Below are 47,537 nucleotides of genomic sequence, written 5' to 3' on the forward strand. Positions count from 1 at the left end.
CACCGGGGAGCAGTGTGCCCCTTCGACCTCGGCGGCCGGCGGCCGGGTCCCACGACCCGGCCGCCGGCCGTCTTTTCGACGACATCCGCCGACACGGTGGACCGGGCCGGACGGAACCCGACCCGGTACGGCAGGATGCCTGTTCATGAGCGCGCAGTCGCCGGCTGGCATCGACGAACCTGAGAAGGCTGACCACCCGTCCCGGTCGGACGGCTTCGTCCGGGGGCTCTCCGAGGCCATCGGCGGCCCGATCGGCGCGCACGCCAGTGGTGTCGAGCGCCGGGGCACCCAGGCCAGCGGCCGGTTCTGGACGGCCGCCCGGATCGTGCTGGCGCTGACCTGCCTCACCCTGGCCCTGCACTGGGTGCAGAAGTCGCCCTGCCAGGACGGCGCCTGGCAGAACAACGTCCAGTACACCCGGTTCTGCTACACCGACGTGCTGGCCCTCTACTACGCCGAAGGGCTCAACGAGGGCAAGGTGCCCTACCGGGACCACCCGGTGGAATACCCGGTGGTCACCGGATACTTCATGGGCGCGCTCGGCCTGCCGGTGCACAGCATCGGAGTCGACCGGCCCGAGATCAACCAGGCGCAGTGGTTCTACAACCTCAACGCGTTGGTTCTCGGCGCGCTCGCGGTGGCCACCGTGGCGATGATCCTGGCACTGCGCCGCCGCCGCCCCTGGGACGCGGCGATGTTCGCGCTCTCCCCCGCGCTGCTGGTCACCGCCACCGTCAACTGGGACCTGCTCGCCATCGGGTTCGCCGCGATCGGCATGTACGCCTGGGCGAAACGACAACCCCTGGCCGCCGGCATCCTGCTCGGCCTGGCCACCTCCGCGAAACTCTGGCCGCTCTTCGTGCTCTGGCCGCTCTTCCTGCTCGGGCTGCGTACCGCTCGGGTGAAGGAGATGGCGCTGACGATCGGCTCCGCCGTCGTCACCATCGTGGCGGTGAACCTGCCGGTCGCGATCCTCTACCCGGAGAACTGGCGACGCTTCTTCGACCTGAACAGCGAGCGGGCGGTCGACTGGGGCACCCTCTGGTATATCGGCCGTTACCTGGACAGCAAGTGGAACAGCGGCGGTCCCGGTGACGAGGGGCCGTTCCAGTGGCTCAGCAACAACATCCCGACCCTGAACACCCTCTCGTACGCCCTGATCACCCTCGCGTTCCTCGCCATCGGCGCGCTGGCGCTCTTCGCCAAGCGGCGGCCCCGGCTGGCCGCGCTGGTCTTCCTGATGGTCGCGGCGTTCCTGATCTTCAGCAAGGTCTGGTCGCAGCAGTTCAACCTCTGGCTGCTGCCGCTGCTGGTGCTGGCCCGGCCGCGCTGGGGCGCCTTCCTCGCCTGGCAGTTCGCCGAGATCGGCTACTTCGTCGCGTTCTATGGCGAACTGCTCGGGGCCGGCGGCAAGCAGGTCTTCCCCGAGGGAGTCTTCGTGCTCGCGGCCACGCTGCGGCTGACCACCGTCGTGGTGCTCTGCGTGCTGGTCGTCCGGGACATTCTGCGGCCCGAGGGCGACCCGGTCCGGCACACCTACCTCGACGATCCCGACGGCGGGATCTACGACGGCGCTCCGGACGCCTCCTGGCTCGCCCGACTCAAGGGCCGGCCGGCACCGGCCGAACCGGCCCCCGCCACGACCTGACCGGCCCGCCCCGAGCGGAGAGAGCCGGGACCGCAGTGGGGCGGGGCGGAATCAGAGCCGGTAGACGACCGTCTCCCCGACGTCCTCCCGGCTGATCCCGAGCGAGTCGACCGGCAGGTCGACGGTGGTCTGCAACGGGGTGTCGGCCACCCGGTCCCGGAGCACGATCACCGTACGCACGCCCATGTTGCGCAGGAAGTCGATGCTCGCCTGGTCCGGGAAGTTCGCCGTCGCCTGGCGCACCTCGGCGAGCCGGTCGGGGGTGAACCCGCTGCCGCCGTTGACGATGTCCTGGAACCGGCTGGTCGACCAGAGCATCACGTGCTGGTCGGTCTTCTGGTCCGAGGGAAGCACCAGGATCGGCCCGTTGGCGACCCGCATCGACGCCGGCTGCACCGGTACCACCGGATGCGGGGTGGTGTTCAGCCCCTCGACCAGTACCAGCGCGATCGGCAGCAGCGTGACCAGCCGCAGGAACGGACCCGGCCGGGGCGGTACCCGTTCGACGGCCGAGATCTGCCGGGCCCGCTCCGCGAACGCGCCGACCGAACCGGCGGCGAGGACACAGAGCAGCAGGGTCACCCAGATCATCAGCCGGCCCGGAGTACGCAGGCCGTCCCAGCCGGGCAGGTGCTCGAAGAGTGGCAGATAGGTCCAGGTACCGCCGAAGAACCGGCTGCCCATCGCCAGCACCCCGGTGGCGAGCACGGCCGCCAGCAGCAGCAGGCGCTGGCGTAGCGTCCAGATCGAGAAGAAGAGGCCGCCGAGGGCGAGCGCGAAGAGGACGTACCCCGGCAGCAGGGTGGTCTCCGGCAGCCCGGGCAACCCGGCCCGGACAGGCTCGTGCAGATCGCCCCAGATCAGCGACTCCGGCGGAGCGGTCAGGAATCCACCCGGCGGCGGGGAATAGTTGTGCAGCTCCTCGGCGGTCCGCCGGGCGTTGGGGTGCAGCTCGGCGACCTTGAAGTACGGGATCGCCAGCAGGGCACCGGTCGCCGCGAAGATCGCGCCGCCCCAGAAGTCGGCCAGCAGCAGCCGGAATCCGAACCACTGGCGCCGGGGACGGCGCAGGATCCGCCGGACCAGCCAGCTCAGCAGCACCACGACCGCGATCAGACCCATCACGTACGCGAAGACGAGGCCGATGCCGAAGCCGAGGCTGAGCTGCCAGGCGGCGACCAGCCAGCCGGCGAACGCCCAGCCGGAACGTCGCCGATCCGGGCGGTAGCCGCGCCGCAGCGACCAGCCGTGTCCCCGGGCCAGCATGGCCAGAGCGAGCGGGATACCGCCGTTGGAGAGCACGTGCAGGTGACCGGCCTGGCCGAGCAGCCACGGCGCGTACGCGAAGCCGACCCCCGCCACGGCGGCGCCGATCCGTCCCGCCCCGAGCTGCCGCACCAGCGCGTACGCCCCGAGCGCGGCGAGCGCGTGGGCCAGCACGAAGAGGATGTTGTAGCGAAGGATCGCCGCCTCCGGACCCTGACCGATCATGCCCGCCGGGGCGTACCCGAGCAGGGTGTCGGAGAAGGCGAAGGTCCAGGTCTCCGGGAAGAAGGCGTTGCTCTGCCAGAGCTGGGCCGGCTTGGTCAGCAGGATGTGCCCGGACCAGGCGACCTGCCAGGACTGGAGCGCCGGGTCCCAGTAGTCCTGCGGCAGGGTGTGCCGGGGGTAGCGCAGGGTCGGCCAGGTCATCAGGACCGCCAGTGCCAGGGCGCCGAGTCCGGCCAGCGTCCACTCGTGCACCAGCCGGCGGTTCACCGCCCGGCCGATCCGCCGGAGCCGTCCCGGTACCACCTCGGGAGCCGGCGCGAACGAGGCGAACGGGTCGGCAGGCTTCGCCGGCTCCGCACTGCCGGCGGACTTCTCCGTACCCTCCTTGCCGCCCTTCTTCCCCGCTCCCTCCTTCTCCGTACTGTCCTTGTCCTCCCCGGCGTCGTCCTTCGCCTTGCCGTCGGATGGCTTCGCCTTGCCGCCCGCTGGCGCCTTGGCCGCGCCGCCTTCCGCCTCCTGCCCGGCGACATCCGCGTCCTTGGCAGCGCCACTCTCGGCGGCCTGCTTGCCTTCGACGGCCTGCTTGCCTTCGGCGGCCGCACCCTCGGCGGGAGCGTTCCTCTGCTGCCCCGCGTCGCCGGTCTTCGCGGCCTCGTCCTGGTCGGCCGGCTCCGTCGACGGCGTGCCCGCCCCGGCCGCGCCGGAATCCGAACTGGCGGGGGTACCCGATGCGGGCGGCGTGGCCGCCGGCCCGGTCGTGGCCGCACCCGGGTCCGGGGCCGGGTCGGCGGCGCCGGTCGGCGTACTGGACCGGGTTGTCTCGTTCGCGTTGGACTGGTCCGTCGACATCGGGTCTTCGCCCCTATCGGCCTACGCGGTCGCGGAGATAGGCGATGTCCGTGGCCTGACCGTCGACCCCGCCGGGAGTCTCGACGATGACCGGTGCGCCGGCCGCCCGCACCACCGCCACCACCAGGTCGGGGTCGATGGTGCCGCCGGTCAGGTTCTCGTGACGGTCCCGCCCGGAGTCGAAGGCGTCCTTGGAGCCGTTGGCGTGGATCAGGTCGATCCGGCCGGTGATCGCCAGTACCCGGTCGACGATGTCGAGGAGGTCCTCGCCGCCGGCATGTGCGTGGCAGGTGTCCAGGCAGAAGCCGACGTTGTAGTCGCCCACCGCGTCCCAGAGCCGGGCCAGGTTGTCGAAGCGCCGGGCGCAGGCGTTGTCGCCGCCAGCGGTGTTCTCGATGAGTACCGGAACGTCGTGCCCGCCGGAGTCGGCGGCCTGGGCGAACGCCTTGCGCCAGTTGTCGAAGCCCTTGGCGATGTCGTCGCCCGCGTTGACGTGCCCGCCGTGCACGATCAGGCCCTTGGCGCCGACCGCCGCGGCGGCGGTGGCATGCCCGAGCAGCAGCTTCCGGCTGGGGATGCGGATCCGGTTGTTGGTGGTGGCGAGGTTGATGACGTACGGGGCGTGGATGTAGACGTCCACCTCGGATTCGCGCAGCCGGGCGGCGTCGGCCCGTGGCTGTGGCGTCTTCCAGTCCTTCTGCGGATCGGCGAGAAAGAACTGGACCGCGTCCGCCTTCCGGAGGGCCGCCTCGTCCAACGGGTCCGTGGCGTCGACATGGGCTCCGATACGCATGGAGGCGAGCCTACGTCGCTCCGGTCGGTCGGGCGGGGACGGGCGCACCTCCGGGTCGGACAGCTCGACGGCGTACGGCCCGAGACGACCCGCGTCACCGCCCGGCGGATGGATCGTTTCTCCAGGTGAGATCCGTTCGCCCGGCACAGGTGAGATCCGCTCGTCAGGTGTCTCGTCAGGGTGTCCGGGTCGGATCGGTCCACGAGTCGTGCCGGAAGAGGGAAGACGTGATCCTGTCGCTCCGCCGCCAGGCCACCGTAGCGGTCGCCGCGCTCGTCGCGGGCGCGTCACCGCTGCTGTCGGGTGTCGCGGTCGAGGCGTCGGTGTCGCTCACCGGGGCCGGCGCGGCGCCGGTCCGGATTTTCCCCGCCGGGTCGGTCGGGCGAGTCGAGGTGGGGTCGGTGCCGCATGGTCCCGATGTGGCCGGCCCCCGGAGCGCCGGTGCGCCGCAGGAAGCGGCGCCGGGCAGCTACCCTCCGCCGCCCGACCGACTCGGCGGGGCTGCCGCCCTCCGGGCAGGGCGGGCCGAGCCGGTCCGGCCGGCTGAAGAGATCTCGCTGCTGGTGCTGGTCGCCACCATCTGTGTGGTGGGCGTCTCGGCAGGAGCAATTCGGGCGATTTTCGCTCAACGCACAAGACAGACTGTTATCGCGTAAGATGACAATACAATAGGCTCCGCGGGGCGCCTTCCATCCAACTCATCGGTGTGGTCGTTCCTCCCCAGGTCCCACCCAAAGAATGCGGACGGGATGCGCCCCGCGGCTCTACGTCGAAGAGCCTCCTCCGGACACGCTCCGGAGGAGGCTCTCGGCGCCGGTCCGGCCGAGGCTCTCGGCGCCGGCCCGGCGGGGACCGCACGGCGCCGGCGAAGGAGTCCCGGCCCACGCCGGCCGGCCGGTGGGGTACGGGGGTCCGACGACGCCCGACGCCGGTGGACCGGGTATTCTGCTCAGGTTGTCCGTGGCGCGACGGGATCCCTCCCGAGACCGCGCGGCAACGACGCATGACCTCCTGCCACGGAAGGACCGTGGCCGCTAGCCCAGAGGAGGTGAGCACGTCTTGCGTCATTACGAGATCATGGTCATCCTCGATCCAAGCCTCGAGGAGCGCACCGTCGCCCCGTCGCTCGACACGTACCTCAACGTGATCCGGACCGCGGGTGGCTCGGTGGAGAAGCTCGACGTGTGGGGTCGCCGACGCCTCGCGTTCGAGATCGACAAGAAGGCCGAGGGGATCTACGCCGTCATCGACCTGCAGGCAACGCCTGCGGCGGTGGCCGAGCTGGACCGGCAGCTCCGACTCAACGAGTCCGTGCTGCGCACCAAGGTCATCCGGCCGGAGACGCGCTGACGCGTTTCCGGCACGCCCGGATCAGCCTCATCCGTCCTGTCGTACTGCTCTGGCAGCCTTTCAGGGACTGATGAGTGCGCGAGGAGATGGTCATGGCAGGAGATACCACCATCACGGTCATCGGCAACCTGACCGACGACCCCGAGTTGCGTTTCACCCCGTCCGGCGCTGCGGTCGCCAAGTTCCGGGTCGCCTCGACGCCCCGGTTCATGGACCGCACGACGAACGAGTGGAAGGACGGCGAGCCGCTCTTCCTCTCGTGCACCGTCTGGCGGCAGGCGGCGGAGCACGTCGCCGAGTCGTTGCAGCGCGGCGCCCGCGTGATCGTGTCGGGCCGGCTCCGGCAGCGGACCTACGAGACCCGCGAGGGCGAGAAGCGCACCGTCATCGAGCTTGAGGTCGACGAGATCGGCCCGTCGCTGCGGTACGCCACGGCGAAGGTGCAGAAGATGTCGCGCTCCGGCGGCGGTGGCGGGTTCGGCGCCTCCGGCGGTGGCGGTGGCGGTGGCCAGGGCGGTGCCGGCGGAGGCAACTTCGACGACCCGTGGGCCACGGCGGCTCCGGCCTCCTCGCGCTCGTCCGGTTCGGGCGGCGGCAACTTCGACGACGAGCCCCCGTTCTGACCCGCGTGCCGAGCACACGGGATCGCAAACCAGGAGCAAGAGCAATGGCAAAGGCTGCGGCACTGCGCAAGCCGAAGAAGAAGGTGAACCCGCTCGACAAGGACGGGATCACCTACATCGACTACAAGGACACCGCGCTGCTGCGCAAGTTCATCTCCGACCGCGGCAAGATCCGCGCTCGGCGGGTGACCGGGGTCACCTCCCAGCAGCAGCGGCAGATCGCCCGTGCGGTCAAGAACGCCCGCGAGATGGCGCTCCTGCCGTACACGGCCACGGCCCGCTGAGAGGAGGCGCCGACATGAAGATCATCCTGACCCAGGAGGTGTCGGGCCTCGGCAGCCCCGGCGACATCGTCGAGGTCAAGGACGGCTACGGCCGTAACTACCTGCTGCCGCAGGGCTTCGCGATCGCCTGGACCAAGGGCGCGGAGAAGCAGGTCACGGTCATCCAGCGGGCCCGCGCGGCCCGGGAGATCCGCGACCTCGGTCACGCCAACGAGGTGAAGGCCCAGCTTGAGGGCCTCAAGGTCAACCTGACCGCGCGCGCCGGCAACGGTGGGCGGCTCTTCGGCTCGGTGACCCCCGGCGACGTGGTGGACGCGGTGAAGGCGGCCGGTGGGCCGTCCCTCGACCGGCGTCGGCTGGAGCTGCCGGGCGCCATCAAGTCGGTCGGCAGCCACCAGGTGCGGGTCAAGCTGCACCCGGAGGTCACCGCGCGGTTCGACCTGAAGGTCGTACCGGGCAAGTAGCCGGCCAGGCGACAGAGCAAGTTCCGGGGTGCCGTCCGCTTGGACGGCACCCCGGAATCGTCTTGTCCAGGAACGGGGCAGCCCCTCGGCCCCTCAGCCGACCGGTTGACCACTGATCGCGCTGAAGAAGACGGTGGAGAGCCCACCACCGACGACCGCTGCCGCGAACCCGATGGTCACCGCCCGCCAGGTGCGGTTGAACCAGCGCATCAGGGCCGCGACCACCAGACCGGTCGCCAGCGCCGCGAGGAACCGGGGCACCCCGGCCACCAGCGCGGAGATCGCCTGGCCCCGTTCCGACTCACACGCGCCGGAGACCCCGGGTACGCAGTCCACCGGCACACTCGCGTCGAGCGTGAGTACCCAGACGAAGACAGCCAGTACGGCGACCGCGTACCAGGCGACGGTGTAGAGGACGGCGGTGAGCGGGCCACTGGGCCGGGGATCGAGCAGGTCGTCTTCGAGTCGTCGACTCAACGGGCTGGGCCGCCCCGTCCGGGTCGCCGAGGTCGGCAGGCCACCGCTCGGTCCGCGTCGGGTGGTCGTACCCGCTCCGCTGACGCTGCGGGTCGAGCCGACCGTACCGGCGCGACCAGCGGCGCGACCGCGGCCCGGTGCCGCTGCCGGCCGCCCCGTCGGTGTGCTGGGCTGACTCGCTCGGCGGGCCGGCGACACCGGCCGGGCAGGTGCCGGGTAAGCAACCGCCGGAGAACGCGGCGCAGAGTCCGGAATGCCCATCCAGCGCGGATCGTCGCCGGCCAGCCTGGTCCCGGACCAGAACGCGTCGGCACCGTCCGACTCGGTACGGCCCCTGTCCCGGGTACCGCTGTCGGCGGTGGTGTCGCGTCCGCCGCCGGCGTCCCGGGCCAGCCCGGCGAGTTCGCCGTGCCGCCACTCGGTGGTGTCGGTGAACCGGTCCCACTGACCGGTGTCCGTGGACCGGTCCCACTGGCCCGTGTCCGTGGACCGGTCCCAGCGTCCCGGGTCGGTGTTCCGGTCTCGGCGCCGGCTGGTGCCGGTAGCCCCGGGCGGATCGCCGTCGGTGATCCGGTCCAACATCCCGGTGTCGGTGAACCGGTCCCATGGCCCGGCATCCGTGCCCCAACCCGCGCCGGCCGCGTCCGAGCGCCGGCCCGGGTCGGCGTGCCGACCCCGGTCCGCCCGCTCCTCGCCGGCCCGGCGTACCGGCCCGGCGTCCCGGTAGCGACGCACGGGCTCGGCGTCCGGCTCGCGTTGCCGCCGTCGGGCACCGGTGCCGGCCGAACTGGTCGGCGTGTTCTCGCCGCGCCACGGTCGACCGGTACCGCCGCCGGATTCGCCCTGGCCGGCCGAGCGTACCCAGCGGGCGCTCGCCCTCGACTGTTCGGTCCCCGGCTCCGGCTCGATGGAGGGGGCGGCGTCCGGCCGCTCCGCGAGCTGCGTCGGCTCCTCCTCGGCCCGGTGCCGGGAGCGCCGCCGCCCGACGGGCGCGACCGGGCCGGCCGGATCGTCGGACTCCCAACCGGCCGGCGTGGCGCGGCGTCGACGTCCCGGCGCCGGCTGCGCGGAGTCGTACGCCGGGTCGGGCTCCCGCTCGCCGGCCCCGCCCCACCGGCCGGACGCGGAATCGTCGGTCCGCTGGCGCCAACCGGCAGTGGTGTCGGTCGGGTCGCGGCGGCCGGTCGCGGTGGGCGGCGAATCCGTGGTCGCTCCGACGCCCCACCCCGAGGTGGGCGCGGCCGTGGGGTCATCGTCCGGGTCGGCGCGGCGTCGCCGGCCCGTCCCGGACCTCGTCGGAGGGCCGCCGAACAGCCCGCTGTTCGCACCGGCACCGGTGGTGGGCGCGGCGGCAGCCCATCCGCCGGAGGTGGGTGCCTCGGAGATCCATCCCCCGGCCGGGGTCCCGGCACCGGCACCGGTGGTGGGGGCAGCGCCGACCCAGCCACTGGTGGGCGTGGTGGCCGCCCAGTCGTCGACCTCGTCCGGGTGTCGATCGGCAGCGGCGCGACGCCTGCCGCGCCGCCCGGTCGTCCCGGTCTCGGTGGTCTCGCCCTGCGTGCCTCCGACCGCGTCGCGTGCCGCGCTGCCGGTCGTGTCGCGCCAGGTGCTGCCTGCCGCGTCGCGTCTCGTGCCGCCCGCCGTACTCCCGGTGGTGTCGCGCCAGGTGCCCCCTGCCGTGTCACGCCAGGTGCCGCCGGTCGCCTCGCTCCGCCGGCCGACGGGGTCGCCGCTACCGCGCCAGCGGTCACCGACGCTCTCACCGCCCGGGGTGTCGTCGACCGCGCCACTCGGACCGCGCCAGTATTCGCCGGTGCTGTCCCAGGTCACTTCCGGGGCGACCCGCTGACGCCCCGGGCGGCCGGTCTCCGCGGCCGGCTCGGCCAGCATGTCGGGGCGATGGTGCCGGCCACCGTCCCGAGGGTCCAGGTCGGAGCCCGAGGGCCGGTCGGCGTCGTCGGTGGCCCAGCCGGCACTGCCGGTGTACGCCCGGGAGGCCCCGGACTGGAGCGGCTCGGTGGACTCCCGGGCCCAGGACGGCGTGTAGCTGTCGACCGGCTCGGGTGCGCCACGGTGCCGGGCTCGTCGTCGGCTCGGAGTGCGGTAGGTGACGTCGGAACGCGAATAAGGATCACCTGGCCAGGGCGGCGCCGGGTCGCTCCGGCCGCCACCGTCCTGCCACTCATGTCGGGCGAGCTCACCCCGCCCCCGATCCCAATGGTCCACAGCCGAGGCGTGACCTTTCTGGTTAGCCGATCGCGAGGAGTCTGGTAGGTCGTTCGCGAGTACCGTACGCAGATTGCCGTCGCCCGATGATACGCCGTCCCGGTAGCCCGAATTTGACCTGTTTCTTTCCTCCACATGCTGGGGACCGAGTCGTCGCAGGTCAGGCACGCTCCAGGCTATCTTCCCCAATCGTTGTCCACAGGCTGTGCACAGGGCCGCACACACCCCGTCGGGAAACCGTCCACAGGTTGTCCCGAGCTCCGTCCACCGGCGTGCTTGAGAGTCTGACCTCGACGTCCGTATCGTTGCGCCCTGACCCTGCCACCCGTGCCGACGTCCCCCGGTCGAGCCGACTGGCCAGGGCCGGCCCGGCCCGCCGGCCGACCGGAGCCGTGGGTCAGCCGGGAAATGTCGTACGTCGGCGGTTCGCTAGGGGTCAGCCGGTGTGGCGGAGGGGGATGCCCGTGTCGGTCACCGATGACGTGCGTGGGGAGCCGCGCCCGTCGCGTGGGGAGTCGCGCCCGTCGGGTCCGCCGACGGAGGTGCCGGCGCCGCGCGACGGGCAGTTCGACAAGACTCCGCCGCAGGACATCGCGGCCGAGCAGTGCGTGCTCGGCGGCATGCTGCTCTCCAAGGACGCGATCGCCGACGTGGTCGAGATCCTCCGGACCAACGACTTCTACCGGCCGGTGCACTCGACCGTCTTCGACGCGATCCTGGATCTGTACGGCCGGGGCGAGCCGGCCGACGCCATCACCGTCGCCGCCGCGCTCGCCGACTCCGGCGACCTGGCCCGGATCGGCGGTGCGCCCTACCTGCACACGCTGATCGCCAGCGTGCCGACGGCCGCCAACGCCGCCTACTACGCCCGGATCGTCGGCGAGCGCGCGGTGCTGCGGCGCCTGGTCGAGGCGGGTACCCGGATCGTGCAGCTCGGCTACGGCTCCGCCGGTGGCGGCGGGCGGGACGTCGACGACGTGGTGGACCTGGCCCAGCAGGCGATCTACGACGTGACCGAGAAGCGGGTCAGCGAGGACTTCGCGGTGCTCGCGGACATGCTCCAGCCGACGCTCGACGAGATCGAGGCGGTCGGTGCGCAGGGCGGCGTGATGACCGGGGTACCGACCGGCTTCACCGACCTGGACCGGCTGCTCAACGGGCTGCACCCCGGGCAGTTGGTGATCGTGGCTGGCAGGCCTGGTTTGGGCAAGGCGCTCGCGCTGGACACACCGCTGCCCACGCCCGACGGCTGGACCACGATGGGTGAGGTCCGGGAGGGAGACCGGCTGCTCGGCGCGGACGGTCGGCCGACCCGGGTGACCCACGCGTTCGAGGTCATGCACGACCGGCAGTGTTACGAGGTGGAGTTCTCGGACGGATCGACCCTCGTCGCCGATGCCGAGCACCTGTGGAAGACGACCACCAGGGCGAGCCGTCGGCAGGGTGGTGAAACGCCTCGGCGAGTCTACCGGTCCGACGAGTCGACGAACCGGCTGCGTGAGTTCGCCGAGACGACGTCGACTGCCCCGAACCGCCTGGTCAGCGTGGTGGAACCAGCGATGAACAGCGTGACCACCGCGACCCACGACAACGTCTTCACCACCGAGCAGATCCGGGCGACCCTGCGGACCACCGACCAGGATCGGCGCCTCAACCACGCCGTCGAGAACTGCGCGCCCCTGGAACTGCCCGAACGCGACCTGGCCATCCCGCCGTACACCCTCGGGGTGTGGCTCGGCGACGGTCACCGCGCCGCCGCCCGCTTCAGCACCGTCGACGACGAGATCGTCGCCGGGGTCGAGCACGACGGATTCCGGGTACGGCCGTCGGGTCCCGCCGTCGGCTGCGCGTCGTGTGGCCGGCCGACGCCGAGCCAGGCGTCGTCGTCCCAGGGTCGCCGGTGCGCGGAATGCCACCGGCGGTACGGATCCTTTTTCGGAGCCCTGCGGGCGCTGGACGTCCTGGACAACAAGCATCTGCCTGCCGCCTACCTGCGGGCGTCCGAGGCTCAGCGTCGTGCCCTGCTCGCCGGTCTGATGGACACCGGCGGCGCGGTCGCGCCGACCGGCAAACTCCAGTACACGTCGACGTCGCACCGGTTGGCACTCGACGTGCGGGAGTTGGTGGTCAGCCTCGGCTACGGCTGCACGATCGGGACCAGGCGGGTGAGGGGCCGCAGCGAGGAGACGTCGACCACCTACACCGTCACCTTCAGCACGCCGGACGAGGTCTTCCGACTCGGACGGAAACGCCAGGCGCAGCGCGACCGTCGCCGGGCGACCGACACGACCGGGGCGGGCGCGAGATACATCGTCGCCGTACGGCCGGTGCCGACCGTGCCGGTGCGTTGCGTGACCGTCGACAACGCCGACCACCTCTACCTGGCCGGTCGGTCGATGATCCCGACCCACAACTCGACGGCGTCGATGGACTTCGCCAGGAACGCCGCGATCCGGCACAACTGTGCGAGTGCGATCTTCTCGCTGGAAATGAGCAAGGTCGAGATCGTGATGCGCCTCCTCTCGGCGGAGGCCCGGGTGCCGTTGCACGTACTGCGCAGCGGGCAGCTCTCGGATGACGACTGGACCAAGCTGGCCCGCCGGATGGGCGAGATCAGCGAGGCGCCGCTCTTCGTCGACGACACCCCCAACATGAACCTGATGGAGATCCGGGCGAAGGCCCGACGGCTCAAGCAGCGGCACGACCTCAAGATGATCGTGGTCGACTATCTCCAGCTGATGAGTTCGCCGAAGCGCACCGAGAGCCGTCAGCAGGAGGTCGCGGAGCTGTCCCGAGGGCTGAAGCTGTTGGCCAAGGAGGTCGAGTGTCCGGTGATCGCGGTCAGCCAGCTGAACCGTGGCCCGGAGCAGCGTACCGACAAGCGCCCGCAGTTGTCTGATCTGCGCGAATCGGGTTGCCTGACCGCCGAGACGCGGGTGCTGCGCGCGGACACCGGCGCCGAGACGACCATGGGTGAGCTGTTCGCCGCCGGTGCCCGGGACGTACCCGTGTGGGCGCTCGACGACCGGCTGAGGTACGTACGTCGGCACCTCACGCATGTGTTCAGCACGGGCGAGAAGCAGGTGTTTCGGCTGCGACTGGCGTCGGGCCGGGAGATCCGGGCGACCGCCAACCACCCGTTTCTCACCTACGAGGGATGGACCGCCCTCAGTGAACTCGCCGTCGGCGGCCGGGTCGCCGCCCCGCGCCACGTCTGCGCACCAGAGCAGGTCACAAGCTGGAGCGATCGGCAGGTCACCCTCCTGGCCCATCTCATCGGGGACGGGTCGATGCTGCCGCGGCAGTCGATCCGGTACGCCAGCATCGACGAGGCCAACATCGAGGCGGTCCGCGACGCCGCGACTCACTTCGGCGTTACCGCCGCTGGAGACGATTACCGGCAGGCAAGATGCACAACGCTTCGACTGGTTGCGCCGTACCGGCTGACGCACGGCAAGCGGAATCCCGTCGCGGTCTGGGTTGACTCCCTCGGGTTGCTCGGCAAGCGCAGCCACGAGAAATTCGTGCCGACGGAGGTGTTCAGCCTCCCGAAGGATCAGATCGCGTTGTTTCTCCGACACCTGTGGGCCACGGATGGCTGCGTCTGGATCGAGCCGGACAACGGGAAGGGGCCCATCGGCCGGATCTACTACGCCTCAACCAGCCGGCAGCTCGTCGACGACGTGTCGCGCCTCCTGTGGCGCTTCGGTATCCAGTCGCGGACCAAGACCGTCAGGAAGGCCGGCTACCGGGATAGCTACCACCTGCACATCAACGGCGTCGGTGACCAGGAGGCGTTCTGCCGGGTGATCGGCGTCCACGGCAAGCGTGGTGAAGCCGCCGCCGCGCTGCGTCAACGGCTGCAAGGCGTCAAGGCCAACACCAACGTCGACACCATTCCCCGAGCCGTATGGGAGCGGGTGCGGGATGTCCTCGCGGAACGCGGGATGACGCACCGGCAGTTCGCCGCCGGGATGGGCACGCAGTTCTGTGGCACCGCGATGTGGGAGCGCAACCCATCCCGGGGCCGCATCGCCCGCGCGGCGGCGATTCTCCAGGACAACGAGCTAGAGATGCTCGCCACAAACGACGTGACCTGGGACGAGATCGTTGCCATCGAGCCTGACGGTGTCGAGACGGTCTACGACGCGACGGTGGCCGGGGCACACAACTTCGTCGCCAACGGCATAGCGGTCCACAACTCGATCGAGCAAGATGCCGACGTTGTCATCCTGCTGCACCGCGACGACTACTACGACAAGGAGTCTCCCCGGGCCGGCGAGGCGGACTTCATCGTCGCCAAGCACCGGAACGGACCGACGGACACCGTGACGGTCGCGGCGCAGCTGCACCTGTCCCGGTTCGTCGACATGGCCATCGTCTGAGCCTGCCAGAACACCGCGTCACCGCCAGGAGGCCGAGCCACCGGCCGGACACGAGTCACCGGCCGGCACGTCGCGAGGTGGCTCAGCCGAGCAGTGGGAACCAGCCGGCGGCCTCGCCGAGCACCAGCCGGTCGTGCGGGCTCAGCGGGAGCCGCCCGGTCCCCTTCAGCAGATAGTCGGTGTCCGACCAGTCGGGCGGGCGGATCGCCTCGGCGCTGAGCAGCCCGTCCAGGGTCGCCACCGCGATGGCGACGCCCTCCGGCTCCGGCCCGGGCGCGTCCGGGAGGTCCACCGTCAGGTCGAGGTGGTGCACGACCGCCTCGGTGACCAGGGTGGCGAGGAACTCCGGCACTGCCAGCACGTGGCCCTGGGTGCTGACGTACCCGAGCGGGTCGGCCGCGGCGGCGGCCCGGACCGCCGCCGGTGCGGTGTCGGTCCAGAGCCGGACCACCCCGCGCGGCCGGTCGAAGGCGGCGGCGGATCGGCGTACCCAGGCGGCGTGTCGTCCCTCGTCCGGATCGCTCGGCGACAGCCAGTAGCTGACGCCGTCCACGTCCGCCGGCCCGACCGCCGGGCTGGCGAGCGTGACCAGGGCCCGCTGGGCGTCGAGGACCAGATGCAGGAGCAGGTCGACGACGAGCCAGCCCCGGCAGCGGGTCGGCCGGAGCAGGTCGGCGTCGGCGAGGTCGACGACGGTCGCGGTGACGAGGTCGTACGCCGCACCGAGCGCCCGCTGCGGCCCCGCCGCCCGGGACGCCTCGCTGCCCGCAACCCCGGGCACCTCACCGCGCGCCGTCCGGGACGCGTCCACGCCGTCCAGCCGACCCACCTCCGTCCTGCCGAGCCACCGCTGTCCAGTCGAGCCCACCGCCACGAATGGCGGGATCCCCGCGCTCGGCGACCTACGCCCGCCCGTCGACGACGCGCGAGGTTCGTTGCCCGGGCACGGGGATCCGCGAAACTCCGGCAACCGGCCGATCCGGTGGCCGATCTCCGAGCGGAGACCGGAACCGTCCTGCCGGCGGGACCGGTCAGTCGAAGAAGTCGTTCAGGAAACCCTTGCGCTTCTTGTGCCGGTAGTGCCCGTGGTAGCCGTAGTGCGGCTGCCCGTGCTGCCCGTACGCCGGGGCCGGCGCCGGCGGGTAACCGTGGGCGGGCGGTGGCGGCGGCGGTGGCGGTACGTGGCTCGGGCCGCCGTAGGCGGGCTGGTGCGGAGCCGGCGGCGGAGGCGGGTATCCGGCGCCCGAGGCGGGCGCGTGCTGCTGTGCCGGCGCCTGCTGCTGGCTCCAGTTGGCCTCGGCCTCGAACAGCTTCTCCAACTCGCCCCGGTCGAGGAAGATGCCACGGCATTCGGTGCACTGGTCAACCGTGACGCCGCTGCGCTCGTACTGGCGCATGTCGCCACGACACTTGGGACAGGTCATCTGCATCACTCGACGGTACCCGGTCGAATCACCTAGTTCCCGTCAGCGCGGCCACCACTTCGGCATCGGACACCTCGTGGAAGTCGTCGTAGTAACGGCTCACGGCGCCGAAGTCCGCCGGACGTTCCGGGCAGAGCACCTCGTCGGCGGTCTCGCTGAGCACCTCGTACGCCTGCGGCGCGCCGACCGGGACGGCGACGACCACCCGTCGGGCGCCCAGTTGCCGGGCGACCCCCACGGCGGCCCGTGCGGTGGCTCCGGTGGCGAGCCCGTCGTCGACGATCACGGCGATCCGGCCGTCCAACCGCAGTGGCGGCCGGTCCCTCCGGTAGAGCCGCTCGCGCCGTTCCAGCTCGGCGGTCTCGGCCCGGACGACCGCGTCCACCTCCTCCGGCTCCAGCCGGCCGGCGATCTCCTCGTTGAGCACCCGGAGCCCGCCCGGCCCGACGGCACCGAAGGCCACCTCGGGCGCCTGGGGCAGGCCCAGCTTGCGGACCACGAGTACGTCCAGCGGTGCGCCGAGCGGCTCCGCCACCGCCGCCGCCACCGGTACGCCGCCCCGGACCAGCCCGAGGACGACCACGTCGGGGTCGCCGGTGATCGGGGTGAGCCGGTCGGCGAGTACGGCTCCGGCCTCCGCACGATCCCGATAGGTCGCGTTCATGCCTCAGGTTTACGCCCCGCCGGCCGACCCTGCTCGGCAGACGCCCGAGAAAGCCGTCGGAACGGCACCCGGGCCGACCGATCGGGTCAGCCCAGGGCGGCGGTGCCGAGCTGCCAGCCCAGCGCGGCGGCGCCGAGCCCGACGGCCAGGGTGGCGAGGACGTTCAGCCCGGCCCGGCGGCGCCCGCCCGGTCCGCTCCGCACCAACTGCACGGTCTCGTAGCCGAACGTCGAGTAGGTGGTCAGGGCGCCGCAGAAGCCGGTGCCGACCAGCGTCCAGACCCAGTCCGGCAGGGTGGCGGAGAGGCCGGCGAAGAGGCCGAGCACCAGCGAGCCGACGACGTTGACCGTGAACGTCCCCCACGGGGCCGGGCGGGACCGGCGCTCGACCAGCCAGTTGACCATGAACCGGCCGACCGCGCCGACCGCCCCGCCGACCAGTACCGCCGCCCAGGTCAGCATCGTCGTACCGCCCGGCGGGTCACGACCGCACCCGGTCCGCTGCCCATATCCCGAGGCGTACCGCGACCAGTGCTCCGGCGAGCGTGCCGAGCAGGTAGCCGACGGCGACACCGGGGCGGCCGGCGGCGAGAAGTCCCCGGGTCTCCACCGCGTACGTGGAGAACGTGGTGTAGCCGCCGAGGATCCCGGTGCCGAGGAACGGCCGGACCAGCCGGTGCGGGGCGGCAGCGGTGGTGACGAGCCGCATCAGCAGGCCGATCAACGCGCAGCCGGAGAGGTTGGTGACCAGGGTCGCCCACGGTACGCCGGTGGCGGCGTGCGGCCAGAGCACCGCCAGCCCGTACCGGCCGGCCGAGCCGAGCGCACCGCCGAGAGCGACCGCGGCGAGGACGTCCCAGCCGGGCCGGCCCGGTAGCGCGGCCGGCTCGTCGGGTTCGTCCGGCCCGGGTGGCTCGGCGGAACGGAACGGGTGCACGGAACGACGCGGGTTCCCGGAACCACGCGGGTTCGCAGAACGACCCGAATTCACGGGACGTAACGGGTTCACGGAACGGCCGTCGGTACCGGCGTGTAGTCGGGGTCCGGCGTGTCGCCGCCGGCCGGTCCACCCCGACCCGCGCCGGTGGCGAGCCGGAGCGCGGGGACCCAGCCGAGGAAGGCGACCGGGTAGAGCAGGTACCCGAACCGGGTCGACGGCATCAGCAGGATCGCGGCGAGCAACCCGTACCCGCAGAACAGCGCGGCGGAGGCGGCCGTGCGGGGCGGACGGCGCAGCAGCAGGACGGCGATCAGCGCCCCGGCCGCGACCAGCAGCGCGGCGGCGACCACCCGGCCGGCCGGCAGCGCCTGCGCGATCAGGTACCCCGGGAACGGCGACGCGGCCGGACTGCTGACCAGGCCGTGGCCGAGCGGGAAGCGCAGCACGTTCTCGACCAACGCCGCCGAGTCGACGAGCTGGGCCGGGACGAGCGCGGCGATCGGCAGGCCGAGCGCCCCGACCGCCAGCCGCAGCCCGCTCCGGCGGCCCCGGACGGCGGCGTGCACCAGCAGGACCAGCGCGACCGGCCAGGCGAAGAGTTTCAGCGCCGCCGCGAGCCCGACCGCCAGCCCGGCGGCGAGGAAGCGGTCCCGGGCGGCGCAGGCGAGGGCGAGCAGGCAGAGGGCGAGGACCGGGAGGTCGTCGCCGCCGGTCGCCAGGGTCAGCGCGCAGATCGGCAGTACCGTCGCGAGCTGTACCGCCCGGATCAGCGCGGCGCCCCGGGCGTCGGTCCGCTCCGCCGACGGCGCCGCGCGGCCGGCGGAAACCGCCGCCGGCCGACGCAGCAGCAGCACGGCAAGGCCGAGCGCGACGGCGGTGGCCACGGCGAACCAGATCCGGGCGTCCGTCCACCACGCGGTGCCGGCGAGGGCGCGGGGCAGCCCGAAGAGGGCCATCCCCGGCTGGTACGGGGTGTAGCCGAGCAGTTGCTCCCCGCCCGGCAGTGCGGCGATGGCGTCCCGGGTCAGGTACGACGTGCCGTGGTCGAGCAGCCGCGCACCGGAGTGCTCGACCACCACCACCTCCTCCTGGGCCCGGTCGAGCCGGCCGCCGACCCGTTCGACCGCCTGCCAGACCAGCGGCAGCAGGGCGGTGGCGGCCCAGGTGGCGACCGTCAACCCGCCCCGGGCGCCCGTACCGGCCAGCCGGGAACCGGGTCGGCTGTGCCGGACGAGAAGCTGTCCGAGCACCAGGATCGTGGCGACGAGGTAGCCGGCGACGGCGACGCTGCCCCAGGCCCGGTGCGGCAGGAGTGTGGAGGTGGCCGCGGTGACGGCGGCGAAGCCGGCGGAGAGGAGGTAGAGCACCAGGTCGGCGGCGAGGCCACCCGCCGCCCGGTCGGCCCGGCGCCAGTATCCCCGGCCTTCCGGCGCCCGGGTGGTCGGCGAGGTGTCCAGTTCGTCCGTGGCACTCACGCGGGCAAGTCTGGCAGACGCCCGGCGACGCGCGCGGCGGTTACGCCGGCAGGTGCGGCAGGCGCTCGGCGCGGCGCGGCCCGGGCCGGCGGCCGGGGGAGAGCCGCACCACGGCGCCCTCGTCGTGCAGGGCGGGGGCCAGCGTGCCGGGTCGGCCGCCCGCGCCCTGGTGCAGGGCGGCGAGCAGCCGGGCGGCCGGCATCGGTCGGGCGAAGAGGTGCCCCTGCCCGGCGGCGCAGCCCAGCTCCCAGAGCGCGCGGCGCTGCGGTTCGCTCTCCACCCCCTCGGCCACCACGCTCAGGTTGAGGCTCCGGCCCAGGTCGACGGTGGACCGGATCACCGCGGTGGCCTCGGCCGAGGTCTCCATAGCGGTGACGAAGCCCCGATCGATCTTCAATTCGTGTACGGGAATCCGGGACAGCACCGACAGCGACGAGTACCCGGTGCCGAAGTCGTCCAGGGCGAGCTGGATACCCGCGTCCCGGAGCTGCCCGAGTACCTGGTCGACCACTTCGAGCTGGCTGAGTGTCAACGTCTCGGTCAGTTCCAGCACGAGCCGGTCCGGTGGCAGGTCGTGCGCGCGCAGCCGGGCCAGTACGGAACCGGGGAACCGGGCGTCCAGCAGGCTGCGCGGCGAGACGTTGACCGCCACCGGCAGGTCGAAGCCGGCCTCCCGCCAGGTGTTGACGGCGATCAGCGACTGGTCGAGGACGGCCTCGGCGAACGCCGGCAGCAGCCCGGACCGTTCCACCGTCTCCAGGAACCGCAGCGGGTCGATGGTGCCCCGGGCCGGGTGCCGCCAGCGGGCGAGCGCCTCGGCGGCGACCACCTCGCCGCTGCCGAGGTCGACGATGGGCTGGAAGTTGACGGTGAACTCGTGGTCGGCCACCGCCCTGGGCAGGTCGCCGCCGAGCGAGAGCCGGCCGAGGTCGGCGGTGTCCCGGGTCGCGGCGTACGTGGCGATCCGGCGTCCGGCCCGCTTGGCCTGGTACATGGCCACGTCGGCGCGGCGCAGCAGCTCGGTCATCCCGCCGCTGCTCGGCGCGACCGCGATGCCGCCGCTGGCCTCGACGCTGATCCGCATCCCGTCCAGCTCGATCGGCTCGTGCAGCGCGGTGAGCAGCGCCTCGGCCCGGTGCGCGGCGACCGCCGGGGCCGGCAGACCGTGGAAGAGCACCGCGAACTCGTCCCCGCCGAGCCGGGCGACCAGGTCCTCCCCGTGTACGGCGCCGCGCAGCCGCTCGGCGACCTGGATCAGTACCCGGTCGCCGGCCGCGTGCCCGAGGGTGTCGTTGACCTCCTTGAAGTGGTTGAGGTCGATCAGCAGCAGCGCCAGCACCCCCTCGGTGCGGCGCTGGCCGAGTTGCTCGGCGCCCCGGTCGAGCAGGTGTCGCCGGTTGGCCAGGCCGGTCAGCGCGTCGTGCGCGGCGGCGTGCGCGTGCTCCTCGGCCACCCGGTTCAACTCGGCGTACGCCGACGCGTTGCGGACCGCCGTGCAGAGCGCCGAGGCGAAGGTACGCAGGGTGTACTGCTCCCGCTCGGAGAGCTTGACCGGCCCCCGGAAGCGCAGCCGCAGCATCCCGATGTGGCTGCCGTCGTACCCCTTCATCTCCATCGGGATGACCGAGCCGTTGACCGTCGAGGGCTGGCTGGCGAAGCCGTCGTACGTGACGGTCTCGCTGTTGCCCCGGACGGTGCGCCTGCTCTCCCGCAGCTCGACCTCGACCTCGTCGGCGGAGAAGAGGTTGGCGGCCTGGGCGACGGCGGTGTGCAGTACGGCGTTGATGTCGACGACGTTGAGCGCGTCGGTGGTGTGCGCCAGGTCCTGCCAGGCCTGCCGCTCTGCCCGGGCCCGCACCCGCGTCGAGTACGTCAGATGCAGACTGAGCGCCAGTGGGGGGATTGCCACCAGCAGTCGGACGTCGACCTTCAGGAGTATCAGTGTGAGGACCGCGACCACGAAACGCACCGCGTAGCCGACGAGTCTGAGATCCCAGTTGGCACTGAACTGTTGCCTGATCTTTCGCCGGGCCGCGAGCGCGATCACCGGCATGGCGACAATCTCGTCGACCAGCGCCGCGACCGTGTAGGCGAGTGCCACCAGGCCGATCATCTGCTGGAGTCCTCTGGGTGGCCACACCCAGTCCACGAGCGTCAGTGTCGTACCGGCGGCTGCGGCAACGAGCATGTTCTTGCTGATATTGAAAATCGCCTTAATGGGGGGCGTGCGATGGACCCTGCTTAAGATCGCCAAACTGACACCGGTGCAGAGCACCACCCAGGAGGTGGGTGCCACGGCCACGCCTATCACGATCGCGGTGTCGTTCCACGTGATGGCATGGGTTGTGGAGCGGATCCTGATTGGCGCCTGCACGCTCGCGCTTACCGTGATCGTCAGGATGAGTGCCAGCACCATCACCAGGTCGTCGAAGGACCTTGGTGGTCTGGGGGTGTTCAGCAGCGACAGGACTGTGGCGAGGACCGCGGAAACAGCGACGAGACCGAGGAGCGGCTGTAGCCGCTGATCGGTCTCGTTGTCGTTTCGCTGTCCCTGACTCACACCGGTTCCTCAACGTCACCGAACCCTTGTGGTCTGTAACGGTAGCAACCTCAACACCGCTGTGTGACGGGTCGAATCTCCTAGTACCAGTCGTTGGAGCGCATCGCCCTGTGCCCCCTTCGATAAGCTGTCCGCCTGCAACCGAATTGTTCGGAATAGTCCCCGTCGGTCTTTCCCGTTGTTCGATGGGGGAGAGCTTAGGGCTACAACGGCAGGGTTAGCGACAATAAATGTCGGTATACTCAGTATTAGTCAACTACCGTCTGATTCGTCACGCTCTGTCCATATATGGCATCCAGAGCGTCAGGCATCTACCGGGCCGTGGACGCAGGAACGGGAGGGCTTCCTCCGGGATACCCGCTCTGCCGGTGCATTGGAAGATCCGATCTGCGCGTTATAGGATTCGTTGCTGTTTCACGGCGAGGTTCGCGGCGTGGGTGAGAGACGTGATCCGTCCCACTCGATTGACGTCGAGTGTCGGTCGCTCGTCGGCCGGCTTCCATCGGATGACCTGGTAGAACTCGCTTCGTGTCGATCTGCTGACCCTGCGTCCACCCGTACGGCAAACCCTCTCATCTTGGGGGATAGCGTCCGTAGGTGGGGTTCTGTTACGCGGCGACGGATGTGACAAAAAAATGACGTTGATGAATGTGTCTTAGAGATGATCGGTAGGCTGCTCCCGGTGACTGGCCGAGTTCGTCTCGTTTGTCTGGTTTGGTGCCGCGATGATTGACATTCGGCTGCTCGGGCCGATGCAGGTCCTCATAGACGGGTCGCCGATGCCATCCGGTCCCCCGAAACAAAAGGCCGTGCTGGCGATGCTGGCGATCCGGCCCGGTCGGCTGGTCACAGTCGAGGAGTTGATCGACGAGCTGTGGCCGGAGGCGGCACCGGCGTCGGCGGTGGCGAACACCCGCGGCTACGCGGCGAGCCTCCGACGGATCTTCGACCGGCTGAATTCGACGAAGGGTCTGCTGGTCCGATGCGGTCCCGGCTACCAGTTGCGGGCGGAGCCCGACGACATCGACCTGCTCGGCTTCGAAGCCGAGTGCGAGCGGGCCGGCGAGGCTGTCGCTGCCGGGGGTCTGTCGGACGCGGACGACCTGTTCTGCCGGGCCGAGCAGCGGTGGCGGGGACCGATGTTGTCGGGGGTGCCGCTCGGACCGGTGTTGTCCGCGCGGCGGACGAGTGCGATCGAGCAGCGGCTCGGCCTGGTCGAACAATGGGCCGAACTCTGCCTGGCCACGGGCCGACCCCGCCAGGCCATCACGATGCTCCGCGAGCATCTACGAGCTAACCCCCTACGCGAACGCGGTCACGCGCTGTTGATCCGCGCCCACTACGAGGACGCGGACGTCCCCGCAGCCCTGAACGCATTCGCCACCGCACGAGCTCTGCTGATCGACCAGCTCGGCATCGATCCCGGGGAGGAGCTGGAGCGACTGCACAAGGCAGTACTCAACCGCGACCTTCCAATTACCCTTCGCGTGGAGACACGTTCGTCCGTCCCGGTCCGGGCCACCGATCCGACTGTCGTCTCCCCCATCCGGCGGGCAGATCGGGCGTCGGAGGCCCCGACTAGCTGGCTTCCTCGGCCGCTCGCCGACTTCACTGGTCGAACGGACGCCGTGTTGAGGCTGATGACGACGGCGGAGCACGCGGACCCGGCAACCGCAGTCGTGCAGATGATCGATGGGATGCCGGGAATCGGCAAGACGGCCCTCGCGGTGCACGTCGCCACCAAGCTCACCGCACGGTACCCAGACGCACAGCTCTTCATCGACCTGCAAGGACACAGCCCAGCCAGGCCGGTTGACCCCGCCGCCGCACTGGTGACCCTGCTACGGCAACTCGGCGTACCGGCAGGCCGGATTCCCGCCGAACTCGAGCACCGGATCGCGTTGTGGCGGTCGGAACTTGCGGCCCGGCGGGTCATCGTCGTGCTCGACAACGCGGGCGGCAGGGATCAGGTCGAACCGCTGCTGCCCGCCGCGCCCGGCACGCTCGTGCTGGTGACCAGTCGTCGTCGGCTGCTTGCCGGTGACGGGAACCCTCCCGAGTCGTTGGCGGTTTTCGACGAGGAGGATTCGATCAATCTGCTGGCACGGGTTGCCGGGCGGGACCGGCTACGAGCCGAACCAGAGGCCGCCGCGGCGGTGGCACGCCGATGTGGCTACCTTCCCCTGGCGATCCGGTTGGCCGGTGCCCGCCTCACCCACCGGCCCGGCTGGCGTGTGGCGGACCTCGCGCAGCGACTTGACCGAGGCGGCCACGTACTCGGCGAGCTTTTCGCCGAGGACCGGACCGTCGCCGCCGTGTTCGCCCTGTCGTACGAACCACTTCGAGAGCCCGTGAAACGAGTGTTTCGGCTGCTCGGACTCTATCCCGGTGAACACTTCGGGACGGGTGCGGTGGCTGCGCTGGCCGACCTGTCACTGGCTGAGGCGAGTCTCGTTCTCGACGAACTCGTTGATCGTCACCTGGTGGAGGAGCCCCGTGTAGACCGATTCCGACTACACGACCTGCTACGTGACTACGCCGAGCAACTGCTCACGGTCGCGCTGGAACCCGCCGACCGGAGGCTCGCGATCCATCGGCTACTCGACCACTACCTGCATCTCGCCCTCGTCGCCAACCGTACTGTCGAACCGGTCGCATTGGCGGACCAACTGGGACTCGATTCGCCGATGCGTCCCGACCTGGTCGCCGCGTTCTCGTCCGTTGGCCCGGACTGGCTCGAAGAGGAGCGGAGCAACCTGCTCTGTCTGATCCGCGTCGCAGTTGAAGGCCGGCATCTGGATGAGGTGTGGCGACTGGCCCGAGTGGTGTGGAGGTTCTATTTCATCCGTGGATACCACGACGACATCCTGGAAACCCAACGCCATGCGGTGGAGGCAGCAGATTCTCTCGGTAACCTCTCGGCAAGCGCGGCCGCTCACAACTACCGGGCCTATGCCTGGTTGCAGATCGGTGACCCGCAGCGGGCACTACGCGACCTGAAACGGGCGATTGAGGTGCGGAAATCTGTCGACGACCGGCAGGGCATGTGTATAAGTAGAACGAATCTCGCGATTGTTTACTGTCAACTGGGTAGGTTGACCGAGTCGCTGGCGATCTACCGTCAGTCCTTGGCCGACCGTCGACGATGGGCGATCGACGCGTCGTCCGTCCTGCCGAGCTACGGCTGGTCGTTGATGCTCCTGGGGGAGTACAGGGAGGCGCTCTCGGTCCACCGGCTGCACCTGTATGTCAGTCGCATCGCCCAGAGGCCGTTCGACGTCGCGTTGGCCTTGACCAACATTGGAGCGGTCAGGGTCCGCCTTGGTCAGCATGAGCGGGCGATTCGATACCTGCGAGCCGCGCTCTGGCTCAAGGACAGAACGGGTAACCCGTATGGCCTTCCCTTCGCGCTTGACAACCTCGGTACTGCTTACCGCGAGCTGGGACGGCTGGACGAGGCCCGGCAGCGTTACGAATTGGCACTTGCCACCGCCACCCGTCGAGGTGAATCGCTCAGCCAGGCCGCGGCTCTCAACGGCATCGGACTGACACTTGCGGCGCTGGGCATGCCCACGAAGGCGCTCGACTATCATCGTGAGGCGCTGACGCTGGCGACACGGGCCAGCTACCCGTACGAGCAGGGGCGGGCGTTGGCGGCAATGGCGGGACTGGAAACGCAGGATCCGGCTGAGGCGCGTCGGCACTGGGAGCGGGCGTTGGCGATCTTCAGAAAAATGGGTGTGCCGGAACGCTTCGAGGTGGAGCGCAAGCTGACTCGGCTGGTCCTGGCTGCGAGTGGTGACCAGTCGAGTTCTCGATCGCGGTGACGCTGCCCCCAACCGACGGAGGACCGGCAGGTGCCCGAGTCGGGCCGGTTCACCGGACGTATCGATCATCTATCGAGTTTCTATCTCGGCCCCGCCTAGGGTTCTCCGCATCGGTCGTGTCGTGGTCGAGCATCGGGGGAATCGACAAGAGACCGGCTGCGGTGGTCGCCCCCCGATCACCGCTGCGGTAAGGGTGAGGGAGCGGGTACGGCTGTCGTGACGCACCCGCGACAGGTTTCCAAGTGGCATCCGTTTCCTCACCCGAACCGCTGTGCCGCCAGTGGCGTTCCGACCGGGCAGCGGCTGGTGGAGCCGGCGTTCGCGGACCGGCCTTCCTCTAAGCTCGCCGTGTGACCGAGCCCGCGCACCTCACCCACGTCGATCCCGCCGGGTCGGCCCGGATGGTCGACGTCTCCGCCAAACCGGTCTCGGTGCGCCGGGCCGTTGCCGCCGGCCGGCTGCGTACCACGGCCGAGGTGGTCGAGCTGCTGCGCCGGGACGGGCTGCCGAAGGGCGACGCCCTGGCCGTCGGCCGGCTCGCCGGCATCATGGGCGCGAAACGCACCCCGGACCTGATCCCGCTCTGCCATCCGATCGCCCTGCACGGCGTCACCGTCGACCTGGAGCCCGGCGACGACACGGTCGAGATCACCGCGACGGTCCGGACCGCCGACCGGACCGGCGTGGAGATGGAGGCGCTGACCGCGGTGGCCACCGCCGGGCTCGCGCTGATCGACATGGTCAAGGCCGTCGACCCGGCGGCCTCGATCGAGGGGGTACGCGTGTTGCGCAAGGAAGGCGGCAAGACCGGCGACTGGACCCGACCGGCGGACCGGCCGTGATCCGGGCCCGGGTGGTGGTCGCCTCCAACCGCGCGGCCACCGGCGTCTACGCCGACACCAGCGGCCCGCTGCTGGTCGAGGGGCTGACGAAGCTCGGCTGCCAGGTCGACGAGCCGGTGGTGGTGCGCGACGGCGACCCGGTCGGCGTCGAGTTGCGCCGCGCGGCGGCCGAGGGTGTCGACGTGGTGCTGACCAGCGGCGGCACCGGCATCAACCCGACCGACCGGACTCCCGAGGTGACCCGGGCACTGCTCGACTACGAGATCCCGGGCATCGCCGAGGCGATCCGGGCGCACAGCCGGGAAAGGGTACCGACGGCCGCGCTCTCCCGTGGCCTGTCGGGTGCGATCGGCCGGATGCTGGTCGTCAACCTGCCCGGCTCCACCGGTGGCGCCAGGGACGGGCTCGCCGTACTCGGGCCGATCCTGGGGCACGCGGTCGACCAGCTCCGGGGCGGCGACCACCCGCGTACCGACTGAACTCGTCGGCGGGCGGTCGTACCGCGAGGATAGGCTCGGACGGTGAACGTGAGGAGCGCGCAGCAGGCGGCCCTACTCGGAGCGGGTGGGGCGGCGTGAGCACCGAGGCGGCCGTCGCCGCCGATCCGTCGGCCGGTCCACCGACGCTGGACTGGGCGCAGGCGCGTTCCAGGGTCTACGACGCCGGCCGCGCCGCCGCACCGGAACCCGTCGAGATGCCGGTCTCCGAGACCGACGGCCAGACCCTGGCCGAGTCGCTGACCACCCTCACCGACCTGCCCGCCTTTCCGACGTCGAGCGTGGACGGCTGGGCCGTACGCGGCACCGGGCCGTGGCGGATCGTCGGCCGGGTCCTCGCCGGCAGCACACCGCCGCCGCTGAACGAGGAGGGCACCGCCGTCGAGATCGCCACCGGTGCGATGCTGCCGGCCGGTGCGGCCGGGGTGCTCCGGGTGGAGGAGTCGACGCGTACCGCCGACGGGCTCGTCGCCGGCACGCTGCGGTCGGGGCCGGAGTGGCGGGCCCCCGGCGAGGAGGCGCACGCCGGTGAGGAGCTGCTGCCGGCCGGTACCCCGGTCGACCCCGGTGTGATCGGGCTGGCGGCCTCGTGCGGCTACGACACCCTCCGGGTCCGGCGGGCACCCCGGGCCGCCCTGATCATCTTCGGTGACGAGCTGCTCACCGCCGGCCGTCCCGGCGCCGGACGGGTACGCGACTCGCTCGGCCCGGCCGTTCCCGCCTGGCTGCGCCGGTACGGCTGCACCATCACCGCCGCCGATGTCGTCGGCCCGGTCGCCGACACCCTGGAGGCGCACGTCGAGGCGCTTCGCCAGGGGCTCGCCACCGCCGACCTGGTCTGCACCACCGGCGGCACCATGCACGGCCCGGTCGACCACCTGCATCCGGCGTTGCGCGAACTCGACGCGGAATATGTCGTCAACACCGTGGCCGTACGCCCGGGTTTTCCGATGCTGCTCGCCCGGGTGACCGGGCCGGACGGGCGGGGCCGGTTCGTCGCCGGGCTGCCGGGCAATCCACAGTCGGCGATCGTCGCGACCGTCTCCCTGGTCGCCCCGCTGCTGGCCGGGTTGCGCGGCCGGGTGATGCCGGAGTTGCCCCGGGTGACGCTGGCCGAGCCGGTGACCGGGCGGGGCGACTTCACCCACCTGGCGCTGGTCCGGGTCGACCCCGCCGACAACACCGCCACCCCGGTCCGGCACGTCGGCTCGGCGATGCTGCGCGGGCTGGCCGGGGCGGCCGGGTTCGCCGTGATCGCCCCGGGCACCACGGGCGAACCGGGCGACCGGGTGCCACTCGTACCGCTGCCGCTGCTGCCCGGTGAGCGACCCCAGCAAGGAGTGTGAGATGAGCGTACGGAGCGAGCCGGCCGTCGACACCGGAGCCGTGCCGCCGACCGGACGGTTGCACGCCGCCGTCGGCACCGCCCCGCTGGACGTGGCCTTCCACGAGTCCGTGGTCGCCGACGCCGCCGCCGGCGCGGTGGTCTCCTTCCAGGGCGTGGTACGCGACCACGACCACGGCCGGTCGGTGCTCCGGCTCGAATACGAGGGCCACCCGAGCGCGGCGGAGGTGCTGCGGGAGGTGGCGGCCGAGATCGCGGCCGATCCGGACGTACACGCGGTGGCGGTCTCGCACCGGCTCGGCCCGCTGGAGATCGGCGACGTCGCCCTGGTGGCGGCGGTGAGCACCGCGCACCGGGCGGCGGCGTTCGCGGCCTGCGCCCGGCTGGTCGACGAGGTCAAGGCCCGGCTGCCGGTGTGGAAGCGGCAGCTCTTCGCCGACGGCACCGAGGAGTGGGTGAACTGCCCCTGACGCCGACCGGCGAGCGAGCCGGTCGCCGTCGCTGGTCGTCGTCCGTCCCGCTACCGCTGGCCGGCAGGTCCGCGTGTCACCGCTGGCGTGTCACCGCTGGCCGGCGAGCCGGCGGTCGAACCGGGCGTGTTCGGCGTAGAACGCCGGCTCGGCGCCGGGCCGCCACGGCAGCGCGGCGACCAACAGGATGATCGCCAGGGCGAGCGAGTTCTCCATCAGGGCGCCGAAGAAGCCGTCCTGGTAGTGCGACACCTCCGGCAGCTGGTGCTCGTACGGCCAGATGGGTGAGATCAGGAAGAGCAGGTAGAGCCCGATCGCGGCCACGCCGTGCCGCAGGCCGGTCAGGGTGGGGAACCAGATCGGTGCGCGCAGTCCGGTGACCCCGGCGGGACCGGCCGTCGAGTGTGCAGGACGCGGCCACGGGCCCCGACTGGCGGTCCGGCGTCGACTCGCGGCGTCGGCGAGGATCAGGATCGCCGGGATCACCCAGACCAGATGGTGCGACCAGGAGATCGGGCTGATCACGTTGGTGGTGAGCCCGACCAGGGTGAAGGCGGTCAGCTCGTCGCCGTCGGCGTGCGAGTGCGAGGCGCGGGAGAGTCCGAGCGCCAGCAGCAGCATCGCGAAGGCGAGCCAGAGCAGGGTGGGGGTCTCGATCGAGTCGTACAGCCGGGCGAGCACGCCGGCCAGCGACTGGTTCGGCGTCATGTCCGCCGCGCCGACCCGCTCGGTCTGCCAGAGCACCGACATGAAGTAGGTGGTCGACTCGCGGCCGGCGATCGCGAAGGTGCCGACGGTGACGGCGATCGCGGTGCCGACCGCGGTCGCCGCGGCGCGCCACTGCCGGGTGATCAGCAGGTAGACGACGAAGAGCGCCGGGGTGAGCTTGATCGAGGTGGCCAGGCCGATGCCGACCCCGGCCCAGGCGCCGCTGAAGAAGAGCCGGCGCAGCGGGCCGTCACCGGCGCTGATCCGGCTGCCGCGCCGGGCCCGCCAGCGCAGCGCCACCAGGTCGGCCATGACCAGACCGAAGAGCAGCAGGTTGACCTGGCCGTAGCCGAGCGTCTCCCGGGCCGGCTCGATGGCGACCGCCATCGGCACGGCGAGGCCGAGGGTGAACCAGAGCGACCAGCCGAGCCGGTTGGTGATCGGCTTGAGCAGGGCGGCGAGTACGACCGCCAGGGTCGCGACGCTGGCGACGATGTTGGTCCAGCCGGCGAGACCGAGCGGGATGCTCGCCATCGGCAGCATGACCAGCCCGGCGAAGGGTGGATAGGTGAAGCCGAGGGTGGTCCTGGGTGCGATGAAGTCGTAAAGCTCGTGTCCGCCCGCCCACCAGACCACCGCGCCGTGGTAGATCTTCATGTCGAAGAAGTTGTACGGCCGTCCGAACGTGGCGATGGCGAGCCACGCGGCGTAGCAGACGACGGCGACGACGCCGATCCGTACGACTGCTCGACGGTCGATCCCACGAGCAAAGCGGCGGACTGGGGCGAGGCGGCCTAGCCGTCTTTCGACGGTCGCCGGCATGGCGTGGCCACCCCCGTACCAATGTCGGTCTTCCGCCCAGGTCCTCCGAGGAGCCTAGAACGGTGGGTCACTCGAATGCCTCCTGCGTTATGCGACCGTGTCCGATCCCACACTGGTTCGCGACATTTCCACCGCGTTAACGCAGGGAGTGCGGTTCAGGTGATTCACAGCTGCTCAGTCAGGTGAAACTAGCATATGTCCGGCATGGAGCGTGGCCCGATCGGCGAGATCCCGGCACCGCCCGGCACACCGACGGCCGACCATCCGGCAACCGGCAGCGGCGATCCCCGGGGTGGCGGGGTGCGGCGGGATCAGCCAGGCAGCTTCCGGGCCGCCGCCGCGGAGCGTACGGCGATCCGGGCGTCCCGGCGGGCGCTGCGCACCGCCCGGCGTACCCGTCGACGGCCGCCACCCACCGCGTGGCTGGCCCGCCAGCCCAGCCCCGGCCGGCCCTCGGTGTCCGCCGCCGCGAGCAGCAGCCCGCCCATCAGCCCGAGGTTCTTCATGAAGTGGACCTGGTGCAGGCGCCGCTGCGCCGGGTCCTCCTGCTCCCAGAACCGGTGCCCGGCCATGGTGGTCGGCACCAGCGTGCCGGCCAGCAGCGCCGCCGCCGGTCGGGTGAAGTGCCCGGTGGCCAGCAGCAGCCCGCCGAGCAACTGGGCGGCGCCGTTGGCCCGGACCAGACTCGTCGGATCGGTGGGGATTCCCTCGTGCATGCCCTGCAACAGCGGGGCGACCTTGTCCGTCACCCGCTTCGCCCGGTCCACGTGCAGTTCGGGGTTGGCCACGGCGCGGGCGCCGCTGACCACGAAGATCGTGCTCAACAGGGTACGGGCCACGGTGCGTACGGGTTTCATGGCTCAAGTCTTACCCGTTCGCAACGTTCTTCACCCCTCGAAGTGGGAGACTGGACGGCGCGGTCGCGGTACCGTCGCGAGCTGTGACGACCGTGCGGCTCCGCGCAGAGGGTCCGGCCGACGCCGTGGCGATCCGGCAACTTGTCGCCGAGGCGTTCGCCAGCCCGGACACCCGGCTGCCCGCGGAGGTGCAGCTCGTCGAGGCGCTACGGGTCAGCGACGCGTGGCTGCCCGAGCTGTCCATGGTGGCCGAGGTCGACGGCGAACTGGTCGGATACGCCCTGCTGAGCCGGGTCGAGGTGTGGCCCGGCGGACTTCCCGCGCTGGCGCTCGGCCCGGTGGCGGTGCGGCCGTCCCGGCAGCGTCGCGGTTACGGCCAGGACGTCGTCCGGGCCGCGCTCGACGCCGCCGCCGAACTCGGCGAGCGCCTGGTGGTGGTGCTCGGCAACCCCGCCTACTACCGCCGGTTCGGGTTCGAGCCAGCCGCCCGGTTCGGGCTGACCAGCCAGTGGTCCGGGCTGGGTGATCCGTGGCAGGTGCTGGTGCTGCCGTCGGTGGACGGCTCCGACGACCCGGTGCCGAGCGGCGAGGTGACCTTCCCGCCGCCCTGGTCACAGGTCTGAGGTCCGCCAGGTTGTCGGGTGGTGCCGGTCGCGGGGCGCCGCGCGGTGCCGGTCAGGCCGGCTGGGTCCGCAGGTACCGGCCGAAGTGCGGAACCGTGAAGGCCACCGTTCCGCGCTCGCCCGAGTAGATCAGCCCCTTCTTGATCAGCGCGTCCCGCGCCGGCGAGAGGCTGGCCGGCTTGCGCCCGAGCGAACGGGCGATCTCGGCGGTGGAGACGGCGGCGTCCATGTCGTCCCGGGGGGCACCCCCGGTGCCGTCGTCGCCGTCCGGCGCCTCGACCAGGGAGAGCGCGGCCATCGCCCGCATGTACTCCCGTTCGGCCGGGGTCGCCCGCTCGAAGCGGGACCCGAAGAACCCGACCGCCAACTCGGCCTCGGCCTCGGGCGCGGCGACCCGGACGTCGGCGGCGGTCACCGGGGAGCGGGGCGCCGCGTCCCAGGTCGCCTTCCCGTACGCCTGGACGAAGTACGGATAGCCGCCGGACTTCTCGTAGAGCAGGTCGAGCGCCTTCGGCTCGTATTCGACCTGCTCCCGGGCAGCGGGGGCGCAGAGCGCCTGGTCGGCGGCGATCCGGTCCAGCCGGTCGATGCGCTGGTAGCGGAAGAGCCGCTCCGAGTAGGACTTGGCGGCGGAGAGTACGGCGGGCAGGTGCGGCAGCCCGGCACCGACGACGATCAGCGGCGCGCCGAGCTGGGACAGCTCGTGGCAGGCGGCGCAGAGCCCGGAGACGTCCTCGGGGCCGAGGTCCTGCATCTCGTCGAGGAAGACCGCGACCCCGGTACCGACGTCGGCGGCGACCTCGGCCGCGTCGGTGAAGAGTTCGACCAGGTCGATCTCGATGTCGCCGGAGTCCGCCCGCCCGCTCGCCGCCGGTACGTCGATGCCGGGTTGCCAGCGGTCCCGCAGTCGGGCCGCCCCGGCACCCCGCCCCGAGCCGGCCGGAGCCGAACGCAGCGCGAACGCCTTGAGCACGCCGAGGAAGTCGTCGATCCGGTCGGGTGCCCGGTGCCGGGGCGCCAGCTCCCGGATCGCCATGTGCAGGGCGGCGGCCACCGGGCGGCGAATCGACTGGTCCGGCCGGGCCTCGATCTTCCCGGTGCCCCAGAGCCGGCTGATCGCCTGGGACCGGAGCGTGTTGAGCAGTACGGTCTTGCCGACTCCGCGCAGGCCGGTGAGGACGAGGCTGCGTTCGGGGCGGCCTCGGGCGATCCGCTCCAGCACGATGTCGAAGACCTCGAGCTCCCGCCCCCGCCCGGCGAGTTCGGGCGGGCGCTGGCCGGCGCCCGGCGCGTACGGGTTGCGGACCGGATCCACGTATCGCACGCTATCGGGCCGTCTAGCCGGGGCGCTAGACATCCGTAGACCGGGGTACTCGTGTCGCGCCGTCACCGGATCGTCGAGCAGAAACTAGGACCGTCTAGCGTGAATGCTAGACGGCCCTAGTTTTCCCTACCGAAGCCGATCCGCGCCGGCTGGTCAGCGCCGCTTCAGGCAGAGTACGAAGTCACCCAGGTCCAGCGGGTCGTCCTGTACGTAGTTGGCGTCCGCCTCCGGCGAGCCGAAGACCGGGTCGTTCTTGCACTGGTCCGCGTCGGTGCTGAACGGAATCCGGGACACCACCTCGTAGGTGCCCGGTCCACACGGCACCTTGCGAAGTTCCGGCTCGTCGTCGGTGCCGTCGTTGACCACACAGTCCCCCTTGGCGTACCGCTCGGACGGGGTGCCGGGGGGACGGCTCGGGGTCGACCCCGCCGAACTGCTCGGGGCGGGGGCACCGACGTCCGGCCCGGAGTCGTCGCCGGCCCGGTCGACCAGCCACCACACTCCGCCGCCCACACAGGCGCAGAGCAGCAGCAACATGATCCCGCCGACGATGAGAGCGATCTTCAGCCCACGACCGGACCCCGCCGGGGCACTGGCCGGACCGTACGGCGTAGCCGGCCCGGCGGGAGCGCCGTACGGGCTACCTGTCGGGTACGGTCCGCCGCTCGACGGTGGCTGGCCCCACGCCGGACCCGCTGCGTCGTTCGGCTGCCCATGCCCGGTGCCGACCGGCGGCGGATAGCCGGGCGGCGGGTAGCCGGGAATCGGTGGCGGCGGCGGATCGCCACCGGCCGGCGGGCCCGACGAGGGGGACTGGGACCGGTACGGGTCTTCGGGCTGCCCTCCGGCAGGCGTTCCGTAAATCGACATGCTTCTCCAGGGGCGGGCGCGCCGACCGCGTCACGCAAAGCTGGGAGGGTTGACGCAGGGGTCGGCTAGGCGCGGATCGTACGCGGCAGGTCGCTCGAACCTCCGCCGGTCTCGTCGGAGCGCCGGGAGGCGGCACTCCGCGGAACTATCGTTTCCGAAGACAGAGCACGAAGTCCAGTTCGTCCAGCTCGCTGTTGAAGAAGTAGAAGTTCGTGTAGTTCTGCACCTGGGCGCATTTGGCCTTGGCGTCCGGGGCGCCGGTGGTCACGCCGTTGTAGCGGGCGAGCACCTCGTAGGTCTGTGGTGTGCAGCCCGTGATCGCCAGCTTCGGCGCCGCCTCCGTACCCTCGTTCCGGACGCACTGACCGGCCTTGACGAACCGCGCGTCGGTGGCGGACGCGTCCGGCGCCGCCGGTGCGCTGGTCGGCGCCGGTTCGGCCGGTGCGCTGGTCTGCTCGGTCGGCTCCTCGGACTGCTCGGTGACCGGCGGCTGGGCGTCCGACGGCGTCTCGTCGCGACCGAGCAGGTAGACGCCGAGCGCCGCACCGCCGAGGACCAGCACCGCCAACCCGACCAGGACGGCGACGAAGGTCCGGTTGCCACCACCCTTCGGCATCGGGTCCGGCGTCGAGGTGGACCACGACGGATCCGGGGGCGGCGTCGCCCACACCGGGTCGGCGTCGGAGGCGGTCCAGCCGCCCGGGGGTGGCGCCGACGGCTGCCCGCCGCCCCAGTGCGCCGGCCCGCCCGCCTGGTCCTGATCGCCCCAGGGGTCGACCGGCTGGCCGTACTCGTCGGTGGTCTGCCGGTCCGGGTTGCTCCACGGCTGCGACGGACCGGGATACGGTCCGCCGGGCGGTCCGTAGTTGGCCATCGACTGTCCTCCTGGTACGGATCGGTGAGAGGCTCGCCACCCGCCTGGGACGAGCCTGCTGTGGTCACCGTAGCGTGACCCCCCGATGAGCTCACCTCCCGGAAGCGCGCCAACCTCGCCGGCCGGCACCGTCCCGGTCGAGCCGGAACCCGCCGCCCCGGTCGAGTCCGAGCGCGTCGTCCCGGTCGAGCCGGAACCCGCCGCCCCGGCGCCGGTGACCCGCTCCGCACTGATCTGGACCGCGCTCGGCGTCGTCTACCTGGTCTGGGGATCCACCTACCTCGGCATCCGGGTCACCGTGGAGACCCTGCCACCGCTGCTCTCGGCGGCCGCCCGGTTCGCGGTCGCCGCCGCTGTGCTGGCGGTGGTACTCCGGCTCTGGCGCGGCCCCGGCGGGCTGCGGGTGACCCGCCGCCAGCTGGGCAGCGCCGCGCTGGTCGGCGTACTGCTGCTGGCCGGCGGGAACGGGCTGGTGGTACTGGCCGAGTCGGGGCCGCCGTCGACCGCGGTCTCCTCCGGCGTCGCCGCGCTGCTCATCGCCATCGTGCCGCTGCTGGTGGTGATGCTCCGGGCCGGCACCGGGGACCGGCCCGGGCTGACCACCCTGCTCGGGGTGAGTGCCGGCTTCGCCGGTTTGGTGCTGCTGGTACTGCCGGCCGGCGGCGTCGGCGCGGCCCCGATCGTCGGGGCGCTGACCGTGGTCGGTTCCGCCGTCTCCTGGTCGGTCGGTTCGTTCCTCTCCGGCCGGCTCGACATGCCCGGGGACCCGTTCGTGGCGACCGTCTACGAGATGGTCGCCGGCTCGGCGGCGCTGGCCGTGCTCGGCGCGGCCCGGGGCGAGACGCACGGCTTCGACCTCGGCGCTGTCAGCACCCGCTCGTGGCTGGCCCTCGGCTACCTCACCGTGGCCGGGTCGCTGGTCGCGTTCACCGCCTACGTCTGGCTGCTGCACCACGCGCCGATCTCGCTGGTGGCCACGTACGCCTACGTCAACCCGGTGGTCGCGGTCACCCTCGGCGCGCTGCTGCTCGACGAGCCGGTGACCGGGAAGGTGCTGCTCGGCGGTGCGGTGATCGTGTTCGGCGTCGCCCTGGTCGTCTCCACCGAACGCCCACGCTCCTCGACCGGCCCACGCTCCTCGACCGGCCCACGGTCCTCGGCCGGTGCACGCCCGGACCGCACCGCCGGCCGGGTGCAGGGCGGGACGTGACACCGGGCGTGGTGGCGGCGGCCGGGCTCCTCGGAGTCCTGCTCGGACCGCTGCTGCGCCGACAGATCCTCCGGTACGCCGTACCCGCCGCCGGCCCGCCCGGGGAATCCCCGCCGGGCCCCGACAGCCCGGTCGGACGGTCGATCCGGCGGAACTGTCCGCACTGCGCGGCGACGATCGGCGCGCCGGCCCGACGCAATCCGCTCGGTGTGCTGCCGCCGACCGGGCGCTGTCCGCGCTGCCGGGGAGCCGTCGGTCCGCGCGCCGGGCTGGTCGAGGTCGTCGCCGCGAGCGGGTACGCCGCGCTCGCCGCCCGGGTCGACGACGTACTCCCGCTGCTGGCGTACGCCTGGATCGCCGGCTTCGGCATCGTGCTCGGCTTCGTGGACGTCGCGGTACGGCGGCTTCCCGACCGGCTCACCCTGCCTGCGGCGGCCGGTCTCGCCGGGCTGCTCGGCGCGGCCACCCTCACCTCCGGCCAGTTCGGCCGGTACGCGGTGGCGGCGGCCTGCGCGCTGTCGCTGGCCGGGGCGTACCTCGGGCTGGTCCTGCTCTCCCCCGGCGGGCTGGGGCCGGGGGACGTCAAGCTCGCGCTCGGGCTGGGCTTCGCCACCGGCTGGTACGGCTGGAGCACGGCCCTCTCCGGCGCGCTGGCCGGCCTGCTGCTGGCCAGCGGGTACGCCGCCGTGCTGCTCCGGCTGCGTCGGGTCGGCCGCCGGGACCATCTGCCGCACGGTCCGGCGATGCTCACCGGCGCACTCGGCGCCGTGCTCCTCGCCGCCTGACCGGCGGGAAACCCGGCGTCCGGTCGGAACGGCTCAGAGCAGCCGGAGCTGGCGGTCCTTCGGACGGCGGGGCACGTTGTCGCCGAGCCGTTCGAAGAGCCCGGCGTCGATCGCGTCGAGGAACGGCGACGGTACGCAGTCCCGCTCCTGGCCGTGTCGCAGCCGCCGGCCCACGTGGCTGAGATAGAGCCGGTCCTGTGCCCGGGTCAGCCCGACGAAGAAGAGCCGGCGCTCCTCCGCCACCTCCTCCCCGGTCGGCGTCGAGCCGGGAAAGCGCAGCGGCAGCAGCCCGTCCTCGCAGCCGGGCAGGAAGACCACCGGGAACTCCAGTCCCTTGGCGGCGTGCAGGGTGAGCAGGGTGACCGCCTCGGCGCGCGGGTCGAGGGCGTCCACCTCGGCACCCGTGCCGAGCTGCGACAGGAACAGCTCCAGGTCGTCGCCGCAGCGCCGGGCGAGCGGGGTGAGCAGGTCGGCCGCCGTCCAGATGTCGTCGGGGCCGATCCCGCCGGTGGCGTCCAGGGTGGGGGTGGCGTGGCGCTCGGCGAGTACCTGCCCGGCCAGGCGTACCCGGGCGGCGACCGAGCCGCCGAGCCCGTCGGCGTGCCGCAGCTCGCGGGCGATCACCGAGACGCCGGGGCGGTCCCGCAGCCGGTTGTGCGAGCGCTTCTGCACCGGGATGTTCGCCCGGGCCAGCGCGTCCAGGATCGGCGCCGCCTGGGCGTCGGTGCGGTACAGCACCGCGATGTCGGAGAACGACACGTTCGAGGTCCGGCCGTCGATCCGACCGGAGTCCAGCGAGCGGTGCGACAGCCCGCCGACGAGTTCGTCGACGGTGCGTACCACGAAATCGGCCTCGTCCGCGACGGAGGCCGCCGGATAGCGGCCGACCAGCGGTGCCTCCGGGTCGAGTCGGGCCGGGTCGAGCCGGCGGCCCCGGACCAGGCTGCTCGGCGCGATCGCCTGCACCGCGGCGGCCAGGATCGGCGCCGACGAGCGGTAGTTGCGGGTCAGCCGGACCAGCCGGGCGTCCACGAAGTCCTGCGAGAAGCGCAGGAAGTACGCCACGTCGGCGCCCCGGAACGAGTAGATCGCCTGGTCGGGGTCGCCGATCGCGCAGAGGTTGCCGTCGGCCGGGCTGAGCAGCCGGAGCAGCTCGTACTGGGTGGCGTCCACGTCCTGGTACTCGTCGACGAAGATCCACCGCCACCGGTCCCGGTACCGCTCGACCAGCTCCGGGTCGTCGCGCAGCAGCGCCACCGGCAGGGCGACCAGCTCGTCGAGGTCGACCAGGTCGGCGCCGCGCAGCAGCTTCACGTACGCCGCGTCGTCGTCGCCGGCCTCGGCCCGCGCGGTCGCCCGCTCGGCGTCGTCGGCGATCCGGAAGTTCTCCGGCAGCCCGGCGGCCCGGGCGTTCTCCCGCAGGATGGTCAGGCCGAGCGAGTGGAAGGTACCGACGGTGACGTCCTCGGCGACCGGCCCGAGCAGCCCGTCCAACCGGTGCCGCAGCTCCTCGGCGGCCCGCCGGGTGAAGGTGATCGCCAGGCAGTGTTCCGGATAGACGTTCAGCTCGGCGCAGAGGTAGGCGATCCGGTGGGTCAGGGTGCGGGTCTTACCGGTGCCGGGGCCGGCCACGATCAGCAGCGGCCCGCCGGGTGCGGAGGCGGCGACCCGCTGCATCGCGTCGAGCCGGTCGAGCAGCCCGGTGCCGACCTCCTCCATGCCGGCGAGCATCGGCTCGAACGGCTCGTGCGGCGACGGCGGCGGGGCGAGCGGCGGTGCGGGTTCGGCCGGCGGTCCGGCGGCCCGGGTCCGGCGGCGCGGCTCCGCCGGTGCGGCCGGCGCCGGGGCCGTCGACCGGGCGGGCCGGGCCGGCGCCTTCGGCTCCGTGGGCGGTCGCTGTCGCGGCACGGGTACGTCGAAGAGCGCGTCGGCGAAGAGCGTCTCCGCCTGCCCGGCGCCGCCCCGGCCGGCACCGCCGGAGCCGGACGACAGTTCACCGGGTTCGAAGAGGGTGATCACGCCGTACTCGCCGTCGTAGCCGGGGACCCGGCGCACCTCGCCGCGCCGGAGTCGGGTGATCGCCTCGGCGAGCGGTTCGCCGCCGACCCGGCGGATCTCGTCGACCGGGGTGACGGTGAGGATGTCCAACTCGGCGCCGAGCCCGGCGACCAGGGTGTTGAGCTGCCCCTCGACGGTCTTCGACTTCGGTCCCACACCGTTGATCTCACCGAGGATCTCGGCGAGCTGGATCAGGTGGGTGACCTGCGGCGCGTTCGCCGGCCGGTGCCCGTCCGGCCGGTCGGCCAGGTCCTCGACCCGGCTCAGCACGCCGACCGTGAGCGGCTTGCCGCACTCCGGGCAGCGCCCGCCCGCCTCCCGGGTCCGGGCCGGCTCCCAGTTGACCCCGCAGAGCCGGTGCCCGTCCGCGTGGTACTTCCCCTCCTCGGGGAAGAACTCGATGGTTCCGGCCAGCCCGTCCCCGGTACGCAACGCTTCCCGTACCGCGTAGTAGTCGAGGTCGGTGGCGAAGACGGTCGCCTCCCGGGCCAGGGCGGGCGGCGAGTGTGCGTCCGAGTTGGAGACCAGCCGGTAGCGGTCCAGGCTGGATACCCGCCAGTTCATCTCCGGGTCGGAGGAGAGCCCGGTCTCCACCGCGAAGATGTGCTCGGCGAGGTCGGCGTAGCAGTCCGCGATCGCGTCGAAGCCGGACTTCGAGCCGAGCGCGGAGAACCACGGTGTCCAGATGTGCGCCGGCACGAGGTAGCCGTCCGGGCTGGCCTCCAGGGTGATTTCCAGCAGGTCCCGGGAGTCGAGGCCGAGGATCGGCCGCCCGTCGGAGCCGATGTTGCCGATCCGGCCGAGCGTGGCGTTGAACCGGGCCACCGCGTCCAGGTCGGGCAGGTAGATCAGGTGGTGCACCTTGCGGGTCCGGTCGTCCCGCTTGTAGATGGTGGAGATCTCGACGCTGAGCATGTAGCGCATCGGGCTCGCCTCGGCGACGCTGGCCAGCCGGGGCGGAAGCCGGCGGGCGATGTCCCGCTCCGCCTCCGGGCTGAGCCGGTAGAGCCCCGGCTCGGCCGGGTGCAGCGTCTCGCGCAGGTGCTCGTACCAGGCGGGGTGGGTGAAGTCACCGGTGCCGAGCAGGCTGATCCCCTTGCGCCGGGCCCACCAGGCGAGGTTCGGCATCGTCAGGTCACGGCTGCACGCGCGGGAGTATTTCGAGTGGATGTGCAGGTCCGCGACGAAGGGCACGGCGGCGGAGGGGGAGCCGTCAGCGGGTGCGGCGCGCAACGGAGACACGCCGCATCCTGTCATGACCTTCCCGGCGACCGCGTCCCGCCACGCGCGAATGTGATTTCCGCACCCGCCGCGCCTGCCCGTGCCCCGCCGCACCCGCCCCGGAAGCGGGACCACTCCTTCCCCGACGTCGCAGGGCACTCTTTCCGGGAACAGCGCGATCTCCCCCGGGGTGCGGGGGTTAGCGGGAGCGGAGTTCGACGAGGGTGACCTGGGGTGGGGCGCCGACCCGGACCGGTGGGCCCCAGAACCCGGCGCCGTTGGTGACGTAGAGCTGGGTGCCGTCGATGGTGGCGTGCCCGGAGACGACCGGCTGCTGCAACCCGACCAACAGGTTGAACGGCACGATCTGGCCGCCGTGGGTGTGCCCGGAGAGTTGCAGGTCGACGCCGTGTTTCGCCGCCTCGTGCACGTTGATCGGCTGGTGGGCGAGGAGCACCACGGGGCGGCTCGGGTCGCGGCCGCCCAGCGCGGCGTCGAAGTCGGGGCCGGCCGCGAACCCCAACCCCTCGCCGGCCGGGTCGTTGACCCCGGCGAGGTCGAGGGCGCCGCCCCGGGCCAGGATCTCCTCGCGCCGGTTCTGCAACACCCGCAGCCCGATCCGGTCCAGCTCGACCACCCACTCCTCGACGCCGGAGTAGTACTCGTGGTTGCCGGTGACGAAGAAGCTGCCGTACCGGGACCGCAGGTCGCGCAGCGGTGCGGCGGCGGGACCGAGTTCGCCGACGGTACCGTCGACGAGGTCACCGACCACCGCCACCAGGTCGGCGTCGAGCCGGTTGATGGTGGCCACGATCCGCTCGGTGTGCGCCCGGCCGGTCAGCGGTCCGATGTGGATGTCGGAGACGGTGGCGATCCGCAACCCGTCCATGCTGCGGGGGAGTTTCGCCAGCGGGATCTGGACCCGGTCGATCTGCGGCGGGCCGAGGGCGGTGCGGACGCCGTACCCGACGGTTCCGGTCGCGGTGAGGCCGGCGAAGATCGCGGCGCTCCGGGCGAGCAGCAGCCGGCGGCCCGGGTCGTGGTCGGGCGCGGGCGCTGGCGCGGCTGCGACGTCCGCGCCGTCGACCGCGACGGGCAGGGCGTGGCCGGAGTCGGAGTCCGAGTCGGAGTCGGCGGCGCCGGTCAGCGGGCTGTCCGAGTCGGCCCCGACCGGGGCGGCCGCCGGTACGACGGCCCGGCTGCGGCGGCGCAGCGCGAACCTGGCCACCAGCATCGGGATCTCCAGCACGGCCAGCAGGACGAGCAGGTAGAACATGACGGCCAGCCAGAGGTAACCCGGCCAGGCCAGCCAGTAGAAGCCCTGCCGGGTGCCGACCAGTGTCGCCGGGGTGAGCAGAGCCAGCACCAGCACGGTCACGCCGCCGGCCCGGCGCCAGCGTCCCGGCCGGGTGGTGTCCCGGACCAGCCGCTTCCAGAGGTAGAGATGGATCAGGCCGGTGACCAGCGCCAACGTGCCTACGAAGCCGAGCACCGCGAACAAGCCGTGCCCTCCTCAGCCGCCCGCGAACGGCGGCAGGACGTCGACCGTGGCGCCGACCGGCAGCGTCGCCTGCCGGTCGTGCCAGGCGACGCCGTCGACCAGGAAACTCGCCATTTCGAGTACGGTGGCCAGCCGGGCGCCGTGCCGGTCGGCCAGCTCGCCGGCGAGCTGGTCGAGGCTGCCGCCGCCCGGCACGGTCTCCTCGGGTACGCCGGCCGCGGCCCGCGCGGCGGCGAAGTAGCGTACGACCAGGGTCGGTGTGGAGTCCATCGTCAGCCGCCGATCGCCGACATCGGCCGGGCCGGTTGCAGGAACGTCGGGTCGTCGATGCCGTGCCCGGCCCGCTTGCCCCACATCGCCACCCGCCAGCGGTCGGCGATCTCGTCGTCGGAGGCACCGCCGCGCAGCGCGGCCCGCAGGTCGGACTCGTCGGTGGCGAAGAGGCAGTTCCGGACCTGCCCGTCGGCGGTGAGCCGGGTCCGGTCGCAGTCGCCGCAGAACGGCCGGGTCACGCTGCCGATCACGCCCACCCGGGCCGGCCGGCCGGCGGCGTCCGTCCAGCCCTGCACGAGCCAGGTCTCGGCCGGCGCCCCGCCCCGCTCGGCGGGATCCGGCAGCAGGGTGAACTCGGCCCGCAGCGCGGCGAGGATCTCCTCGGCGGTGATCATCGTCGCCCGGTCCCAGCCGTGCTGGGCGTCGAGTGGCATCTGCTCGATGAAGCGGAGCTGGTAGCCGTGGCGCAGCGCGAAGCGAAGCAGCTCGGGGGCCTCGTCGTCGTTGACCCCGCGCATCAGCACCGAGTTGATTTTCACCGGGGTCAGCCCGGCGGCGACCGCCCCGGCCAGCCCGGCCAGTACGGCGTCCAGCCGCGGTCGCCGGGTCAGCTCGGTGAAGCGGGTCGGGTCGAGGCTGTCCAGCGAGACGTTCACCCGGTCGAGCCCGGCCTCGCGCAGCGGCCCGGCGAGCCGGTCCAGCCCGATCCCGTTGGTGGTCAGCGAGATGACGGGCCGGGGCGAGAGCGCGGCGACGGCGGCGATGATCTCCGGCAGCCCGGGGCGGATCAGCGGCTCGCCGCCGGTGAACCGGACCTCGGTCACCCCGAGCAGGCGTACCGCGATGCCGACCAGGCGGACGATCTCGTCGTCGGTCAGCACCTCCGACTTCGGCAGCCAGGGCAGCCCTTCGGCCGGCATGCAGTAGGTGCAGCGCAGGTTGCACCGGTCGGTGAGCGAGACGCGCAGGTCGGTCGCGGACCTGCCGTACCGGTCGACGAGGCCCCCGACGTCCGGCCGGTCCGCCGACGTCCGGTCCGGTGCTCCCCCGGATCGAACGGGAATGGTCATCGCTCGACGGTAGCGCGTCAGACCGACAGCGCGGCGCGAGCCGCCCTACCTACCGCATCCCGGTACGCCGCGCCGAAGAGCGCGGTGTGCACGAGTAGCAGGTGGAGCTGGTGCACCGGTACCCGTTCCCGCCAGCCGTCGGCCAGTGGCCAGACCTCCTGGTAGGCGTCCACGATCGTGGTCAGGTGCGGGGCGCCGCCGAAGAGCGCGAGCTGGGCAAGGTCGGTTTCCCGGTGCCCGCCGTGCGCCGCCGGGTCGACCAGCCAGGCCCGCCCGTCGGCGCCCCACAGCAGGTTGCCCGGCCACAGGTCACCGTGGATCCGGGCGGGTGGCTCGGCGCCGCCGTACCCGTCGATCCGGGAGATCACCAGCTCGACGAGGGTGACCTCGGCCGCGGAGAGCGCGCCGTTGTCGACCGACTGCCGCAGGTAGGGCACGAGCCGGTGTTCGCCGAACCAGACCGGCCACGGACCGGCGGACGGGGTGTTGTCCTGCGGCAGCGCCCCGACGAAGCCGGGCCAGTCCGCGCCGAAGGTGTCGGCGCCGGCCCGGTGCAGCGCGGCCAGTTCGGCACCGAACCGCGCGGCCGCCGCCGGGGTGGCCTCGCCCGGCTCCACCCACTCCAGGGCCAGCAGCTCCGGCAGCGCCGCGATCACCTCCGGCACCGGGACCGCGCCGGCCGCGCGCAGCCAGCGCAGCCCGGCCGCCTCGGTGGCGAAAAAATTCTCGGGTACGGGCTCGGCGGCCCCCTCCGGCCAGGATTTGGCGAAGACGGAGTTGCCGTCGTCCAGGGTGAGTCGGGTGGCGGCGCAGATGTCGCCACCGGGCACCGGCGTCTCCCGGATCCGCTGGTGGGTGAGGAAGAGCGGAAGCTGCCCGGGATGATCCCGCAGGTACGCCAGGTCCATCTGGGCAAGGTAACTCTTCGTCGACCGCTCTTGGCCAACCAGGTGTCGCGGCGCGGCGATGGGGAGTAGATATGAGAACGTGGCCGCCACCGCGATCCGACCGTACCGGCCGGCCGACCATCGGGCCGGTCGGCGGCTCTGGGCCGAGCTGGTCGAGCAGCACCGCGAGCTGTACGAGGATCCGAGCTTCGGCGGCACCGACCCGGGCGCGGCGTTCGAGGAGTACCTGACCCGGCTGGACCTCTCCGGTGTGTGGGTGGCGGAGCGGGACGATGCCGGGGTGGTCGGGCTGATCGGCCTGATCATGGACGGCCGGGACGGCCGGGTGGAGCCGGTGGTGGTGACCGCCCCGCTCCGGAGCCAGGGGATCGGCCGGGCGCTGCTCGACCAGGTGGCCGAGGAGGCCCGGCGGCGCGGGCTGGCCCGGCTCACCGTGAAGCCGCAGTCCCGCAACGTGGAGGCGTTGCGCTGCCTGCGGGGCGCCGGCTACGACGTACTGTCGGCGATCGAGCTGACCGTCGAGCTGCGGCCGCGCTCCGGGGCCCGACGGGGTTCCGTCGAACTGCACGGCCAGCAGTTCCACACCTGAGCCTCGACAGCGCGCGGATGGCGGCTTGGCGGTCTAACGATGGTTGCCGGGTCAGGAGCGGGTCAGGGTCGCGGTGGCGGTGTTGGTGGGGATGCCGAACTGCTGCCAGAACATGTCGATCCGACCCCGCCCGGCGGCGATCAGCGTCCAGTCCGCCGCGTCGACACAGATGTCCCGTGGGTCCCGGGTGGTGCGCTGGCGCAGGTGAATCTCGCGCTCGGTGGGCCGGGGAGCCACCACGGTGAGGGTTCCCCGGCAGCCGAGACTGGACGTCTCGAACGATCCGACGTCGGAGCCGGCGGCGAGCCTGACGACCACGGTCCAGGACCGGACCACACCACCCGGCTGGCTGACCCTTCCGGTCCAGCGGCCGACGAACGGGGCGGGCACGACCGGTGCGGCGGGAGGGGCGGCGGGAGTCAGCGAACTCGGCAGGGCCACCGGGGTTGGCGAACCAGGGGTACCGGGGGTGGGGTGCGGGCTTCCGGTCGGGGCGCCGACGGGAACCCTCGGGTCCCGGTCCTGCCGGGTCGTCAGATAGCCCAGCCCGACCGCCGCGACGAGGACCAGACCGAGCCCGGCGGCCGTCCAGCGCGGGTGACGCGACAGCCGTACCGGCAGCCGCCCCGGCCAGCGGGTCCGGGGCGACGCCGCACCGGCGGCCTGCCCGGCGGGCAGGACCGCCCGGGTGACCGGCGCGGGCTGGTCGGTCGGCGGCGCCGTGACGGTCGGCGGTGCCGGAGCGGTCGCCGTGGGCTGGTCGGTCGGCAGGGCGTGGGTGGTGGCGAGTGCGGCCCGGTCGGTCGGCGGAAGCGTCGTGGAGGGTGAGGACAGCCGGGCGGGTTGGTGTGGGGCGACGATGCTGCCGTGTGCGACCGCGAGTTCCGGCTGGTCGAGTACGACGGGTGGACGGCCCAACGCCCGGTGCAGCAGGGTGCCGACGAGCGGGATCCGGGTCGAGCCGCCGACCAGGAAGATCGCCGACAGGTCCTCCTCGGCGACGTGCGCGTCCCGCAGCACAGCCCGGGTCGCCCCCACCGTCCGGTCGAGCAGCGGCCGGGCCAGCGCCTCGAACTGTTCCCGGCCCAGCGGCACCTCCGTGTCCAGCACCGGGACGTAGACGGAGGTGGACGAGGTGCGGGACAGCATCTCCTTGGCCGCCCGTACGCCGTCGGTCAGAGTCCGCCGGTTGCGCAGGTCGGCCGGCGTACGCGGCTGGCGCAGGTAGTCCCAGGCGTCGTCGCCGGGCCGGAGGTGGGCGTAGATCGAGGCGACGATCGCCGCGTCGATGTCGAGCCCACCGGCGTCGGCGAGCCCCTGACTGGCGACCACGTCGAAGCCGTCGCCGGTCCGTCTGATCAGGGTGGCGTCGAAGGTACCCGCGCCGAGATCGTAGACGAGTGCGAACTGCTTCTCGGTGAGGTCGACGGCGGGCAGACCGACGAAGTGCGCGGCGGCGGAGACCGGTTCGTGCACCGTTGTGGGGGCCGGCAGCCCGGCGAGCTGCGCGGCGGTGGTGAGGGTGGCGAGCCGGCGGGCTCCCCAGGTCGCCGGATAGGTGAGGGTCACCGCGTCGAGGTGCCCGGCGACCTGCTCGGCGGTTTCGCGTACCCGGCGCAGAATCGCGGCGAGCAGCGACTCGACGGGGATCTCCCGCTCACCGAGGAGCACGAACCGGTCGTCGACGCAGCGTTTGGGGTTGGGTTCCAGAAGCGCGGGCCGGGAGGCACCGGCATGCTGCGCGTCGAGCCCGACGAGCATGGTCTCCCCGTCGACGAAGACCGCTGAGGGCAGCAGCAGAGCGCCGTCGAAGAGCACCGGGCGGACCTCGCCGTCGCGATCACGCAGAACCGCCACCGTGTTCGACGTGCCGACGTCGATGCCGAGGTGCACTGTGCCAAGCGGAGCCGGACTCCCACCCATCAATGGCTGATTCTATGCCGCTGCGACATCCCTGTCCGGCCGCGATCAGCCGTCCACACCGGACGCATCTACGGTTGGCGGGCGAGATCCGTGACGAAGGCGTGCCAGGCGGTGGGGGTGAAGGCGAGGGCGGCGCCGTCGCGGTCCTTGCTGTCCCGGACGAGTACCCGTCCAGGCAGGTTGTCCGCGACCTCGACGCAGTCCCCACCGTTCGGGGTGGAACGTGTGCTCTTGCGCCAGGCGGCGTCGGTCAAGTCCATGACTTTGCCACTTCCTTGAGGAGGTCCAGGGATTGGCGAGCTGGCAGTGCGACTGCGCTGACACTATCCCAGACCTCGTGCAGCGTGGCGACCTGGTTTGGGCTGGTCACGGTCTGCCCCACCAGGTGGTTGTCGAGGTAGCCGACGTCCTCGGCATCGGTGAAACTCGCGAGTGCCAGAGGGCCACCCCAGCCGAGATGCGCCGGGGCGTCGGCAGGAATCACCCGGATGGTGATGTTGGGCCGCTCCGTGAGCGTGATGAGGTGTCGGATCTGCTCCGACATGATTTCCGGCTCGCCGCGTCGAAGCGCCAGTTCCTCGATGATGGCAGAGACGCGAGGCGGGTTGGTGCGATCAAGAATGTCCTGGCGGCTCACCCGGAGCTGAACCTTGCGCTCCAACTCGTCGGTTTGCAGCGGACTACATGAGAGAACCATTCGCGCATACCGCTCGGTCTGGAAGAGGCCGGGGATCACCAGCGCGCCGTAGAGCCGTAGGGCGGTGGCCTTCTCCTCGTACTCCAGCCAGGGGCGCAACCAGACCGGGGCGAGTTCCTGCTTGACGAAGCTCTCGTAGAAGACCGCCAGCGACGTGCCGAACTCGTTGTCGACGGCCTGGAGATAGTCGAGCTTGACCGGCCGGGTGCCTCGCTCGACGGCGCTGACGTGCTGCGGCGAGAAGTAGAGGCGTGATCCCCACTCGTCCTGGCTGAGCCCCTCGACCGCCCTCCGGCGGCGCAATTCCCATAGCAGAAACTCGCTGGCTGACATGTTCATTCGCACTCTCCGGCTCTCTACGAGGGATGCCCGATTCTCTACGTCCGAATACCTCCGTGGCCGGTCTGACCACCCGACCGTCGCCCATCTTCCCCAGTCCGTCATCCCGAGTCCAGAGTGGAAGGCAGGCGCATTCGTCCGGATCCGTAAACGCGATCCCCGAGAGGACGGGCGGATGTGCGCGGGGGTGGGCGCGGGGTGTACGCCACCCCTGCCACCCCCCCCACCAACGCAACGCCGCCGGCGGAGGGA

The 47,537-nt window shown here is 72.0% G+C and carries 39 protein-coding genes; 16 read left to right on the forward strand and 23 right to left on the reverse strand.

Annotated features, from left to right (window positions below; genetic code table 11):
- The first annotated feature begins 145 nt into the window (after nucleotides 1–145).
- Nucleotides 146–1,648: a glycosyltransferase family 87 protein gene (locus V1634_RS23445; protein WP_331210046.1), complete on the forward strand. Its 1,503-nt coding sequence runs from the start codon at nucleotides 146–148 to the stop codon at nucleotides 1,646–1,648.
- Nucleotides 1,649–1,699: 51 nt separating this feature from the next.
- Here the strand turns inward: V1634_RS23445 and V1634_RS23450 are convergent, their stop codons facing one another.
- Both V1634_RS23450 and V1634_RS23455 read right to left on the reverse strand, forming a co-directional pair.
- Nucleotides 1,700–3,988, reverse strand: a complete 2,289-nt coding sequence (locus V1634_RS23450; protein WP_331210047.1) for a hypothetical protein — start codon at nucleotides 3,986–3,988, stop codon at nucleotides 1,700–1,702.
- 13 nt (nucleotides 3,989–4,001) lie between these two features.
- A complete protein-coding gene (locus V1634_RS23455) occupies nucleotides 4,002–4,781 on the reverse strand; it encodes a deoxyribonuclease IV (RefSeq protein ID WP_331210048.1) in 780 nt (259 codons plus the stop codon).
- Nucleotides 4,782–5,008: 227 nt separating this feature from the next.
- Between V1634_RS23455 and V1634_RS23460 the strand changes: the two genes are divergently transcribed.
- The 5 genes from V1634_RS23460 to rplI all read left to right on the forward strand — a co-directional run bounded on the left by V1634_RS23460 (nucleotide 5,009) and on the right by rplI (nucleotide 7,502).
- Nucleotides 5,009–5,437, forward strand: coding sequence for a hypothetical protein (locus tag V1634_RS23460; RefSeq protein ID WP_331210050.1), 429 nt, complete (start codon nucleotides 5,009–5,011; stop codon nucleotides 5,435–5,437).
- 403 nt (nucleotides 5,438–5,840) lie between these two features.
- A complete protein-coding gene (rpsF, locus tag V1634_RS23465) occupies nucleotides 5,841–6,131 on the forward strand; it encodes a 30S ribosomal protein S6 (RefSeq protein WP_101368798.1) in 291 nt (96 codons plus the stop codon).
- A 74-nt stretch (nucleotides 6,132–6,205) separates the two neighbouring features.
- Nucleotides 6,206–6,754: a single-stranded DNA-binding protein gene (locus V1634_RS23470; RefSeq protein ID WP_331210051.1), complete on the forward strand. Its 549-nt coding sequence runs from the start codon at nucleotides 6,206–6,208 to the stop codon at nucleotides 6,752–6,754.
- Nucleotides 6,755–6,798: 44 nt separating this feature from the next.
- On the forward strand, nucleotides 6,799–7,038 hold the full coding sequence (gene rpsR / locus V1634_RS23475; RefSeq protein WP_007073789.1) for a 30S ribosomal protein S18: 240 nt from the start codon (nucleotides 6,799–6,801) through the stop codon (nucleotides 7,036–7,038).
- Between the two features lie 14 nt (nucleotides 7,039–7,052).
- A complete protein-coding gene (rplI, locus tag V1634_RS23480) occupies nucleotides 7,053–7,502 on the forward strand; it encodes a 50S ribosomal protein L9 (RefSeq protein WP_331210053.1) in 450 nt (149 codons plus the stop codon).
- A gap of 93 nt (nucleotides 7,503–7,595) precedes the next feature.
- Here rplI and V1634_RS23485 read toward each other — a convergent pair whose 3' ends face one another.
- Nucleotides 7,596–9,869 carry a hypothetical protein gene (locus tag V1634_RS23485; RefSeq protein WP_331210054.1) on the reverse strand — a complete coding sequence of 758 codons (2,274 nt, stop codon included), beginning with the start codon at nucleotides 9,867–9,869 and terminating at the stop codon, nucleotides 7,596–7,598.
- Between the two features lie 794 nt (nucleotides 9,870–10,663).
- Here V1634_RS23485 and V1634_RS23490 point away from each other — a divergent pair.
- Nucleotides 10,664–14,590 carry a replicative DNA helicase gene (locus V1634_RS23490; protein ID WP_407951836.1) on the forward strand — a complete coding sequence of 1,309 codons (3,927 nt, stop codon included), beginning with the start codon at nucleotides 10,664–10,666 and terminating at the stop codon, nucleotides 14,588–14,590.
- Nucleotides 14,591–14,672: 82 nt separating this feature from the next.
- Here V1634_RS23490 and V1634_RS23495 read toward each other — a convergent pair whose 3' ends face one another.
- The 7 genes from V1634_RS23495 to V1634_RS23525 all read right to left on the reverse strand — a co-directional run bounded on the left by V1634_RS23495 (nucleotide 14,673) and on the right by V1634_RS23525 (nucleotide 21,652).
- Nucleotides 14,673–15,419 (reverse strand): maleylpyruvate isomerase N-terminal domain-containing protein, encoded by a 747-nt coding sequence (locus V1634_RS23495; protein ID WP_331210056.1) that lies wholly within the window; start codon nucleotides 15,417–15,419, stop codon nucleotides 14,673–14,675.
- Between the two features lie 202 nt (nucleotides 15,420–15,621).
- On the reverse strand, nucleotides 15,622–16,023 hold the full coding sequence (locus V1634_RS23500; protein ID WP_331210057.1) for a TFIIB-type zinc ribbon-containing protein: 402 nt from the start codon (nucleotides 16,021–16,023) through the stop codon (nucleotides 15,622–15,624).
- A gap of 19 nt (nucleotides 16,024–16,042) precedes the next feature.
- A complete protein-coding gene (locus V1634_RS23505; RefSeq protein WP_331210058.1) occupies nucleotides 16,043–16,678 on the reverse strand; it encodes a phosphoribosyltransferase in 636 nt (211 codons plus the stop codon).
- Between the two features lie 86 nt (nucleotides 16,679–16,764).
- Nucleotides 16,765–17,139: a fluoride efflux transporter CrcB gene (crcB, locus tag V1634_RS23510; RefSeq protein WP_331210059.1), complete on the reverse strand. Its 375-nt coding sequence runs from the start codon at nucleotides 17,137–17,139 to the stop codon at nucleotides 16,765–16,767.
- 19 nt (nucleotides 17,140–17,158) lie between these two features.
- Nucleotides 17,159–17,614, reverse strand: coding sequence for a fluoride efflux transporter CrcB (crcB, locus tag V1634_RS23515; RefSeq protein WP_331210060.1), 456 nt, complete (start codon nucleotides 17,612–17,614; stop codon nucleotides 17,159–17,161).
- Nucleotides 17,615–17,682: 68 nt separating this feature from the next.
- Nucleotides 17,683–19,074: a glycosyltransferase 87 family protein gene (locus V1634_RS23520; RefSeq protein WP_331210083.1), complete on the reverse strand. Its 1,392-nt coding sequence runs from the start codon at nucleotides 19,072–19,074 to the stop codon at nucleotides 17,683–17,685.
- Nucleotides 19,075–19,132: 58 nt separating this feature from the next.
- Entirely contained in the window at nucleotides 19,133–21,652 is a 2,520-nt protein-coding gene (locus tag V1634_RS23525; protein WP_331210061.1) for a putative bifunctional diguanylate cyclase/phosphodiesterase, read from the reverse strand.
- A gap of 725 nt (nucleotides 21,653–22,377) precedes the next feature.
- On the opposite strand from V1634_RS23525, the gene V1634_RS23530 reads away from it, so the two are divergent.
- From V1634_RS23530 to V1634_RS23550, 5 genes are all read left to right on the forward strand, one after another.
- Complete coding sequence (locus tag V1634_RS23530) at nucleotides 22,378–25,479, forward strand: AfsR/SARP family transcriptional regulator (RefSeq protein ID WP_331210062.1); 3,102 nt, start codon at nucleotides 22,378–22,380, stop codon at nucleotides 25,477–25,479.
- Nucleotides 25,480–25,829: 350 nt separating this feature from the next.
- The gene (gene moaC, locus V1634_RS23535) at nucleotides 25,830–26,321 is read left to right on the forward strand and encodes a cyclic pyranopterin monophosphate synthase MoaC (protein WP_331210063.1); all 492 of its coding nucleotides are present in this window, start codon (nucleotides 25,830–25,832) and stop codon (nucleotides 26,319–26,321) included.
- Nucleotides 26,318–26,800 (forward strand): MogA/MoaB family molybdenum cofactor biosynthesis protein, encoded by a 483-nt coding sequence (locus V1634_RS23540; RefSeq protein ID WP_331210064.1) that lies wholly within the window; start codon nucleotides 26,318–26,320, stop codon nucleotides 26,798–26,800. Before moaC ends, V1634_RS23540 begins: the two co-directional genes overlap by 4 nt.
- A gap of 95 nt (nucleotides 26,801–26,895) precedes the next feature.
- Nucleotides 26,896–28,164, forward strand: a complete 1,269-nt coding sequence (locus V1634_RS23545; RefSeq protein WP_407951837.1) for a molybdopterin molybdotransferase MoeA — start codon at nucleotides 26,896–26,898, stop codon at nucleotides 28,162–28,164.
- A 1-nt stretch (nucleotide 28,165) separates the two neighbouring features.
- A complete protein-coding gene (locus V1634_RS23550) occupies nucleotides 28,166–28,633 on the forward strand; it encodes a molybdenum cofactor biosynthesis protein MoaE (protein WP_331210065.1) in 468 nt (155 codons plus the stop codon).
- A gap of 90 nt (nucleotides 28,634–28,723) precedes the next feature.
- Here the strand turns inward: V1634_RS23550 and V1634_RS23555 are convergent, their stop codons facing one another.
- The gene (locus V1634_RS23555; protein WP_331210066.1) at nucleotides 28,724–30,163 is read right to left on the reverse strand and encodes a glycosyltransferase 87 family protein; all 1,440 of its coding nucleotides are present in this window, start codon (nucleotides 30,161–30,163) and stop codon (nucleotides 28,724–28,726) included.
- A 311-nt stretch (nucleotides 30,164–30,474) separates the two neighbouring features.
- Complete coding sequence (locus V1634_RS23560) at nucleotides 30,475–31,020, reverse strand: DoxX family membrane protein (protein WP_331210067.1); 546 nt, start codon at nucleotides 31,018–31,020, stop codon at nucleotides 30,475–30,477.
- 83 nt (nucleotides 31,021–31,103) lie between these two features.
- Here V1634_RS23560 and V1634_RS23565 point away from each other — a divergent pair, with 83 nt between their 5' ends.
- The gene (locus V1634_RS23565; RefSeq protein ID WP_331210068.1) at nucleotides 31,104–31,643 is read left to right on the forward strand and encodes a GNAT family N-acetyltransferase; all 540 of its coding nucleotides are present in this window, start codon (nucleotides 31,104–31,106) and stop codon (nucleotides 31,641–31,643) included.
- 52 nt (nucleotides 31,644–31,695) lie between these two features.
- On the opposite strand, the gene V1634_RS23570 is transcribed toward V1634_RS23565, so the two are convergent.
- The 3 genes from V1634_RS23570 to V1634_RS23580 form a co-directional block, all read right to left on the reverse strand.
- Nucleotides 31,696–32,958, reverse strand: a complete 1,263-nt coding sequence (locus V1634_RS23570; RefSeq protein ID WP_331210069.1) for an ATP-binding protein — start codon at nucleotides 32,956–32,958, stop codon at nucleotides 31,696–31,698.
- A 162-nt stretch (nucleotides 32,959–33,120) separates the two neighbouring features.
- Nucleotides 33,121–33,504 (reverse strand): LppU/SCO3897 family protein, encoded by a 384-nt coding sequence (locus V1634_RS23575; protein WP_331210070.1) that lies wholly within the window; start codon nucleotides 33,502–33,504, stop codon nucleotides 33,121–33,123.
- A gap of 478 nt (nucleotides 33,505–33,982) precedes the next feature.
- Complete coding sequence (locus V1634_RS23580; protein WP_331210071.1) at nucleotides 33,983–34,711, reverse strand: LppU/SCO3897 family protein; 729 nt, start codon at nucleotides 34,709–34,711, stop codon at nucleotides 33,983–33,985.
- Between the two features lie 85 nt (nucleotides 34,712–34,796).
- On the opposite strand from V1634_RS23580, the gene V1634_RS23585 reads away from it, so the two are divergent.
- Both V1634_RS23585 and V1634_RS23590 read left to right on the forward strand, forming a co-directional pair.
- Nucleotides 34,797–35,921: an EamA family transporter gene (locus V1634_RS23585; protein WP_331210072.1), complete on the forward strand. Its 1,125-nt coding sequence runs from the start codon at nucleotides 34,797–34,799 to the stop codon at nucleotides 35,919–35,921.
- Entirely contained in the window at nucleotides 35,918–36,706 is a 789-nt protein-coding gene (locus tag V1634_RS23590) for an A24 family peptidase (RefSeq protein ID WP_331210073.1), read from the forward strand. Before V1634_RS23585 ends, V1634_RS23590 begins: the two co-directional genes overlap by 4 nt.
- A gap of 33 nt (nucleotides 36,707–36,739) precedes the next feature.
- Here V1634_RS23590 and V1634_RS23595 read toward each other — a convergent pair whose 3' ends face one another.
- The 5 genes from V1634_RS23595 to V1634_RS23615 all read right to left on the reverse strand — a co-directional run bounded on the left by V1634_RS23595 (nucleotide 36,740) and on the right by V1634_RS23615 (nucleotide 43,737).
- Nucleotides 36,740–40,006: a UvrD-helicase domain-containing protein gene (locus V1634_RS23595; RefSeq protein ID WP_331210074.1), complete on the reverse strand. Its 3,267-nt coding sequence runs from the start codon at nucleotides 40,004–40,006 to the stop codon at nucleotides 36,740–36,742.
- Between the two features lie 178 nt (nucleotides 40,007–40,184).
- Complete coding sequence (locus V1634_RS23600) at nucleotides 40,185–41,486, reverse strand: metallophosphoesterase (RefSeq protein ID WP_331210075.1); 1,302 nt, start codon at nucleotides 41,484–41,486, stop codon at nucleotides 40,185–40,187.
- 12 nt (nucleotides 41,487–41,498) lie between these two features.
- The gene (locus V1634_RS23605) at nucleotides 41,499–41,756 is read right to left on the reverse strand and encodes a MoaD/ThiS family protein (protein WP_331210076.1); all 258 of its coding nucleotides are present in this window, start codon (nucleotides 41,754–41,756) and stop codon (nucleotides 41,499–41,501) included.
- Between the two features lie 2 nt (nucleotides 41,757–41,758).
- Nucleotides 41,759–42,829, reverse strand: a complete 1,071-nt coding sequence (moaA, locus tag V1634_RS23610; RefSeq protein WP_331210077.1) for a GTP 3',8-cyclase MoaA — start codon at nucleotides 42,827–42,829, stop codon at nucleotides 41,759–41,761.
- A 17-nt stretch (nucleotides 42,830–42,846) separates the two neighbouring features.
- Entirely contained in the window at nucleotides 42,847–43,737 is an 891-nt protein-coding gene (locus V1634_RS23615; protein ID WP_331210078.1) for a fructosamine kinase family protein, read from the reverse strand.
- Between the two features lie 58 nt (nucleotides 43,738–43,795).
- On the opposite strand from V1634_RS23615, the gene V1634_RS23620 reads away from it, so the two are divergent.
- Nucleotides 43,796–44,326, forward strand: coding sequence for a GNAT family N-acetyltransferase (locus tag V1634_RS23620; RefSeq protein WP_331210079.1), 531 nt, complete (start codon nucleotides 43,796–43,798; stop codon nucleotides 44,324–44,326).
- A 51-nt stretch (nucleotides 44,327–44,377) separates the two neighbouring features.
- On the opposite strand, the gene V1634_RS23625 is transcribed toward V1634_RS23620, so the two are convergent.
- From V1634_RS23625 to V1634_RS23635, 3 genes are all read right to left on the reverse strand, one after another.
- On the reverse strand, nucleotides 44,378–46,219 hold the full coding sequence (locus V1634_RS23625; RefSeq protein ID WP_331210080.1) for an Hsp70 family protein: 1,842 nt from the start codon (nucleotides 46,217–46,219) through the stop codon (nucleotides 44,378–44,380).
- A 98-nt stretch (nucleotides 46,220–46,317) separates the two neighbouring features.
- The gene (locus tag V1634_RS23630; protein ID WP_331210081.1) at nucleotides 46,318–46,509 is read right to left on the reverse strand and encodes a DUF397 domain-containing protein; all 192 of its coding nucleotides are present in this window, start codon (nucleotides 46,507–46,509) and stop codon (nucleotides 46,318–46,320) included.
- The gene (locus V1634_RS23635) at nucleotides 46,500–47,279 is read right to left on the reverse strand and encodes a helix-turn-helix domain-containing protein (RefSeq protein ID WP_331210082.1); all 780 of its coding nucleotides are present in this window, start codon (nucleotides 47,277–47,279) and stop codon (nucleotides 46,500–46,502) included. The genes V1634_RS23630 and V1634_RS23635 overlap by 10 nt, the downstream gene beginning before the upstream one ends.
- Nucleotides 47,280–47,537: the final 258 nt, after the last annotated feature.

The organism is Plantactinospora veratri (assembly GCF_036421995.1).
In the GTDB taxonomy this organism is placed as follows: Bacteria; Actinomycetota; Actinomycetes; order Mycobacteriales; family Micromonosporaceae; genus Plantactinospora; species Plantactinospora veratri.

Bases quoted from the DNA above. Each gene is read 5' to 3' on its own strand.
- V1634_RS23445 (WP_331210046.1), top strand. From the start codon at position 146: ATGAGCGCGCAGTCGCCGGCTGGCATCGACGAACCTGAGAAGGCTGAC.
- V1634_RS23450 (WP_331210047.1), bottom strand. From the start codon at position 3,988: ATGTCGACGGACCAGTCCAACGCGAACGAGACAACCCGGTCCAGTACG.
- V1634_RS23455 (WP_331210048.1), bottom strand. From the start codon at position 4,781: ATGCGTATCGGAGCCCATGTCGACGCCACGGACCCGTTGGACGAGGCG.
- rpsR (WP_007073789.1), top strand. From the start codon at position 6,799: ATGGCAAAGGCTGCGGCACTGCGCAAGCCGAAGAAGAAGGTGAACCCG.
- rplI (WP_331210053.1), top strand. From the start codon at position 7,053: ATGAAGATCATCCTGACCCAGGAGGTGTCGGGCCTCGGCAGCCCCGGC.
- V1634_RS23485 (WP_331210054.1), bottom strand. From the start codon at position 9,869: ATGCTGGCCGAGCCGGCCGCGGAGACCGGCCGCCCGGGGCGTCAGCGG.
- V1634_RS23490 (WP_407951836.1), top strand. From the start codon at position 10,664: ATGCCCGTGTCGGTCACCGATGACGTGCGTGGGGAGCCGCGCCCGTCG.
- V1634_RS23505 (WP_331210058.1), bottom strand. From the start codon at position 16,678: ATGAACGCGACCTATCGGGATCGTGCGGAGGCCGGAGCCGTACTCGCC.
- crcB (WP_331210059.1), bottom strand. From the start codon at position 17,139: ATGCTGACCTGGGCGGCGGTACTGGTCGGCGGGGCGGTCGGCGCGGTC.
- V1634_RS23530 (WP_331210062.1), top strand. From the start codon at position 22,378: ATGATTGACATTCGGCTGCTCGGGCCGATGCAGGTCCTCATAGACGGG.
- V1634_RS23550 (WP_331210065.1), top strand. From the start codon at position 28,166: ATGAGCGTACGGAGCGAGCCGGCCGTCGACACCGGAGCCGTGCCGCCG.
- V1634_RS23555 (WP_331210066.1), bottom strand. From the start codon at position 30,163: ATGCCGGCGACCGTCGAAAGACGGCTAGGCCGCCTCGCCCCAGTCCGC.
- V1634_RS23560 (WP_331210067.1), bottom strand. From the start codon at position 31,020: ATGAAACCCGTACGCACCGTGGCCCGTACCCTGTTGAGCACGATCTTC.
- V1634_RS23575 (WP_331210070.1), bottom strand. From the start codon at position 33,504: ATGTTGCTGCTGCTCTGCGCCTGTGTGGGCGGCGGAGTGTGGTGGCTG.
- V1634_RS23580 (WP_331210071.1), bottom strand. From the start codon at position 34,711: ATGGCCAACTACGGACCGCCCGGCGGACCGTATCCCGGTCCGTCGCAG.
- V1634_RS23585 (WP_331210072.1), top strand. From the start codon at position 34,797: ATGAGCTCACCTCCCGGAAGCGCGCCAACCTCGCCGGCCGGCACCGTC.
- V1634_RS23605 (WP_331210076.1), bottom strand. From the start codon at position 41,756: ATGGACTCCACACCGACCCTGGTCGTACGCTACTTCGCCGCCGCGCGG.
- moaA (WP_331210077.1), bottom strand. From the start codon at position 42,829: ATGACCATTCCCGTTCGATCCGGGGGAGCACCGGACCGGACGTCGGCG.
- V1634_RS23615 (WP_331210078.1), bottom strand. From the start codon at position 43,737: ATGGACCTGGCGTACCTGCGGGATCATCCCGGGCAGCTTCCGCTCTTC.
- V1634_RS23620 (WP_331210079.1), top strand. From the start codon at position 43,796: ATGGGGAGTAGATATGAGAACGTGGCCGCCACCGCGATCCGACCGTAC.
- V1634_RS23630 (WP_331210081.1), bottom strand. From the start codon at position 46,509: ATGGACTTGACCGACGCCGCCTGGCGCAAGAGCACACGTTCCACCCCG.
- V1634_RS23635 (WP_331210082.1), bottom strand. From the start codon at position 47,279: ATGTCAGCCAGCGAGTTTCTGCTATGGGAATTGCGCCGCCGGAGGGCG.